Genomic DNA, 57671 nt, shown 5'->3' with positions numbered 1-57671 from the left:
CTAGAACGTTTTAACGAGCTTAGAACAGATGCCTATCAAGGCTTTATCGCCCCGCCAGTGAATCTTGACTAAGCCGTATTATTAAGAAGTGGTTTTGCAAACAAAAAGCTCCGTAAGGAGCTTTTTGTTTTTCTACGGTTGAGTGACTATGCCGATACAGTTCAGCAAATCTGCCAGGTGTAAATAAGAACTGTAGCCAACTTCTATACTCATTAAGGATGCGCTATCAAGCGACAACAAACATGATAATGTCAGTGAGTAGTTCCATTTCGCCAATGCAAAAAAGCCTCAGTGTATTCATTAATGAATGCTGAGGCTTTTCTACTTATTTGGTCGGTGATAGAGGATTCGAACCTCTGACCCTCTGGTCCCAAACCAGATGCGCTACCGGACTGCGCTAATCACCGTAAATTTTGCACTATTATTTACATACGCTTAGAGGGTTCACCCTCTCGTCCACTTTCATCCAAAACATCTGGATGCGTTATAGGACTGCGCTTATCACCGTAAAACATTAACTATTTACTTAACTTACATTAAGCTCGCTAGTCACGCGAAGAATTTGGTCGGTGATAGAGGATTCGAACCTCTGACCCTCTGGTCCCAAACCAGATGCGCTACCGGACTGCGCTAATCACCGAGAATAAAAATCTTTATATCAAAGTAAATGAATGGGGTGACTGATGGGGCTCGAACCCACGACAACCGGAATCACAATCCGGGACTCTACCAACTGAGCTACAATCACCACTGATTTTCACTTACTTTACTAACCTTAAAGCTCACAACTCTATTCGGAAGTGGTGCGCCCAAAAGGATTCGAACCTTCGGCCTCACCCTCCGGAGGGGTGCGCTCTATCCAGCTGAGCTATGGGCGCTCGCCTTGGTTAGCGCCGCATATACTAGGGTCAAATCCCCTTTGAGTCTATAGCTGTTTTGCACTTTTTTTACTGACTGCTCAAGTTTTATCACATTAGCTGACTTTTAAAGCGGAATGCAGCCAAAATATGACTTGGATGTTACAGTATTTCATGCTAATTATAGACTTTGGTAAAAGCAAACATATATTTAACTAGTGAGTATCATGTTTAAGGATGAAGATGAAACTGGCCAGCCGCGTGTGAGTGAAACTGAACGCTTACGCAAAAAAATTATTCGCTTAAAACAATTAGCGCATAAATATAAGCATGCTGAGATCATTCAAAACGCATTACTCGAAATATCCAATATTGCGACTCATGCTTCTTCACTCGAAGAATTCTATGTCGGCGTACATAGCCATCTAAAACAGCTCATTCCCGCTGATAATTTTTTTATTTCAACCCTGGATACTCACACAGGTGAACTCGCCATCCCCTTTTTCGCTGATGAGAAAGATGCCCATCCAGCGGAGCTTTATCCTGAACAATCACTATCTACATTATTACAGCAAGGATTAACAGGCTACGTACTCAGAACTGGGAAAGCTTTGTTGTGTAACAATGACACAGTCAATGAACTGATTGCTGCGGGAGAAATTGTTAATTTAGGTTCTCCCTGTCATCTGTGGCTGGGCGTGCCCATCAAACAAGATGACATAGTAACAGGTGTGTTAGTGGTGCAAACCTATGACACAAACATCAGTTATGGTGAAATCGAACTCGAGTTAATGACGTTCATTTGTCACCATATTGCTGGGGTCATGGAACGGCTAAAACATCAAGAACAATTAGAACAAGCTATCCAGCAAAGGACAAAAGAACTCAGCCAAGCCTATGATAAGTTAAAACTAGAAGTCTATGAACGGCGTAGAGCTGAACGCTTACAAAAATCACTGTTCGAAATCGCCGAGCTAGCAAGTTCCAGTGCAGACAACCCAGACTTTTATACCCAATTGCATAATGTTATTCGACATTTAATTCCGGCCAATAACTGCTATATCGCCCTATTAGACGACACAGAAACCCACCTCACGTTTCCTTTTTATGTCTCGCAATTAGCCAATAAGCACCCAGGCACTCGGCCGCTACAAGACGGCTTAACCGAATATGTGCTCAAACATAAGCGCCCACTATTGCTAGATCAAAGCAGTATCAATGCATTAATTGCCTCTGGTGAGCTGTATTCCCAAGCACCAGCGTTAAATCATACTCAAACCATGCATCAGTGGATCGGTATTCCGCTTTTTATCCATGATCAGGTTCGTGGTGCGTTAACGATTTACAGTTTTAGCATGACACAAAATTACCAAGTTAAAGACTTAGAATTACTGACATTTGTATCACAACATATAGGCTCGGCTATCGAGAAAAAGCTGTCCGCAGAGTCCTTACAACGCAGTTATGAAGAGCTAGAAGAAAAGGTTATTGATCGTACCAAAGCGTTAGCCGAACTGAATAAAAGTCTTGAGAAAGAAATTCAACAACGCCGTAATATGGAAGCCAAGCTAGTTCACGATGCCAAACATGATGCACTTACAGGCCTGCCTAATCGCGCTATGTTTATGGAGCGTTTATCTCAAGCGATCAAGCATGTTCGTCGCCATAGCTTAGAACAGTTTGCCTTACTGTTTATAGACCTCGACCGCTTCAAACAGATTAACGACACTATGGGACACCTAGAGGGTGATAAATTCTTAATTGAGACGGCAAGCCGCCTCAAGTCCTGCATACGTGATAACGACACCTTAGCGCGACTCGGTGGCGATGAGTTTGTGATACTGCTCGATAGCATTAACAACATCAACGACGCGAAAGATATATCAGAAAGAGTGATACAAAAAATATCGCAGCCCTATCGACTTGGCACAATGGAATTTAGTTCTGGAGCCAGTATAGGTATCACCATCAGTGGCAAACACAGAATTGATACCAGTGAATCTATGTTACGTAATGCAGATACTGCCATGTATCAGGCGAAAGCCAATGGTAAAGGCTGCTATGTTATTTTTGATGATAACGCCCAACATCAGGCCATGCAGGATGTCGAGTTAGAAACTGAATTTAGACATGCATTACACCATGCTGAAATACAGCTTAGTTACTTACCAGTAGTCAATTTTAAAACAGGTCAAGTGCATGCATTAGAAAGCCGCCTGTTCTGGCAACATCCGCAGCGTGGGCTTTTACAGCAGGAACAACTTAGCACGCTTGCTGAACAGTCACACCTTACCGTTGAACTCGATAAATATACGATCAGCATCATAGATAGCAGCTATCCCCAACTCCTCAAGCAATATGATGAATCTGTTGAATTACATGTCATGCTTTCGAGCCAACATCTCAAGCATAAGCATGTACTGCGCAGTTTGAAAAACACTCTCAAGCAAACCCAGTTAAACCTGAGCCATTTGTGGTTATTCTTCAATGAAAAAGCCCTAGTGCAAGAAACTGAAAATCATATCAATGGCTTTGAATTGTTGCAGAAACTCGGGGTAAAACTCGGCATCAGCCAATACGGTAGCGGCTATAGTGCATTAAATAGCTTATTGTTTCTGCCGATAAAAGGCTTAAAACTCGATGCCAACCTCACCAAACAAATACAAGGCGAGCAACAGCTTAAGTTAATGTCCGCTTATCAAAAAACGGCATCAACCTTAGAACTGCAAACCTTTGTCGATGGCATTGATAGTCCTGAACAAAAACGTATCTTCAATGAACTGGGTTATCAGCTGGGTCAGGGGGCTGCTTTAGCCGACACTTTTACCTTATGTGAAACCCAACCACAGATCTGTGCTCAGCTCGAATATGCCTAGTAAAAAATAAGTAGCTGATTTAAAAGAATAGTAAGCGAAACCGCTCGCTATTTTTTAAACATGTCTCTTAAGCTAGAAATATTTGCCCGCCCCGTTTGCATCCGCTCCTGCTCCGTTTGTTGTGGCTTACGGTTTTCCCACACCACATCATCTTGAGGTAACTCAAGTAAGAAACGGCTTGGCTCACAACGCATGGTTTCACCAAATTGGCGCCTTTCGCGGCAGAGGGTGAACCAAAGCTCTCGTTGAGCTCGAGTGATACCCACATATGCCAACCGACGCTCCTCATCGACGTTATCTTCGTCTATGCTGGTTTGATGGGGCAAGATACGCTCTTCTACTCCAACCATAAACACGAAGGGAAACTCTAAGCCCTTAGAAGCATGCAAGGTCATCAACTGCACCTGATCGCCGCCTTCATCCTCACTATTACGCTCCATCATGTCCCTGAGCGTCAATCGAGTCACCACCTCTGGCAAGGTCATAGGCTCATCTAACTCATCACCCGCGAGCATCTCAGTCACCCAACGGTAAAGCTCTGAGATATTCTTCATCCGCATTTCAGCGGCCTTGGCACTGGTGCTGGTTTCGTATAAGTAATCTTCATAATTGATCTTACGGATCAAATGCTTCACCGCCTCGACGGGTTCACCACGTTCAGCATGATCCCCAGTCTCCACGATAAAACGACCAAACTGATACAAAGATGACATAGCCGCAGGCGGTAAATGATGATTCAGTTCAGGCTCAAAAATCGCCGCAAACATAGAAATATGCTTCTCGTTGGCAAAATTACCTAAACGCTCTAAGGTTGATGGACCTATGCCACGTTTAGGCAAATTAACGATGCGCAGGAAAGCATTATCGTCATCGGGATTCACCACGAGCTTTAGATAGCCCATAATGTCTTTAATTTCAGCACGAGCAAAAAATGACGTACCACCACTCAATTTATAAGGAATACGGTTCGTCATCAGTGCGCGTTCGAGTAACCGTGATTGATGGTTGCCCCGATACAAAATCGCATAATCGCCAAACTGAGTACGGCCAACAAACTTGTGCCGCACAATTTCAGCAACAACACGTTCGGCCTCTTGCTCCTCATTGGCGGCAAACAGCACCCGCAACGGCTCACCATAGGCAAGCTCGCTAAACAGGGCTTTATCGTAAACATGGGGATTATTCGCGATAAGAATGTTCGCTGCCCGTAGGATCCGCTGGCTAGAACGGTAGTTCTGCTCCAGTTTAATCAGCTTAAGCTGCGGAAAATCTTTACCCAATAACACGAGGTTTTGTGGCTTAGCACCGCGCCATGAATAGATAGACTGATCGTCGTCCCCCACCACAGTAAAGCGTGCCCGATCACCCACTAACAGCTTTACCATTTCATATTGGCTGGTATTCGTATCTTGATATTCGTCCACCAGCAAATATTGGATCTTGGTTTGCCAGCGCGTCCGCACTTCTTCATGGTGCCGCAACAATAGGGTTGGCATCAGGATTAAATCGTCAAAATCTAAAGCGTTATAGGCTTTCATATGTTGAGCATAACGCTGATACAACATAGCAAATAAGTGCTGTTGCTCATCTTTAGCGATTTTGCGCGCCTGATCGGGAATAATTAAGCCCCCCTTCCAGTTTGAAATCGTACTGGCGAGCGCTTTGAGTAAATCTTTATCTTCATCCAACTCGTCTTGGGTTAACTCTTTGAGCAGTGCCAAGGTATCTTGATCATCAAACAGCGAAAAGCCTGGCTTTAAGCCTAAGACCTTATGCTCGCGTTTAATGATCTCAAGCCCTAAAGTGTGGAAGGTTGAAATCCACAGACCTCTGGCTTCCTTGCGGCCCATCGACTGAGCGACCCGCTCTTTCATCTCACGGGCAGCCTTATTGGTAAAGGTCACCGCCGCGATATTACGCGCCTTATAGCCACATTTTTCGACCAAGTAAGCGATTTTATTGATAATTACGCGCGTTTTACCACTACCCGCACCCGCCAAGACTAGGCAAGGGCCTGAAACATAATGAACAGCATCGTTTTGGGCAGGATTAAGTTTCATCTTTGCGCAATATCCAAACAAGTCGACAGAAAGGGATGGGATCATAGCAGAATCGACAGTTTTAAGGCTAACAAATCCCCGCTTAGGTTGAGCAGAACTCAACTCTGTAGATAAGCTTCTCCGTGATATAAACCCCAACAACAGCCAACTAAATTGTTCACGCGTCTGCTTTACTTTTGAAAGCTAACATACTGAGTTACAATCGAGCTATTCAGTAAAGAGGCGGACAAGATTATGATCAATCCAAAGAAAATCGAAGAAATGGCGAAACAATTGAGCGAAAGTTTGCCCAGCGGTCTAAAGCAATTTGCCGGTGAATTTGAAGAGCGCAGTAAGCAAGTACTGCAAAATCAATTGCTCAAGTTGGATATTGTTTCCCGTGAAGAATTTGATGTGCAGCAACATGTACTACTGAAAACCCGCGAAAAATTAGAAGCCCTACAAGCTCAAGTCAATGAGTTAGAAAAAAAGCTCAACGCAGCGGGCTAACTTATCATGCATGTTTGAAAGAGCACAGTTAGCGATAGCGCAGCTGTGCTTTTTGTTTTTAACACTTCAAGCATTGAGTCACTTGGGGAAATAATGCAACAACTCGCCAGCTATATCCTTGCTATTGAAGGCTATCCAAGCCCTGTCTACGTGGTAAGCCAATCAAACGAGCAGCAAACCTATCACGATGATAATGTGGAGATTTGTGAGTCCATAACGCTTTATCACTTCGATAACGGGGTTGTGATTAGCAAGCTAAGCGAGCAAGATAAACAAGCTTATGAGTCAGACATGGTTTGTGAAGATTATTGGCTCAGCTATCGGGTTGTAACAGCTCATATTGCGATTTCGCCGCAGCAAAAATCCTTTAGCAATCTATGTCAGCAAAGCTTTTGGCTTAAGATGCAGCAAGGGCTGGCAGTAAAGCCACCGCTGCAACCAGAGCATAAACAGACTTAATGCTTTAGCGTCGAACAATCAAGGAATGAAGCTACAATGGATGTCACAATCAGCACACACTATCAGGACTATCTTCTTTGGGGATTATTGTTGCTTGGTGGCCTGCCGCTACTCACTTATCCCGGTGTGCTTCTCGCCAGTTTGATGGGACTGGCCAGTCAATCAAGCATTAAACCCGCTTTTATCTATCGATTGATGAATCAGTGTTTTCTATGGGGAAGCCTAGTTTATCCCGCCGTGTATATCCCCTGTTATCGGATTACGAGCGATAGCACTGCGACTTCTTCATCTTTAGTCATTGCTGCGTTGCCACTGCTGTATCTAATCTTACTGTATGGCTGCTTTCGCTTTATGGATGCTCCAACTAAAGAGACAAATAATTAAAGCTTTTGTTGGCGAGCATACTTTTGCTTAAGGCCTTTATGGTTAGCCTTAACTAACTTCCAGCGGTCACAACCATTGAAACGAGCATATTCACTGACTGCGATATCAAAGGCCGCACAGAAATCCTCATCTAAGCCATTCACCATCACGCCCTCTTCTAAAATCAATTGCTGTAATAGCAATAGGTTAGCTTGACGATCGGCTTTAACATCTACGCGGCCAACAAAAGTGTCGCGCCACAGAATTGCTAAAGAATAATAACCATACTGACGCTTTTCGGCTGGGACATAGACTTCGATTTGATAATCAAAATCAAACCATTGCTTTAATCTTTGCCGTTGGATCAATAAATTATCGAAGGGATTAAGCAGCCACACTTTATTAGATAATGGTGCATTTAGCTGTAATGAAGGGCGATAAAAGTAGCTTTGGCCCGCAGCCTTAAAACACGCTAATAACCCGTGAGCTAACAACTCTGCCAATTCTTGGGCTACTGCTGATTTCATACCTTTGCGTAAATAAGCCATTTGCGCCGCAGTACCGAAGGCGTGGGCATCAAGATAACGATCAATTAGATAGCGGGTAAATTCACTATCTGTCGGTGCTTTGGCATTTACATCTTGTGGCAACACACGCGCGGTAAGATCGTAAACCTTTTGAAATTTCTCCCGCCGCACCACCATCAACTCACCACGCATAAAGAGCTGCTCTAGGGCTTTTTTCGCGAGTTTCCAATCCCACCAGGTACCGTTTTTAGCTTCACTATGTTCAAAATCACTGGCCTTGAGTGGCCCTTCTGCGAGGATTCGCGCCCGCACTTCCTGCATTATTTTATCGTCGGGCTCAAACCAATGCTTACCGCCATTTTGCAGCTGCTGTTTACGCTGCAAACTAAAACGGTAATCGGCAATCGGTAAATAAGCTGCCGCATGGGACCAATATTCGAAGATCTCTCCTTTGGCTAAAGCCATATCAAGCATCTTTGGCTGATATTCTGGCATACGACTATGCAGCACATGATGATGCGCTCGCTCAACCACGTTGATAGAGTCAATTTGCACATAACTGAGACGTGAAATTGCCTCGGTGACAGAGGTATATGGTTGCAATAATCCTTGCTGCTGCATATTTAATTGCAGCCACTCGCAGGGTGAAAAGGGATTAGACATCGATTCTCCAAATTCAACGACAAGCAAATACCAAACCAGAGCAAAAAAAACATAACAAACTGAAAATAAAAGTATTTAGCACACTATTCAATGAGTAGGTTTGTGAAATGTACGCACAAGTCTACTCACTAGGCAGTATCTTCGGATAACATAAGCCATTTATACCTTAACGGCTATCGGTTTACCTACCCGTTAGTTTCACGACTCGAAATAGAGCCTATCTGGCATAGGCTCTTCATTAAGGATTGATGATGAATATCTACTATCGCCAAGCACAACTCTGCGGCCGCAAAACGGGTAATGGCACTAAGCTGCCATTTTTGATGAATATCTTGTATTCACTTGCTGCTAAAAATGGCGATCACCAGCCCTTTTCAATGGATGACATTAACGCCGTACTGTTTAATCAGCATCAGTCGATTGGTTGCTCTATCGAGGCGCCGCTACCGATAGTGAGTTGGCGCACCGAAGCGATAGAGTATGAGTTATTTAAAGGCGAAGAGCTGGTGTACCTGCCCCAATGTATCATCTTTAGCAATGGCGCCATTGCCTATGTCATTGTCGTCATGGGTGATGAGTATGAGCTACGTATTTGGCCTGATTACAGTAACCGTGATCGAGAAAAACACCACTGGTTTTCTCACCATGCCGTAGTCTATTCCGCAGAACTTGACGTCTTTAAGCAAAGCTTCGAAGCACTGCTCAAGCATATTAAAAAAGAAAATGACTACGAGAAAAAACACCCAAAATTTGGCAAAGACATCCCACTATCAGATTCATAAACTTGAATAATGAGTATGGGTTTAGCGGCAATCGCCATAATTTTGCCACTATTGATCAGCAACTTGCCCGCAACTTTTGTAAGAAAATCTGTTTTAATACCCCCGCCGTGATACCGAGTTAACTCTGCACAATCTTAGCGGATAAGTCTCGGTCGTATTTCATAGGGAATGAAATTCAATGTTCAGCATTATTTTCTGGGTACTCACCCTACTTAGTTTGGCCTTATTTGGTAGCGCAGCCTATTTAGTGGTGCGCGCACTCCTCAAAAAATTTAATCGAAGTCAAGGAATCGATATGTCAGCACAAGAACCGTTGGCAGTAGCCACCGCAAAGGGAACTGCATTAAAAAACACCACCTTATTAAAAGCCTTAACCATTGGCATACTCTCAATCCTCGCGTTGATCCCGCTGGGGATCATTATGGATATGACTTCTGATCGCCAAGCCCTTTACCACAGCGTTGTCGATGAAATCGGCCGTTCATGGGGTGAGCAGCAAACCCTCTCAGGTCCTGCGCTAGTGATCCCTTACAGCTATTTTGTGTTACAAGAAGAAGTCAGTAACGACGGTAAAACTCGCCATGAAGTGAAGCGTACCTATCAAGATGAGCTAGTGATCCTACCGAAAAAGCTCACCCTCGACTTAGACCTAAAACATGATTTTCGCACCCGTGGCATTTATCAATCGCTGGTGTATAACGCAGCTCTACAAGGTCAGGCCGACTTCAGCCTTAACCGTTATGATATTCCTAACCTTATCGCCTTCGATAACAAAAATGCCCGGTTAGTCTTTGGGGTGTCATCGAATCAAGCAATTGATAAAGTAGAAAAAATTGAAATCACCGGTGAATCGACCTTACTCTCTGGATCACTGATGTCGGGCACGGGGTTATCCACTGGCGGTTTAGAAAAAGGCTTTAATCAAAAGATCCAAGTCAGCGAAGCGAGTGATTTTAGTGTGGATTTTGCCATGACACTACGCGGCTCTCAGTCTATCAGCGCATTGCCACTAGGCGAGCAAACGCTAATCAATATTCGCGCCGACTGGCCGCATCCAAGCTTTAAGGGATTATTACCCGCAGAACGGGACATCAACGCGCAAGGCTTTACTGCAAGTTGGAATATCAGCCACTTAACCCGTAACTATCCACAAGAGTTTATTAAGAGTAATCAATCGACTCTGACTGAAGTGTCGGCTAATGCGATTTTATTCGAACCAGTGACTCACTACGGCAAGATTGATCGCTCGGTAAAATACGGCCTATTGTTTATCGTGCTGACTTTTATCATGTTGTTTATCTTCGAAATTGGACAAAAAACCAGCCTCAGCACGATTCAATATGTGTTAGTCGGCAGCGCCATGGCCTTGTTCTATTTGCTACTACTCTCGCTATCTGAGCATCTAGCCTTCTTGCATGCCTATTTAATTGCCGCCTGTATTCCCGTGCTGTCGGTATCGGCTTATGTAGGGAGTGCCACAGCAAGTATTAAGCGCGGTGCATTAGTGGGCATTATGCTGGTGAGTTTATATGCAGTGCTGTACTCGATACTGCAACTGGAAGATTACGCCTTATTGATGGGTTCAGGTTTACTGTTAGTCGTACTGTTGATTTTGATGTTCGTGACTAGGCATCACCCTAAGAACACGGCGCAATAGCGCCCTACCGATCCACCCTTGAAGACCCCCGACAGCGCCATCTTTTGCTGTCGGGATTTTTTTATTGGCAAAACCATTGCCGCGTTGTAGCCTATGGCGTTTTATGAAGAGGCTTATATTTTGACCCATAGCGTCTATCTTTTACGCCGTTTAGGTTTAGCTTGGATACTGTTGGCAACCATTCCGGGCTTACTATTACTGACACAGAATCAGCTGTTTCCACTGATCGATCTGCACTCTACCTTAGCCAAAACCTTATATTGGATTACCATGACGGGCACTGCGCCCTATGGCGTCGCAACAGTCTTGTTTGTATTGGCGATCGCCTATCGTCATATGCCTAAACCACTCTTTATAAGTTTATTTTTTGCCATCAGCCTCAGCCAAGTTATCAGTTTAGGCTTAAGCCACACCCTCAAATCCTATTTTAAAGAACCCAGACCTAATCTCGTTTTTCTAGCAGAACAAGCACTGCCTAAGCATGAACCGCTTTCACTCGATGCCTTTTATCAATTGGATAAACAGTCACGTTCAAAGACAATTGCCAATGCACTCGATGGCTTGATCGCTGCAGAACCCGCCTTAAAACTCGACTCACGGATCCATCAGCATTGGGAAGATGAAATCGGCTATTCTTTTCCTTCGGGACATACCATTTTTGCTGTGACGCTAGTGCTTACCGCCAGCTACTATTTGCTACTCGCTGGATTACCTAGCTTAGTCATGGCGTTATGGAGCTGGGGATTTTTGATGGGATTAAGCCGTATGCTGCTTGGCATGCATTGGCCACAGGATGTACTGTTTTCAACCTTTTTAGCCGCCATCATCAGCGGATGTAGCGTGTTCTTTGTCAGTAAGTTGCGTCCACTCTCGCATGCGTTTGCTAAAGGATCTGAGCGCTAACGCTGTTAATTCAGCGTCTGGATTTGGCTGTCGACTCACATACGACAGCTTCAAACACTATGAAGTTAAATACTTAGGCATTGCTAAGCACTGCCTAAGTATTTTGCCACTAGAGCCTGATAAATTCCATTGGCCTTAATTCTAGCGAGCCCTTGATTGAAAGTATCCCGCGCCACTGAGTTGTGGAACACCATTCGATAGGATGTTGGGGGGAAAATAAAGTGGTAGCTTAATGCTTGCTGGGTATCAACATCATCCTCAACGAACTTATTCAGTTGAGCGAATATATAACGATCGGTAATCACAGTATTAATGCGACCTAAGTACAACATACGGTTCTGGCTTAATTGGCTATCGACTTCACGATAAATAGTCTGTTGCGCTACGGCATTAAACTCAGGGCCAAGTAAGAAGCGAGCATTTTCAAAAGCGGCGACACTGTACTTTTTAAGATCCACAATACGTGTTATTTCAAGGTGTTGTTCGGCCAAACTGATCGCCACATTGGTATATTCAACATAATCATTGGACCAATAACCATCAACGCCATTTGCAGGGTTCATCGTCATTACAGCATCTAATCGATCTTTATTGAAATATAAAACTTGGCGTTTACGAGAGTAGAATTTGAAGTTGACTGGCTGCCCCATTTCCTTAAACGCGGCCTTAATAATCTCGATCTCAAGCCCTGATTCAGCATCTTCGATAATATAAGGCGGTCGATTTAGAGCGCTACCAATGGTTAACGATGCAGAAAATGCATAAGTCGGTAATATGAATAAGCAGATTAGCAACAAACTCAAGCGCATACAGTGTCTCACTCTTATTAGTATCATAACAATAGCGGTAAATAACGGGAGTTCCAAACAGCACGACTCCCAAAATCTCTATCCGTTATCACTGTCACAACCTTAAAATGTCTCATTTGATCAAGATTTTTGGCAAAGTCCGCGAAGACTGGCAAACTAGAGGCTGACTCAGTTAACCCTAAGCTTTCAATGACAGACACTCACCCCTACAAACTCGATCAACTCGATTTAACAATTCTGCGCTTACTGCAAACTCACGGCAGATTATCGAATCTCGAACTGGCCAATAAAGTCGGACTATCGCCATCTCCTTGCTCGCGCCGTGTTAAAGCCTTAGAAGAAGCGGGTTATATTGCCGATTATGCAACGCGTCTGTCGGCGGATAAGTTCAACCTGCATTTGACCGCGTATATCCATGTTCGAATGGAGAAACATACGCCGGCGATTCTCAATCAATTTGAAACCAATGCACTCGCCTACGAAGAAGTCCAAGAATGCGCGCTGATCACGGGCTCTGAGGCCGACTATCAACTTAAAGTGCTAGTACAAGATATGGCGCACTTTCGCACTTTCCTGTTAGATAAACTCACGACCAACGTGCATATCGCAGGGGTGCATTCCAGCTTTGTCCTCAAAAAGGTTAAGGACCACACGGCCATTCCCTTAGGGCACGTCAACATTCAAGCATAAGCCAACACTCAACAGTCACAGCAAACACCGCAAACAAGACAGCGGCACAAGTAACAGTCATAGCACAAAATAGCGGTTAGACATCTGCCATACGGTATTTTTTGACCATAAGATCACAATTCAATGAATTTTTATCATCGCAATGATTCGCCAAATCTCAACCATCAGTCGCACCTGATAGCAATAAAATCTCGCACAAAACAGATAGGCGGCACACAACATTAACTTATAGTCAAAAACCGATAAATTATTGCAAATTAACACCAAATTAACGCACTAAAATTGCGTTGAAATCCTAATTTATCCGCCTAAGATACGCCTTCTTTTTACGGGAGGCACAATGCAATCGGCCAATACAAGTTCGACTAACCACTTCAGCTCACGCTTAGGTTTTATCATGGCGGCAGCCGGTAGCGCCGTTGGTGTAGGTAACATTTGGGGATTCCCCACCCAAGCAGCCACCCATGGCGGCGGAGCCTTTTTGCTGGTTTACCTAGTACTGATTTTCATCCTAGGCATTCCCATGTTAATGGCCGAACTCATGATAGGTCGCCACGGACAGACCAATCCCGCCGATGCCATGGGCAAACTCGGCTTCAACACCCTAACTCGCGGTTTAGGCAAGGCGATAGGTTTGATTTCCATCGTCACCGCGGGATTAATCTATACCTTCTACAGCATTCTTTCTGGCTGGTTTGTCAGCTACGCCATCGCCCCGATTGCCAAAGCTTTGGGCTCGAACGACACCGCAGCTTGGTTAGTGGATTTCTCGCTGTCGCGCAATCTGGTGTTCACGCTGATCTTCAGCACACTCGTATTTCTGGTATTGCTGCAAGGCGTACAAGAAGGCATAGAAAAATGGTCGAAACGCTTGATGCCCTTATTGTTGATCATGCTGATCGCAGGCGTGGCGTATATCTTCACTCTTAATGGCGCGAGCGAAGGCATTACCGCACTATTAACGCCTAACTTTGCCAAGGCACTGGCGCCAGATACCTTGATCAGCGCACTCGGACAAACCTTCTTCTCCCTCACCATAGGCACAGGTGCCATGATGGTTTATGGCAGCTATTTGAGCCAAAAAGAGAATATCGCCAAGCTGACCGTCTGGGTTGCCTTTACCGATAGTGGCATCGCCTTTCTCGCCGCTTTCTTGATTATCCCTGCCATGTATGTGGCCCAGCATAATGGCGTGGAGATTTTTAACGCCGAGGGCAAATTACTCGATTCAGATGCGCTGGTGTTTACTGTTTTACCCGCTTTATTTTCGACCTTAGGAGACACCGCCAACCTCATCATCAGCGTGGTGTTCTTTATTCTGCTGATCATCGCCGGCCTGACTTCAGCCATTTCCATCGCCGAAGTTCCGACTAGCTATGTGATGCAAAAATTCGGACTCAGCCGCAAGCGCGCCACCTTGATCATCGGCCTATTACTGACCTCATTATCTCTATTACTGGCGGTATTTTTTGAGACGTTATTTAGCGTCACTATTATGCTCACCACCCAAATCGCCCAGCCGCTGGTCGCCCTTGGCATCGCGATTTACTTAGGTTGGATTTGGCGCCAAACACAATTACTTAAGGCGATTCGTGGACAAGATGATGTCGATACCACAGGACTCTTCTGGCGCATTTGGCCAAGGTACGTGAAGTATGTGTGCCCAGTACTGATCATCGCGATCGCCATCAGGCAATTTGTGTAACCCTTTGAACAAATAACAAAATCCCCGCTAAGTGCGGGGATTTTTTATTTAGCAATTGATGCACTAATTAACTACTTTAAAATAATCAGCAAAGTCTTGCTGCCGCCAATAGTGAATGCGATGACAGCCGGATTTTTTCAATCTATCGATGACGTTGAACTGCTAGGGTAAGGCTGGATTGAAACGAAAGGGGATGTAAACAGCAGCCTTAAGAGATTAAGGCTGCTTTAAACACTGAGCTGATTACTGTTCGATACCCACAATTAACCAAGGTGAGTTGGCTTGCGTTACGTTACGCTCTAAATGCCAGATTTCCTTAATGTCCTCTTCTACGCCTTCAACGGTATCGCGATAGCGGCCGCTAAATTTAACACTCACTTCCGCAAGATTTGCATTGTGTGTGGCGCGGACAAGTTCTGCATCCAAAAACATCACTTCTGTGTGCTGATCGCCAACTAACTCGCGACGTTGGTTGCTGAGTTCATTGTAAAGATCAATAGAAACATACTCTTGGATTTTGCTTAAATCGTTTTCATTCCACGCCAATTGCAGGGTTTTGTAATGACTGCGAGCGCCTTCCAAAAAGCTTGGTAAATCAAAACCCGCGGGTAAATTAAAGGGCACATCGCTTATCGCTTGGCCAAAGCCATTGCTGCCGCTGTTTGCATTGGTGGCAAAACCTGTTTGTTCAGTCTGTTGGCGCTGTAGATTAGTACTTGGCTGACTCGCCCCTGCATAGGCCGGTCTTGGCTGCGCCCCCGCTTTTGAGGCCATCACAGTACGAACGATTTTGAATAGCACGAATGCCAGCAAACCGATAATCAAAATATCCATGATTTGAATATTTTCAAAACCACCGCCCATAAACAGCGCAGCCAATAAGCCACCTGCTAATAAACCGCCTAACATGCCGCCCATCATACCTTTTTTGCCCGGTGCTCCCGCTGGCGCCGTAGTCGGTGTGTTGGTCGCCGCTGGTTGAGCCGGAGCCGTTTGATGGCTTTTGCCGATAGATTTACTACCGCCGAATTTTTTTGCTTCAACGACTGGGCTAGTAACTAAGCTAACCGCAAAAATCATCGCCAGCATAATAAATAACTTTTTCATTTATAGGATCTTGTTCGTGTAATCTGAGGTGCTGCCATAATAGCGGGATGACATTATATGTCAATTAGCAAAAAGCGAAGGCTGATTGTCCTGTGCATATTTAGTGAGTTGCGATTAGCACTGTCATTCCAGTGACGCGCCAACTTTGGTTTAAAAATAAGTCATCCATGCGGGCTCGACGGCTGCATCTGCTGTATATGGACATACGAATGTCGCGATCACATGGATGTGAATGAGCGGCCATGCCGCCAACGGTCACTTACATGCCAGTGCTTAATCCCATAAACTGCCGTACATTCTGATAGCCTGAACTACCCAAACCGAAGTCCAGACAGAGGTGACCATCTCAGCAGTCATATCTTTTGAATCAAGATTTAGAATAATCGCCATGAAGAAAAGATGCGTTTGTCCTATATTTTTTCATCTTTTTTAAAAAGAGATTATTTTTCTATTTTTATAGATAAACCTGTACGGTTAATTAGTCAAATCTTAAAATAAATGCCATTAAAAGGGGGGCATCGTTTATTAATTTTGCAGAAGAGTTTTCTATTTCCTCAGACTCATCGTCGTCAGTAATTGAAACAAAACACACTGTCGAATTTAGCTCAATAGGCAGTTCTCTTTTTATTCTGATTAGTACATTTGATAATGTCTTAATTAGTTCATTTTTAAACTTTGCAAAGTTTATTTCTCGAGATGAGTCCTCTCGAAGCATCTTACTTATTTTAGAGAAGGCTCCCGCATTATATCCATCATAAAACCACTCAGATACTGCCCATCTATAGTAATTTTCACACTCTATGCTCTGATCTTCTTCAGCAACGAGAATGCTTTTAAGCTTACCCTCAGAGCTAGCACTTAATGATGCTGACATGGCACTACTGTCAGTGTAAAGAGATACCGCATAGAATGCCTCATCTTTATTTTCTAACAATAACATCTTGATTGTATCGTATGTAATTTCAAAGCATTTTTCTTCTAACTCAGTCCAGTCCATTATTCACTCCTTGTACTTAGCTTCAATATTTTCATTTTATGATACACTCAGCTCCATGCAGAATACTGATAATTATCATTTATTTCCTTAAAACTCACACCCGTTAAACCAAGAGCCTCGTACTCGTTTTTAAACTGAATAGAACATACAGAAGCCGCTATCTCGTTACAAAAGAATAAATGTTCACGAATATTATTCTTTATTTTAAATTTATCTATAGACTCATAATATGTCTTCTTTAACCCACGTTCCTCTTGCGTGTTCAATTTTCCAGAATCTAAGTCAATCGAGATAGTATAAGTGGACTCATCTTTATCTAAGATAGACAAATAACTTAGTGGAAAAAATAAAAAGTACTTTTTCTGCGGCCGAACTCCTCGATGCAGGTTAATATCGACAGGAATACGAATACACTTAACATTTAATTTTTCACACAAGTATAACATTTCATTAGAAACTAAATTTTCATCAACCAAATAATCACCATTCAGTTGATATGTTTTTGCTTTAAGAGAATAAGCATTTAAAAAATCACCCTCACATGGTGGTGAGTCATAAAACTCATAGTCAGGTAGCTCAGGAGTCCAATGTTTATCCATAAAATACGGTATTCCCTTACCATCAGGATCTGATTGCACAATAAAAAATGCCTGTGGATTTATACTCATAATAACTACCCTGTAATAGGTTAAAAGTTTAATGTCCCTAAGAAAGCATTAGCGCAAACTTGAATTTATTTTAAACATCGTTTTACTCTGTTGCCAGCAATAATATTCCCTCGCAAGTCAAAAAAGCTTAACGAGCCACCCATTGTTAAATTCTCGGTATTAAATTCTCGGAATGCATAATTATAAATAACAGACTATCAGGCATACCAAGGGTTTAACGGGATTAAGCACTGTCGTGGAAGTGACCATTGGCTACATGCTCGCTCATTCACATCCATATGATTGCGACATTCTAGTCTTGTTATAAATCTAGCCATATACAGCAGATACCGCCGTAGGGCCGATAGGGTCAACTTATTTTTTAAACTAAAGTCGGCGAGTCAGTGGAATGACAGTGCTAAATCAATATTACCTGCTGCCAAAAGCGACTTTATTAACAAAATTAAAAAATCCCCGCATTTCGGGGATTTTCGTTTAATCAAAACCACTAAAACTAACTAAGTTACAAACACTTTCCATCCGATGAATCATCGGAAGAAAGTGCTCGGCTGATGCCGCCGAAGATGACATTCAAGAAGCCGATACCGACATCTTTTTGCCGCTCATCGGCGCTGCCCGTATCGTGGCCGCTCGCGTCGCGCATGCTTTGATTATTGTTGGTTCCGCGCACAAAATCGCAGGAGACATTGCTCGTATTATTCACCGAGCAGGCACTGAGCAAAGCGATCATTAGCCCGCAAAAGGCAAGGCGTAATCTTGGCATATTAGTTCAACACCTCTTCTAATGCCTTGAGGCATAAGGCGACATTTTCGCGACGGGCACCAAAACCCATGAGGCCAATGCGCCATGCTTTGCCCGCAAGGGCGCCAAGGCCGGCGCCGATTTCGAGATTGTAATCTTTGAGCAAACGAGTCCGCACCGCGGCATCATCGACTCCAGCGGGGATGTAAACTGCGTTAAGTTGTGGCAGACGCGAATCTTCGGCCACCACAAAATTTAGCCCTAACTTTTCCAGCCCAGCACGCAGCACTAAGTGCATGTCATGATGGCGTTGCCACGCATTCTCTAAGCCTTCGGCCGCTAAAATACGCAGGGATTCATGCAGTGCATAAAGCGCATTCACTGGCGCAGTGTGATGGTAACTGCGCTTGCCGCCCGCGCTGGTCCAATAGGCCATCACTAAGCTTTGATCGAGGAACCAACTTTGCACTGGGGTCTTGCGATTCTTGAGTTTTTCGACGGCAGCAGGCGAGAAAGACACAGGCGATAAACCCGGTACACAGGAGAGACACTTTTGGCTGCCAGAATAAATAGCATCTATGCCCCATTCATCGACTCTTAACTCAACGCCGCCAAGGGAAGTCACCGCATCAACTATGCTCAAACAACCATAGGTTTTGGCTAATGCGCACAGAGTTTTGGCATCGGACAAGGCGCCAGTTGAGGTTTCGGCGTGCACAAAGGCTAAAAATTTGGCATCGGGATTGGCTTTCAGTGCCGCTTCAACCGCAGCAGGATCAACAGGTGTGCCCCACTCATTGTCCACCAGCACGGCAATGGCGCCCATACGCTCGACGTTTTGGCGCATACGCTCACCAAACACACCGTTACGGCAGACAATCACCTTCTCACCCGGCTCGACTAAGTTAACGAAACAGGTTTCCATGCCCGCACTGCCCGGCGCTGATACCGCCATGGTCATTTCGTTTTTAGTTTGGAAGGCGTATTGGATCAGACTCTTAAGCTCATCCATCATGCCCACAAACAGCGGATCTAAGTGGCCAACCGTAGGTCTGGACTGCGCCGCAAGCACTTCGGGATAAACATCCGACGGGCCAGGGCCCATTAAAATACGGCGAGGAGGATTAAAAGCGGTAAAACGCGGTGCTGGTAACATCATGTCTCCTTAATGCGTGTAGGTGTAGGTCGAAGTCTAGTTATTATTCGTTAGCCAATCGTCAGCGGATTAAGTCAGCGACTTAACTGTGGCGCGCTAATCGGCGGCTAGAGTATTAAGTCTACAAAACTACCACAAAAAGGAGCGCCTGTGCGCTCCTCCTTTAGCCTTAGTTATGACTAACATAACTATCACGCGCATGGTGAGCTAAGGTTGTAACGCCTTGTTGCCGTTACCCGCATTTAAAAACAGCTGATAGGCAGGGCTTTGAGTTTCCTCTTGATAGACAAAACCCAGTTCAGTTAAAAACTGTTGGAACGGCAAGGCATCACTCGCGGGTACTTCAAATCCCGCCAGCACTCGGCCAAAGGCCGCGCCGTGGTTACGATAATGGAACAGACTAATGTTCCATTTACTCTGCAAGGTAGTTAAAAACTTCAGCAGCGCACCGGGATGTTCAGGAAACTCGAAGCTAAACAAACGCTCCTCTAAAGGCTCTGGTGGATGACCACCGACCATATAACGCACATGCAATTTCGCGGTTTCATCGCCGGATAAATCCTGCACTTCAAAACCATTGGTCTCTAAGGTGGCAATGATTTGTTCTAGCTCACCTTGGCCTCGGCTTAAGCGAATGCCGGCAAACACCACGGCAAGATCACGACTACTGAAACGATAGTTAAACTCTGTCATCACCCGCTTATCGAGCAACTCACAGAATGTTAAGAAACTTCCAGGACGCTCAGGGACTTTCACCGCCAGTACCGCTTCTTTCTGCTCACCGAGTTCGCAGCGTTCCGACACATAACGCAGACTGTGGAAATTCACATTCGCGCCACTTAAAATCGCGGCGACCTTCTCACCATTGCCGCAATCACCATGGGCATTAGCGCTGATATATTTTTTAAGCCCAGCTAAGGACAAGGCCCCTGCGGGTTCGGCGATCGCACGGGTGTCTTCGAAGATATCTTTCACCGCAGCGCAGATTTCATCCGAAGTGACAGTCACTACTTCATCGACATAAAGTTTCGCGACTCGAAACGGCTCAGTGCCGATACGTTTAACCGCCACGCCATCGGCAAATAAACCGACTTGCGCCAGCGTCACCGGCTCGCCCGCTTCCATCGCCGCCTTTAAACAAGCGGCATCTTCTGGCTCGACGCCGACAATTTTCACCTGCGGCATCACCGCCTTGTAATAGGCTGCGATACCCGCGATTAAACCGCCACCGCCCACGGGCACAAATACCACTTCAAGATCGCGCTGCTGCTGCAACATCTCTTGGGCGATAGTGCCTTGGCCTGCGATCACCGCTTCATCATCGAAGGGCGCGATATAGACTCGGCCCTCTTCTTTGGCCATCGCCATCGCAAAACCATTGGCTTGATCGAAGGCTTGGCCGTGCAATACCACGTTGCCACCTAAACGGCGCACCGCATCGACTTTAATATCGGGCGTCGTCTCAGGCATCACAATCACAGCATCCACACCGCGACTCGCCGCTGACATCGCCACACCCTGAGCATGATTGCCTGCTGAAGCACACACCACACCGCGCTGACATTCTTCTTTCGTCAGCTGGGCGATACGGTTATAGGCACCGCGTAACTTGAAGGAATGCACTGGCTGCATATCTTCGCGCTTCAAAAATACCTGACAACCCAAACGCGCCGATAACTTGTTCATGCTGGAAAGCGGCGTCACTTTCGCTATGTCATACACGGATGACAACAGGATTTTTTGCAGATAGCTTTGTGCCAACTGAAAATGGGCTAAATCCGCCTGAGTTTGCGATGAGAGTGGCAACATAGATGCAGTAAACATAATTAGTCCTCCAGTTTACTGCGATCGCGCACCGCGCCCTTGTCGGCACTGGTGGCGAGCATGGCGTAGGCTTTAAGCGCGAGTGACACATAACGCTGGCGACCAATTGGTTTCCACGCCATTGGGCCAAGACTATGCATTTTTTCACGGCGAGCATTGAGTTCAGCATCGCTTACCGCCAGCTTGATGCTGCGTTTGGGTATATCAATTTCGATGCGATCGCCATTTTCAATCAAGGCGATTGTGCCGCCAGCGGCAGCTTCGGGTGAGACGTGGCCGATAGATAAACCTGAAGTACCACCAGAGAAACGACCGTCGGTTATCAGCGCACAGGCCTTGCCTAGCCCGCGTGATTTTAAGTAACTGGTTGGGTACAACATTTCTTGCATACCTGGGCCGCCTTTCGGGCCTTCATAACGAATAACAACCACGTCGCCCGCCACCACTTCACCGCCTAAAATACCCGCCACTGCATCATCTTGGCTTTCATAGACGCGAGCAGAGCCGATGAAGGTCAGATTCGATTCATCCACGCCCGCCGTTTTAACGATACAGCCGTTCTCGGCCACGTTGCCCGACAATACGGCAAGCCCGCCCTCTTGGCTGAAGGCAAACTCGCGGCTACGGATACAGCCTTCTTGTCTGTCATTATCCAGTGACGGCCAGCGACAATCTTGGCTAAAGGCTTTAGTGGTCGGAATCCCCGCAGGTCCCGCCATAAAGAAATGTTTTACTTTTTCATCTTGCGTCTGCATCACATCGTATTTCGCCAATACAGACTTCAAATAGCCACCTTCATCGGCCGCCACATGGAACACATCGGTATGCAGTAATCCAGCTCTGTCGAGCTCGCCTAAAATCCCCATCACACCGCCCGCACGGTGCACGTCTTCCATATGGTATTTAGGCGTTGATGGCGCAACCTTACAAAGGTGCGGCACAAGGCGCGACATACGGTCGATATCCGCCATGGTAAAATCAACATCGGCTTCCTGCGCGGCGGCCAATAAATGCAATACAGTATTAGATGAACCGCCCATGGCGATATCTAAGGTCATGGCATTTTCGAAGGCTTTGAAGTTGGCGATATTGCGTGGTAATGCCGATTCATCATCTTGATGATAATAACGTTTTGCCAGCGCCATCACGCGGCGACCCGCTTCTAAAAACAGCTCGCGGCGATCCGCGTGGGTTGCCAGCATAGAGCCGTTACCCGGCAACGATAACCCTAGGGCTTCGGTTAAACAGTTCATTGAGTTCGCGGTAAACATGCCAGAGCAAGAGCCACAGGTTGGGCACGCGCTACGCTCAATTTTGGCACTGTCTTCATCGCTCACGTTCGAGTCGGCGCCCGCCACCATAGCATCGACTAAGTCGAGTTTGATGAGCTTATCCGACAGCTTAGTTTTACCCGCTTCCATCGGTCCGCCAGACACAAACACGACGGGAATATTGAGGCGCAGCGCCGCCATCAACATGCCGGGAGTGATCTTGTCGCAGTTGGAGATACACACTAAAGCATCGGCGCAGTGGGCATTAACCATGTATTCCACACTGTCGGCGATAAGCTCACGCGATGGCAGGCTATAGAGCATGCCACCGTGGCCCATGGCGATACCGTCATCGACGGCGATCGTGTTGAACTCTTTGGCGATACCGCCCGCTTCTTCGATGGCGCTCGCCACCAGTGAGCCCATGTCTTTTAAGTGCACATGACCCGGTACAAACTGAGTAAAGGAGTTAGCAATAGCGATAATTGGCTTACCAAAATCATTGTCTTTCACCCCTGTGGCGCGCCATAGCGCACGGGCACCCGCCATATTGCGGCCTTCGGTACTGGTAGCTGAACGTAACTTTGGCATTGACTGTATCCTTTATCTCAAATCGAAAATGGTATTCTTAATTCACATGGCGAATGCTTAAGCATTCGCCGTTTGTTGCAAGCTCAGCGGTAACAATACCTTACACTGGGTCACATCAATCAGTTTATTCAGCTGATTACTTAGCAGTTCGATGGCACGTTCGCTATCGACCTCTATATCCAGCGACAGGCTAGCGTCGTCATTCATACGCATCTGCATTTGGGTAATCGTAAAGCCGCGATGGCGAGTCACGCGCAAAACACGCTCAAGCACTTCGGGGCGTTGTTGAACCGTTAATTCCAGAGAGTGGATCATGTTTGTTTCTCCATTTCGTCCATCATATCGCTGTTTGATGCGCCGGGGGGCACCAGTGGCCAAACATTAAAAGCATCATCGATTGCAACGTGTAACAAATACGGGCCCTTAGCCGCTAACATTTCGGTTAAGGCTTCTTCCACTTCGTCGGAAGAAAAAATAGTGCGGCCAGGGATATCAAAGGCGGAGGCCAATAAAACAAAATCAGGGTTATCGGATAAATCCGTTTCGCTGTAGCGTTCTTCAAAGAATAGCTGTTGCCACTGCTTCACCATGCCAAGCTTTTGGTTATCGATCAGCACGATTTTCACCGGCAACTTGCGGCGTTTGATGGTGGTCAGCTCCTGCACATTCATCATAAAAGAACCATCACCAGAGACAGTCACCACAGTCGCATCGGGACGCGCCACTTGCGCACCAATGGCGGCGGGTAAGCCAAAGCCCATAGTGCCTAAGCCAGCGCTGGACAGGTGATCTTCTGGACGGCGGAACCACATATGCTGGGCCACCCACATTTGGTGCTGGCCCACATCGCAACAAACAACATTGTCTTCGGGTAATTTATTGGCTAAACGGCGCAGCAGCGCAGGGGCGTAAATCAAACTGCCGGGGTGTTGATAATCCCATTGATGCTTACGGGATAAATGCTCCACTTCAGCCTGCCAAGGCGTAATGTTCATCGACATGGCTAAGGCGGGGAGGATTTGGCGTAAGTCACCAGCGATTGCCACCTCTGGCATACGTAACTTGCCCAGCTCAGCGGCGTCTATGTCTAAATGGATCACTTTGGCCTTGTCGGCAAAGCTCGCTAAACGGCCGGTGACTCGGTCATCGAAACGGGCGCCAACCACGATCAGCAAATCACAATCCTGTACCGCTAAGTTAGCCGCCTTGCCACCATGCATGCCTAACATGCCTAAGTAACCTGGCGTGCCGTGGGCGATACTGCCAAGCCCTTTCAAGGTTGCGACCGAAGGTATACCCGTTACTTTGATAAACTCACGCAGTTGATCGACCGCGCCCGCCATGCCCACACCGCCGCCGACATACAACATAGGTTGTTTAGCCTCAGCCAACAGCGCACGGGCGGCCTCGATATCACTCATCTCGGCTTGGGGTTCGTTGGTGACGGCCAGCAAAGGTGTACGGTATTCGAGGTGAGCGAGTTGGATATCCTTCGGGATATCGACCAACACAGGGCCAGGGCGGCCGGATGCGGCGATTTCGAAGGCTTGATACAAGGTTGGGATCAGGTCGTTGATATTTGTCACCATAAAGCTGTGCTTAGTACAGCTCAGTGACATGCCCAGCACATCGATTTCTTGAAACGCATCAGTGCCGATAACGGCGGTAGAGACTTGGCCCGTAATGGCCACGATAGGCACTGAATCTAACAGCGCGTCGGCTAAGGAAGTGATCAGGTTAGTCGCGCCTGGGCCTGAGGTCGCAAAGCACACGCCGGTTTTACCGCTGGCTCTTGCGTATCCTACGGCCGCAAAGGCGGCGCCTTGTTCGTGACGGCTGAGCAGATGTTCAACAGGGCTTCCATAGAGGGCATCGTATATTGGCATAATGGCACCACCTGGGTAACCAAACACTGTGGTGACTCCATGTGCTGCTAACACTTTGATTACCGCGTCTGCGCCTCTGATCATCTGCCCTGGTTCCATATTCTCTCTCGCTACGTTAGTCCTGAATTGCCGAAAATCGACGCTAATTTTTTACTCTTTCGAAGCTTAGAACCTTACTCTAGGCCCTGAAACGAAGAACCCCCCGGTCCTTTCGGAGCGGGGGGTTCTTTCGAAACTTTTAACCTTTTAGGTCTATCAGTTCGCCATGCGCCGCCCCCGCTGTGATTTAATAATCACGACGGTAATAATCACGAGAATGAGCTTGGCAGCTTGGTTAAACATCAATATGGATTCCTAATCGGTGTTTCTAAAATTGGGATATTGCATGAAAGTTAGTTTCGCTTTGGGCTTTGCCCTAGCGCGAGCTATTAGCTTTACCATAAAGCAACGGCCAAACACAATAAAAAATATCTTTTGTCAAAAAAAATTCAGCTTCCCTGCCGAGACAATGCAAAACAACAAAGTAAAACGTTAACTGTTGAGCCTCAGTCGGCGCGATTCACCTACTTAACGATAGACTCACTAACTGTGTCGTTTTTGCCCGCTCGACAACCCACTGAACAGGAAAAAATTTGTTTCTCACTAACTGATTTATCACTAAGCTGATTCATCACTAAGCAAGCTCAAGATGCGCGTTTCACTATCTTGAGCTTGCTTGGGAACTGAGCTGAGACCCAAGTCCTTTGAGTCTCAACCCTCTCCCCCAATGCTGGGCTTAACTCACTATCAATTAAGCCTCAACAATGCTCTTCATATCTGTCATATAACCGCGAAGCTCAGCGCCAACATATTCCACTGCCGTTTCACGAATCGCTTCGTTAACTGCGATAAGCGTTAGGTTGTCGACACCGGTTGCGCAGTCTTTCAGGCCAGCACCTAAATACTCAGATGACATGGCATTAACATAGTCGCGCAGCATAGGTACGGCGGCGTGATTGAACAGGTAGCAACCGTATTCGGCTGTGTCTGAAATCACTACGTTCATTTCGTACAAACGCTTACGAGCAATCGTGTTAGCGATCAGTGGGGTTTCATGCAGTGACTCGTAATAAGCCGACTCTTCCACAATACCCGCAGACACCATGGTATCGAACGCCAGTTCCACACCCGCTTTGATCATAGCGACAAGGAAAATACCTTTGTCGAAATAGGTTTGTTCGTCGATATGCTCGCTCGATACGGGCGCATTTTCGAAACCTGTTTCGCCAGTTTCGGCTCTCCAACGCAGTAAGTTCGCATCATCGTTTGCCCAGTCTTCCATCATAGTGCGTGAGAATTCGCCGCTGATGATGTCATCCATGTGCTTTTCAAATAATGGTTGCAGAATTTCTTTTAAATCTTCTGCAATTTCAAATGCTTTAATCTTGGCTGGATTAGACAAACGGTCCATCATGTTAGTGATGCCGCCGTGTTTCAGTGCTTCAGTGACCGTTTCCCAACCTTGCTGGATAAGCTTGGCCGCATAGCCTGGCTCAACGCCATCGGCGATCATTTTCTCGTAACCTAAGATGGCACCCGTCTGCAACATACCGCACAGAATGGTCTGTTCGCCCATCAGATCCGACTTCACTTCTGCGATGAAAGACGACAGTAAAACACCGGCTCTGTCTCCACCCGTTGCGCTAGCGTAGGCTTTAGCAATCTCTAAGCCATCACCGTTTGGATCGTTTTCTGGGTGAACAGCGATAAGGGTAGGCACACCAAAACCACGTTTGTATTCTTCACGCACTTCAGTGCCAGGGCACTTAGGCGCAACCATCACCACAGTGATATCGGAACGAACTTGCATACCCTCTTCAACTATGTTGAAGCCGTGTGAGTAAGACAAGGTAGAGCCTTGCTTCATCAGTGGCATAACTGCGTTAACCACGTTTGAATGCTGTTTGTCCGGCGTCAGATTAAGAACCAGATCCGCCGCAGGGATTAATTCTTCAAAGGTACCGACACGGAAACCGTTATCGGTTGCTTTTTGCCATGAGGCACGTTTCTGTTCAATCGCTTCAGGACGCAGGGCAAAAGAGATATTCAGACCCGAATCACGCATGTTCAAGCCTTGGTTAAGACCTTGAGCACCACAACCTAAAATAACAATATTCCAATCTTTGATGTAGTTACAGCCGTCGCTAAACTCAGAACGATCCATGAAACGACATTGGCCAAGCTGTGCTAATTGTTGACGTAAATTCAGAGAGTTAAAATAGTTAGCCATCTGATATACCACCTATAAGTCAGAAATTTTGGACGCAACCAAACTAACATAATGTTACGACTTGGTTGTGATTGAAATCACTATAACCCATGCTTATCATTGCTTAAAATGATATATTCGGAACTTCATATTGCATTATGCGCAACGTCAGCCGCAATAACGCTCAGTAACACTGGCAGCAACATCGGCGGCAATATGCAGCACTCAAGCTCAGGCTAAACAGGATAAGTTATGGATATTCGTACCCTCAAATTGTACCTGCACTTATGTGACAGTTTGCACTTCGCCAAGACCGCGGAGCAGATGCATGTGAGCCCATCAACCTTAAGTCGAGCCCTGCAAAGATTAGAAGAAGAAGTGAACGCTAAGCTGTTAGAGCGGGATAATCGCAGCGTGACCTTAACCCACGCGGGACACGAATTTAAGCGATTCGCCGAGCAGACCTTGAACCATTGGAGCACACTCAAGCACAGTATCGATCTCAAGCAGGACGTGCTGCGCGGTCGGTTAAATCTGTATTGCTCGGTCACTGCTGCCTACAGTCATTTACCGGGTTTATTGGATCTATTCCGCCAAGAGCATCCCTTCGTCGAAATCGCCTTAACCACAGGAGATGCAGCCAACGCGCTAGCAGAAGTGCAGCAGAATCGCGCCGATATCGCCATCGCCGCCCTGCCCGATCCTTTCCCCAGCAGCTTACATTTTGCCAAAATCGACGATGTGCCACTGTCGATTATCGCACCGACGATCCGCTGTGCAGTACAGCAACAAGTGAGTCAAACGCCCATCGATTGGTCGAGCGTACCCTTTATCATCCCAGATCACGGCCCAGGACGGCGCCGCGCCGATAACTGGTTCAAACAAATGGGCATTAGCCCTAATATTTACGCCCAAGTCTCGGGACAGGAAGCGATCGCCTCTATGGTAGCGTTAGGTTGTGGCGTGAGCATGAGCCCCGAAGTGGTGATCAATAATAGCCCAGTGCGTGATCGCATTCAGTTGCTCTCGTCGCCGGTGGCGATTCCACCGTTCGAGTTAGGTTGCTGCTGCAAAGTGAAACGACTTGATGATCCCATCGTTAATGCGTTTTTGGATGTGATTTAAACGGGGAAAGTAATACAAAATAAAAGTGCGAGTGAAGAGTTTCAACGAGATAGAAAACCGAAACGGCTCTCAAAAAGCTAAAAACTTAGCTAAAGAGAACCGGTTCACTATCGAACAGTTGCTATCAAATTGGTGCTAACGAACTATTGCCACAGGATTTCTATCGCAAGGCAATCAACACAAGATGACAGGATTACACATCCGGCGAGTTGAGCTTATCAATAGGATCGATACGGGTCACCAATAGCTGATCGACCTTGTACGAATCGATATCGACCACCTCAAATTTATAGCCCGCATAGTTCACGAAATCCGTACGCTTAGGGATTTTACGCAGCATATACATCATAAAACCAGCAATGGTTTCGTAGTTCTGATTATGCGGAAACTCCTCAATACCAAAGGCGCGCATTACGTCGGTAATAGGCGTCACACCGTCGACTAACCAAGAGTTGCTATCACGGGCGATGATCTGCTCTTCGCTCTCGTGCAATGACCAAGCCCCCATTACGGCGCGCTGTAGATCGTTAGTAGTCACAATCCCCACCACTAAGGCGTATTCGTTCATGACCACGGCAAAATCGGCGCGACTATTTTTAAAGTATTCCATCGCTTCTGACAGGCTCAGCGTATCGGGAATGATCAGCGAAGTATGGATTAAGTTACTGCCTTTTAAGATGATATTCTCACCGTTGATCACACGGATCAGCAATTCTTTCGCATCCACGAAGCCTTTGATCATATCCAACTGACCATCGCAGACGAGGAACTTAGTATGGGGATCTTCAGAAATTTTACGCTTGATATCTTCTTCACTGTCTTGCAGTAAAAAGTACACTAAGCTTTCACGGGCCGTCATGGCCGAAGTCACAGAAACGGTTTGCATTTCAAACACATTTTCCATCATCTGTTGCTCACCGCGATCTAGCACCCCAGCTTCGGCACCGGCATTCATGACGGCATAAATGTCGTCGGAGGTGATGGCATCGTTACGCACGGTTGGGATCTGCAGCAGTTTAAAGATACCACTCGCCATGCCATTGAAAAACCACACTAATGGGCGTAATAGCACAATACAGAAAGACATAGGCCCGACAACAGCTAAAGCGACAGGCTCAGGCATCGCCATGGCAATGCGTTTTGGCATTAAATCGGCGACTAAAATAAAGGCGCTGGTTACCGTTATGAAGGATAAAACAAAGCTCAATTGGCTCAGCCAAGGCTCGGCAACTAAAGGGGAAAGCAACTGATAGAAGTAAGGCCGAAATGCCGACTCACCCACAATACCGCCCATGATGGCAACGGCATTAAGACCAATTTGTACTACCGTAAAAAAGCTACCGGGAACGGCTTGTAACTGCAGCACTTTTTCTGCTCGTGCATCGCCCTCATCGGCTAACTGACGTAAACGAATTTTACGTGAAGCGGCAAGTGCAATTTCTGACATAGAGAAAAAACAACTCGCGCCGATTAGACACAATATAATCATCACGTTATCAAAGAGACTCATGTAACACCTTTCATTTAACACTGGACTAACTAGGACCAACCCGCGCCTTATTGCTCGCGTGTCAGTTGAATTCATTGTATTTGAGCAAAGTTTGCTTTGTCTGGTCGCTGCACAACAAAATTGTATTGACCACTTTCATCCCTAAGATGAATGAGCGCTTAGATGACAATCATTAGGGTGCACTCAGTATATCTGCAAATTCACGAGTCATGCGTGACTCCGCTCTCGCAGCCCACGCATAGCGCTAATGCACTTGCATCATTTAAGTAATTTTTTATGTCGAAACGACTGAATATACAGCATTTAATTATTTTACTCGACTCGATGGCATTAGACATCCGAGCGCGGTGGCTTTGATATTGAGCTGCTAGAACGTACATTTAAGCCAATAGAATTGACTATGCAGTCGTGGCTTTGCTTAGTTGCGTTACGTAAAATACGTCCAGAATGGCAGCATGGATGTCACTCAGAGTGCATCGCTAAATCGACAATAGGCGACAGATTATATCTCATCTGCCGCCTAATATTACCTCACCTTGAGTAATTTTTATCTTAGCGACTTATCTACCGCTATGTTTCATACAAATGTTATCAATTAGTTAACATGATTGAGGCCGTCTGTGGCGTAGTGATGCAAACCGAATATGTCTCCAATTTTGCAGCATAGAGCCTAGACTCTTGAAGCTCAGTAGCCAATCCAGCAACGCGTTGGGATATCTTGGCGAAAGAGTAACATCACCTTCAACTGGCTCCCATTAAATCACTTCAACCTCGACTCTATTGCGACCTTTATCCTTAGCGCGATAGAGGCAAACATCGGCGCGGCGTAATACGTCGGCCATCTTAAACCCCGAGATCTTATCTAATGGCAAAAACACGCTGCCAATACTGATCGTCACCACAGCCAAGGGAGATACTTGATGGGGAATATTGAGTTGCTCAACGAGATAACACAGTTGCGTAGCAATAGCCGTTAACTGTGCTGGCGTGACCTGCTCGACGACCAAAGCAAACTCTTCACCACCAATGCGAGCCAATAGAGCATTGTGCGGCAGGATATCGCACTGTGCTAAGGCATCAGCCACCCGCTTGAGCACAGTATCGCCTTCAAGATGACCATAAGTGTCGTTGTAGGATTTGAAATAATCGATATCTAACATTAACAATCCCGCTGGAGTGTTAGCTTGTAGCACAGTAGCTAATCTTTCGGTAAAGGGTCGTCTATTAGCTAAGCCAGTTAACTCATCGGTTTCAGCCATCACCTTTAATTGGCTATTCGCGGCAACCAGCGCTTGTTGTAGCACTATCATCTGACGCTCTTTCTGTTCGCGTAGCAGTAACTCGTTCAATGCGGAGGCGAATTGGGTCAGCATATTCTTTTTCTGGGCGTTCCAATTTAATGGCCGCGACACAGTCGACAGCGAGAGCAATCCCAATAACTCCCCAGCATTTTTAATCGCAAAGGCGGCAATCGAACATATCCCCACGGATTTCATTACCTCATATTCCTGTGGTGAAAAAGCCTTTAACGCCTCAAGATCCTCAATCACTAAGGTCGATTCCGTCTCGAATTTTTTAGCCAGTTGAGCAATATTATCTACCGAAATCACTTGGACCTTATTTGCGTGTAAGTCACTGGTCCAAAAGCTGCGGTAATAGGCATACTGCTGATGAAATTCGAGAAGACTCACCCTTTCAACATCAAATAACTGACCTATTTTGTGGCATACCTCAGTTAAGGTTTTATCCACATTGCAGGTATCTATGCTCAAAAATTGCAACGAAATCTCAGCCAACAATTGATTCGACTGCGACTGCCAATCTAATTCTTTAGTTCGTTCTTTGACTAAGTCAGACAATAAATGCTGTTGTTGTTGCAGTGCACGTTGCTGACGTTTATTGATGGCTAAATCATTACGTATCCTTTGATACATGCCCTTAAGTGACAATGCCACATGGGCTATTTCATCGGGTCTTGCGGTTACCGTCTCGGGCACAGATAACTTTTTTAACGAGTTAAGATTGATTTTATTAGTGAAATCTTCCAGTGCCGACAATCTATCTGTCACCATGAGTCGCACTAAGGTCAAAATCAAATAAATCATCAATAGGGTCTTTAACCCATTACCGAGCACGATAAAAATCAACTGCCGCCACAGCTCGTAGTAAAGCCGATTGGTATCTAACCCTACGGTCAAAGTCGCTATCGACTGCTCTTGATAGGTCACAGGATAGTGAAATAGAGTTTGCGACTCGTCATCGGTTAACAAAGGTTTACCCAGATGCATAGTGACGCCATCGATACTGTCTAAATGTACACTCGACACTAATGGCATCATCCCAAGTCCAGAGAGCAAATCCGATAACAAGCTACGGTCGACGTCCCACAGTGACTTAGCCACGCTTGGCAAAATAGATTCTGAATACTCGCGGATATCCGAAGTCGCATTATCGATACTATCCTGATAGTTCCAAATCAACTGTACCAGCATAGTTAACACAGCAAAAAACGAGCTCACCCCAATAATAATCAGCGTCATCTTGTGGCTAATAGAATGATTACGATGCTTCATGTACACCTGTTATTACGCCTTGAGAGGCAACTTATTCAAAATCTGAGACTGGAAAATCTGTGGCCAATCTCGAGCAACTAACATTTGATAAAATGCCGAGTCTGGTTGCAAAACACCGAACAAGGCAACATTGTCATAGGGGAGATATTTTTTATGCTGCTGATAATATTGCAATTCAACTAAACCTAAAGCGCCAACCAAAAAATGCCCGCCACCAATAACACTCACAGAGTGCTGGCGACAAAGCTGTAAAATCTCAGGTGAAGTATTGATCGTACCGACAAATACATCTTTACCAGACACCAAACCTTTTTCCTTCAATGCCTTAAGCACCCCAATCGCCATACGATCACTGGCGGTCCAAATCACATTCAGATCAGGATAACGATTCAGCAGGGTTAACGCTTGCCCATAAGCCACGGCCTCACTCCATTGGCCATAAACCGTTTGAGTCAGAGTGGCATTGGACTGCATAAAGAAATAGTCACTGGCGCCTTGGGTACGTAGCACTGAAGCAGGCGTCGATTTATCGCCCGAAATCAACAGAACTTTAGCCGCCTTTCCCTCTAAGTCGTCCATTAAGGCCTTAGCGGTCGCCGAACCAATAGCGTAATTATCGGGAATAATGGCGGGTAACAGATATTCTTGCCAATGGGGATCTTGCAGCAAGGCATCACGCTCGCCAGGGGAAATATCATTTAAAATCAATTGCACATAGACAGGGTGAGGATAAAGCACCTGCAGCATTTTTATCGCTGATTGTTTTTCATTAACCAGAATAACGTAATTAGGTAACGCCTTTGCAGAAGCTAACAACTCATCGAGTAGAGTGATCATCTTGAAGTGATTGCGATCGGAATGAATGATATCGAGTTTAATATCGAGTGTCGTCGATGCCGCCAACATCAATTGGTCGACATCTCCCCAAAAACTGTCATCGACAGCCCCAGGATTAAAGAAAACCACATCGAGTTTTGCCCATGCTGCCCCACCAAAACCCGCAGTACAGATAAACACACACGCTAACATCCACGAACGCATAGGCGAGTTCTCCTCGACCATGTTCCCTCAAATGTCATCCTTCACAAGAGGTCACTTTATTATTATCGATTCACAACCTTGTTACCGCATCGCCGCCCAAAATGTTGCTAAAATCGGCAGCAGATGTTTCGATTAAACCACAAAATGATACAAAGTATACTTTATATGCTGACTATTTATTCCGACACCCTGTCTGTATAAGGAGTTCGAGTGGCTCAGTAGCAGAATGTAAGTGGCGGCCTTATGGTCAGTCTTGCGACCTAACCACGGAGAAAATGACGGGGACTTAAAAGGAATACAAGTTAGAACTCAGACGTTAATGCAGCCTGGCGGTCAAGTTGAATCAAGGTCGTGAGGGGTACCATGATTTTCAGTGGAGGGTCAACCAACTGAGACTGTGCAACGATGCCCTCATATAATGGCATAGGTTGACTAATCTCTATTAACTGATTGAAATAATTAAATATAATCATCAAGTGCTCAATCTATTCAGTCGTAATCATTTCTCCTAGAATCAATCCTTTATAACTCATATTCATTCAAAGGCACTAAATTGTGCTTGTGACTCTTCTTTTAATCGGTCGCAACATACACCTTCAATCGTCTCGATGTACTCCAAGTGCTGTGTAGCCCGCATCGCCAAACAAAAAGGTTGGCAGTAGCCAACCTTTCAATACGCTAATAATCATAAATGCAGTAAATGCGATCGAATTTGCCTAGCGCTAAATCCGCTTGGTGGATAATAAAATTCAACTGCATAGAATGCTCACTGTAGACGACTTTGAACAGTACTAGATAATCTTCGGCATTGCCGCCTAACTCAGCCGCGGCGTGGAGTTCGGGGGCTTTATAGCGGCTATCTCCATGGCCATTAATGCTGGCGATACCATCGTAATACGGCAGCGGCTGCTCGGGGACGAGCAATGCCTGCAAGTTGGATGACCGCCACCCGGGCAATGCAGCCCATTGCGGTTGAGTGAGAATCTGACCGGGGATTAACCCCTGCTTATTCATTTGCATCAGCTCATAGCCCTTGAGCTGATCTTGCCACTCTGGTGCCAATTCATCATCCACAACCGCTAGGGCCTCCAGCACCATAGCTTGCTGCGGTTCAGGCAGTGCTTGTAAACGTGCCTTGGCTAACCGCAATAAATGCGGGTTGTCACTGTTAATCATGTCAGTGGCTATCATCTTAATGCTGGCAATCCCCTTAAGTTGATAAGCCGCCTCATACTCATAGTTTGCACATACCGCATCGTCGAACTTAAGCTCGGCAATCGCTTTCCCAGAGTTCAATTGCTGACCCTCTGCGACATAATAGACATGGCCGCGAAGCATTTCCGAGAATCGCCAGCGCTCCAAAAAGAACAACAATCGCCCCTCTCGAGGCAAATAAGATTGAAAAGCCTTCAGTTCGCTACAATTGATTTGTGCGATAAATTGCATGGGCACACGGAAGGCTTGCGCAGCCTCGTCCCAATCCCAATGATGCTCCTCATCAGTCTCCCAATCCTTCTGCCAGTCTTCCCGCCAATGCTCCTTGATAAACTCGCGACTATGACCAAAACTCTCAACATAGCCATCAAGCATCTCCTCCCTTCCGACCAAAGTCACCGGATAATCCATGCCAACAGGCAAATCCGGCAATCCACCCAGTCGGCTATTACCTAACTGGCCATAGTCTTCGATTGCACAGGGATAGAGATCGACACTATTGCGAATAAATGCCGAAAGCGTATGGGCAAGATGCGGGTCTTTAAACTGCGCCAACTTTTGCTCTAGCAACTGCTGACGAATGGGGGAATTTTCTGCTAACAACATATCCATATTTACCTCACGACTCCAATGTTTGCTTTTATCATTTCTATCAACTATTTGCCATCTTCAAATAAGGTAAATTGCCAAACCTATCACACGATTAGCAAAGCCGGAGTCAACGGCTTGCTAATGAGAAGGGCAACGGCCTAGGCGATAGGAAACCCCTCCCATTAATTACTGCTACACTCAAATTCAGCGAAAAAGATCAACAAAAGGATTTGTTTATGGCGATTGCCTGTGTCAATACCCGAGCCAGTTGTGGGGTCGAAGCTCCTCAAGTCACAGTTGAAGTGCATCTCAGCAACGGCTTACCAGCATTTAATCTTGTAGGCTTACCCGAAGCTTCGGTAAAAGAAGCCCGTGAGCGAGTACGCAGTGCCTTGATCAATGCGGGATTCGAGTTTCCAATGCGGCGGATAACAGTCAATCTCGCGCCAGCTGATTTACCTAAACAAGGTGGCCGCTACGACTTACCCATCGCCGTGGGCATATTGGCGGCTTCGGAACAGATTCCCATTAACAGTTTAAAAAATATCGAGTTTGTCGGCGAGCTGGCACTGTCAGGGCACATACGTTACTGCCAAGGGTTATTGCCCGCGATTATCGCGGCGAAGCGCCAAGACCATACCTTGGTCTTACCGCTAGATAACCGCCACGATGCAGAGCTAGTCGGCTATCCCAATGTGTTATTTGGTTCGCATCTGCAAAGTCTAGCCGCGTATTTACAAGGGCAAAACCAACTGCCCACACTGGCGCCACAGTTAGAATGGGTAAGCCAAGAGACACCCGAGTCCCATAGTTGCCTGAGCGATGTGATTGGCCAATATCAGGCCAAGCAAGCACTCGAAATTGCCGCTGCGGGTAACCACAACCTCTTGATGCTAGGCCCGCCGGGTACTGGCAAGACCATGCTTGCCAGCCGCATGATGGCGCTATTGCCCGCGCTCAATTATGAGGAAGCGTTAGAAGTGGCGGCAATTCATTCCGTTGCTGGACTCGACATTAAACCGCAGCATTTTTTACAGCGACCATTTAGGGCGCCGCACCACACGAGTTCTTCGATTTCCCTCGTTGGCGGTGGCAGTATCCCAAAACCTGGGGAGATCTCCCTCGCCCATCGCGGTGTATTATTCTTGGATGAAGTGGCTGAATTTCCTCGTAAAGTCTTAGATTGCCTGCGTGAACCGATGGAAACCGGCGAAGTGGTGATTTCCCGCGCCGCCGCTAAGCTGACATTTTTGAGTCGATTCCAATTAATCGCAGCGATGAATCCTAGCCCTAGTGGCGACTTGGATAGCCATCATAGATCCAGCCCTGAACAAATCCAACGTTACCTTTCGCGGCTTTCAGGTCCGTTTCTCGATCGTTTCGACTTGACCATAGATGTGCCCAAACTTCCCGCGGGCACCTTGACTCAAGCCGCGCCGCAGACAGAAACCAGCCAAGATATCGCCAAACGAGTGAAGCTAGCACGTGAACTACAACTTGCCCGTGCTGGTGTGCTCAATAGCGAACTTACAGGGAAACAATTGAAACGCTTCAGCGGACTCAGTGATGCTGATTTAGTGTTTTTGGAGCAAAGCGTGGTGAAGCTTGGCCTATCTGTTCGCAGTTTTCATCGTATACAAAGAGTCGCCCGCACTATCGCCGATCTTGAACAAGCACCTAACACCGAACGCCGCCATCTTGCCCAAGCACTGGGTTATCGTGCTATGGATAGGTTGCTGGCACGACTATCCCAGCAATATTGAGTCAGCAGCTTTACAGTGAAGATGAACAAATGCACCGACCAGCAGTGCCTAAGATTGAGCCAAACGCCTACACCGAGTAACATAGGCCTCCAATTTTTGTCAGGGGGCTCGGATGGGAATGCTGTTTTCACAGATAAAAGGCTGTATTGCATTTTTAGGTTACGTTATAAATACCGTCTTTTGGACTATCCCAATCGTGTTAATCAGTTTTATAAAACTGATACCTATCAGTCCATTAAGGACTGCGACTAGTCATGTGCTCGACTTTTGTGCCAGTGCTTGGATCAGCGTCAATGGCGTGATTGAGCGTTGCTTGCATCCCGTTAAAATAGAACTGAGTGGTGACACCGACTTTTCCACTAAAGAGTGGTATATGGTGATTGCCAACCACCAGTCTTGGGTCGATATCCTGATCCTGCAGCGGATTTTTAACCGAAAAATCCCTTTCTTAAAGTTTTTCCTCAAGCAAGAGCTGATTTTTGTGCCTGTATTAGGCCTAGCTTGGTGGGCACTCGATTTTCCTTTTATGCGTCGTTATAGCACAGCACAGTTGCGTAAGAACCCTAAGTTAAAGGGCAAAGACATTGAAATTACACGTAAAGCCTGTGCTAAGTTTAAGGCTAAGCCTGTGAGTGTGATGAACTTTGTCGAAGGCACGCGCTTCAGCAAGGCTAAGCATCAAAAACAAAACTCACAGTTCCAACATTTGCTAAAACCTAAAGCGGGCGGTATGGCCTTCGCGCTATCAGCCATGGGTGAACAGATCCACAAGCTAGTCGATGTCTCCATTTACTACCCAGACGCAGTGCCGAGCTATTGGGACTACCTGACAGGCAAGTTGCCAAGCGTTAAAGTACACATCAAGGTCTCCGATATTGATCCTGCGATGCGCGGCGATTATATGAATGACCGCGATTTTAAAATTGGCTTCCAAGAACAACTGAATCAACTCTGGCTCACTAAGGATCAAGTGTTAAGCCAACTCGCTAGCCAAGCGAATAAAGAATAAAGGTAACGCCACTATGTTGAATTTCCTGCCTGGTTCAGTGTTGTTTATGCTGAGCTTAAGCTTGCTGATCATTAATACCGCCATTTGGGGCTCGCTTATCAGCATTGGCGGATTAGTGAAACTTGTGATGCCAGCGCAAGGTGCGCGCAATGCGGTGACTGCGGTCATGAACCGTTTTATGTGGGCTTGGGCCTGCTGCAACGGTGGCATCTTGTATTTGATCGCTAAAATTGAGTGGGATGTCAAAGGGCTCGAAGGACTCGATAAAAACAGCTGGTATTTACTGATCAGCAACCACCTCAGTGGATTCGATATCGCCGCGCAAACTTACGTGTTACGTAACCACATTCCCATGCTGAAGTTCTTCCTCAAAAAAGAACTCATCTATGTGCCCATCATGGGCCTAGGATGTTGGGCGCTGGATATGCCATTTATGAATAGAACCAGCCCCGCAAAACTCAAAAAGAATCCAAAGCTTAAGGGCAAAGATTTAGCGACCACACGCCGCGCCTGTGCCAAGTTTAGCAATATGCCCACGTCAATCATTAACTATGTTGAAGGCAGCCGTTTTACCCAAGATAAACATCAGCGCCAAAACTCGCCTTATCAACATTTGTTACGTCCTAAAGCGGGTGGTATCGCCTTTACCTTATCAGCCATGGGCGAACAATTTACTAACCTGCTGGATATGACAATCGTCTACCCAGATGCGCCTGAAGATATTCTGTTTGGGGTGATGAATGGTAAGGTCAGTAAGATTATTGTGCGAATTAACGCCCTGCCCGTGCCTCAGGTCGATGCGGCACGTTATTTCTCTGAGTCTGAGTACCGCGTCGAATTCCAACGCTGGTTAAACCAAGTGTGGGCGGAAAAAGATCAACAAATTAATGCTTTACTCCAAACGCACCAAAGTGTGAATAATAAGGCCACCAGCCCAAATCACACTCAAGCAAGCTAGCTCGTCTCTAGCTTTGCTCTAGTTTAGCAACGCATGCCGCTGCAGCGGATAACTCCAATTCATTGAATACGGTTATTCCTGCGGCACTGAGTTTTTCAGCTGTTAATCCTCGTCCCGCAATTAACTGTTTTACAAATTGACCATCGTAAATCTGCCTATTACCACAGGATGGACTGCGGGCTTTTAAAATCGCCACTTTAATCCCGTGTTGCTGCGCCAGCTTAAGCGCGAGATCGGCTCCCAGACTAAAAGCGTGGGTCACATCCTCACCTTGGGCAGTTAAGATGCGCTGTCCAATCCGTTCCGCTGGCGGTCTAGGTGTTGGCAAACCGCCTGCACATTCGGGACAAATCGCCACAATCCGCCCTTGTTCGAGCCACGTTTGCACCAGCTCGCTCTCCATCAAGTTATGGCCACCGTCGTAGCGCACCGCTTGTCCGAGTAAACAACTGCTCACTAACACTTTTTCCACTGTCATCCCCAAATGTCTCATTCCGCCAATAGCATAACGCGAAGGATAAACATGCCAAATGCATTTGGACGATTGCCCCCAAAACCATCAACATCCGCAACGAGGTTGGAAGGTTAAAACCATGCCATTGTTGACAATTTAATATTTAAACATTCATAACATAAAATATTAATAACGATATAATTAAAATAAAATGATAAAAATCAATTGCAAAAATAGAAATTCATTGAAATATAGACTTACGTCTAAGTAAACACATTGTTGACAATCCACCAAGGGAGGGCTATTTTTTACCCATTGTCGACAATCCTATTAATAGTGATGCGCTCTATGTTGAAGCAAGACACGACGTTCATTTCTGATGACACTCAAGTTCCCCACCTGCACAAGGTAAAATCGACCTCGGCAGATAAGACGTCGACCACATTAGCCGATCAAATTTTGGTGCAGATCCAAACCAGCATCATCAAGGGCGAACTGCCTGCAGGCAGCAAGATTAACGAGCAAGCACTGGCCGAAAAATACGGCATCAGCCGCGGCCCGACCCGCGAAGCACTGCAAACCTTAGAAAGACAACGTTTAGTGGTGCGTGCGCCCCATGTTGGTGCCCGCGTCGCCCAGCTAACAGTGAGTGAACTTAACGATTTATATCAACTACGTAGCGTGCTTGAAGGCATGGCCTGCGAACTCGCCGCCAGCCGTATTACCCCAGAACAATTAGCCAAATTAGAAGATCTGCTCGCAACGCAAGAAGCGGCGCTCGCCAAGGGCGATACTTACTTCCAAGAGGAAGGCGATGTCGACTTCCACTACCAAATTATTCAAGCCAGCGGTAACAAGCATCTGCAGGAAACCTTAGTCGGCGGCCTGTATCACCTGCTACGTATGTACCGCTACCAGTGCACCAATAAAAATCGCCCAGTGAAAGCGATTGCCGAACACAGACGCATAGTCGAAGCCATTGCCCAGCGCGATGGTGAGTTGGCCAGTTTGCTGATGCGCCGCCATATCGAACAGGGGCGTAAAAATACCGAATTACGCTTAATTGAATTGCAAGCCAATGCAGCCGCAAAAGAAACCTTAGCCAACATTAGCTAAGTTCTTACGGCTCAATATGCCCACTTCCCATAAAATGGAAAAGGATAAAACCATGACCCAAAGCGCAGGATTACGTTTTCGCCAAGCTCTTGCTAAGGCCAAACCGTTACAAATCGTTGGCACCACCAATGCCTATTTTGCCTTAATGGCAGAGCAAACTGGCTTCCAAGCCTTGTATCTTTCGGGCGCTGGCGTTGCCAATGCTTCCTACGGTTTGCCTGACTTGGGCATGACCTCAATGAATGACGTGCTGATTGATGCAGGCCGCATCACCTCTGCCACGCAGGTGCCTTTATTGGTCGATATCGATACTGGCTGGGGCGGCGCATTCAACATTGCTCGTACCATCAAAGAATTCGAAAAAATCGGTGTCGCCGCAGTGCACATGGAAGACCAAGTGTCGCAAAAACGTTGCGGTCACAGACCCAACAAAGCAGTCGTGAGTATTGAAGAAATGGTCGATCGCATTAAAGCGGCCGTCGATGCCCGTACCGATCCTAACTTTGTGATCATGGTGCGTACCGATGCGGTCGCCGTGGAAGGTTTAGAAGCGGGTATTGAACGTGCGCAAGCGTATATTGCCGCCGGCGCCGACATGATCTTCGCCGAAGCCTTAACTGAGCTAGACCAATATCGCCACTTCAAGGCTCAAGTTAAAGCACCAATTTTGGCGAACATGACTGAATTTGGTCAAACCCAATTGTTCAATAAAGAAGAACTCGCCGAGGCGGGCGCCGACATGGTGCTCTACCCACTCGGTACTTTCCGTGCAGCCAACCAAGCCGCACTGAACGTCATGCAAGCGCTGATGAATGATGGTCATCAACGCAACGTGCTAGACACTATGCAGACCCGTAAAGACTTGTATAAATACTTGGGCTACCACGCCTTTGAAGACAAGTTAGATCAACTGTTCAGCCAAGATAAATAGCTAAACAAGCGAGAAAGAAAAATACACAAGACCATGGATTGTCAGTAGAAGCGCAAGCTCATGTTGTTACTGAAACCCAGACGCTTTGCCCCCAAGCAGCAAGGCGTCACCGAAAAGCTGCAACCCTACAGGGTTTGGCGTTAATGCAGATTTAACGTTAAACACGTTACATAAAAAGTGCAGCCTTAACCAATAAATGTCGGCGAATGAACACTCAAAAATAAGTGCATTCATCCGCCAGCAATAACCAAACAGAGTTAACGGAAGGGAAGGATTATGTCAGAAGCTAAAAAACTAAGCGGTGCAGGATTACGTGGCCAGAGCGCAGGCGAAACCGCATTAAGCACAGTGGGCGTGTCAGGCTCGGGCCTAACGTACCGCGGTTATGATGTGAAAGATCTCGGTGAAAATGCCACCTTCGAAGAAGTCGCCTACCTTATTCTTTACGGCGAGCTGCCCACTCAAGCCCAACTTGATGCCTACAAAACCAAACTCAAAGGCCTTCGCGGTCTGCCGCAAGCCTTAAAAGAAGTATTGGAGCGCATTCCAGCCGACACTCATCCTATGGATGTAATGCGTACTGGCTGCTCTATGCTAGGCAACTTAGAAGCCGAGCACAGCTTTGCCGAACAGAGTGAAATTACCGACCGTTTACTCGCCGCGTTCCCATCGATCATCTGTTACTGGTATCGCTTTAGCCACGATGGCGTGCGTATTGATACTGAAACCGATGACGATCAAATTGGCGCACACTTCCTCCACTTATTACATGGCAAAGCGCCGTCGGCACTGCATGCTAAAGTGATGGACGTATCGTTAATTCTTTATGCAGAACATGAATTTAACGCATCAACCTTTACCGCTCGCGTATGTGCTTCCACGCTGTCAGATATGCATTCATGCGTCACTGGCGCCATTGGTTCACTGCGCGGCCCGCTGCATGGCGGCGCGAACGAAGCGGCGATGGAACTCATTAAAGATATGAAAGATGAAGCCGATGCGCGCGACATCTTAATGGGCAAACTCGAGCGTAAAGATAAGATCATGGGCTTCGGCCACGCAATTTACCGCGACAGCGATCCACGTAACGCCATCATCAAAGAATGGTCAGAAAAACTGGCGGCGGCCAACGGTGACGACCGCCTATACCGAGTATCAGTTGCCTGCGAAGCCCTGATGTGGGAACAGAAAAAACTCTTCTGTAATGCTGACTTCTTCCACGCCAGCGCGTACCACTACATGGATATTCCGACTAAGTTGTTTACGCCAATCTTCGTGTGTTCACGCGTCACTGGCTGGGCGGCGCACGTGATGGAGCAACGCTCTAACAACCGCATCATCCGTCCGAGTGCCGATTATGTGGGCGTGGCGCCGCGCAAAGTGGTACCAATTGCCAACCGTTAAGCAAAATTGACCACACTTGGCGCGAGATTTCACTCAATGTAAGTCTCGCGCCAACTTCATTTTCCGAAATGGATGATGTTATGAGCACTGCTATGAATACCCAATATCGCAAGCCCTTACCCGGCACTCAACTCGATTACTTCGATACCCGCGAAGCCGTAGAAGCCATTCAAGCTGGCTCGTATGCCAAGCTGCCTTACACCTCGCGCGTTTTAGCTGAAAACTTAGTCCGTCGCTGCGATCCGGCCGTTTTGACCGACTCGCTAAAACAGATTATCGAATCTAAGCAAGAACTGGATTTCCCTTGGTTTCCTGCCCGCGTGGTGTGCCATGATATTTTGGGGCAAACCGCTTTAGTTGACCTTGCAGGTCTGCGTGACGCTATTGCCGCTAAGGGTGGCGATCCGGCCAAAGTGAACCCTGTTGTACCAACACAATTAATTGTGGATCACTCACTCGCTGTCGAATTTGGTGGTTTTGATAAAGACGCCTTTGCCAAAAACCGCGCCATCGAAGACAGACGCAACGAAGACAGATTCCACTTTATTGATTGGACGCAAAAAGCCTTTAAAAACATTGATGTCATCCCTCAGGGTAACGGCATCATGCACCAAATTAACTTAGAACGTATGTCGCCTGTGGTGCATTCACGCAATGGAGTGGCCTTCCCCGATACCTTAGTCGGTACCGATAGCCACACGCCGCACGTTGATGCGCTCGGCGTTATCGCCATAGGTGTCGGCGGCTTAGAAGCCGAAAGCGTCATGCTAGGGCGCGCATCCTATATGCGTCTACCGGACATTATCGGTGTCGAGCTCACGGGCAGACCACAGCCAGGCATTACGGCTACCGATATCGTATTAGCCTTGACCGAGTTTCTACGCGCACAAAAAGTCGTCTCCTCTTATTTAGAGTTCTTCGGTAAGGGCGCAGCGGCGCTGACATTAGGCGATCGCGCCACGATTTCGAACATGACGCCTGAGTTTGGCGCTACTGCGGCCATGTTCTACATCGACCAGCAAACCTTAGATTATTTGACCTTAACTGGCCGCGAAGCCGAGCAAGTTAAACTGGTTGAAACCTATGCCAAAACCGCAGGTTTGTGGGCCGACAGCTTGACCGAAGTACACTATCCACGCGTACTGCATTTTGATTTATCTTCGGTGGTGCGCACCATTGCAGGGCCATCAAACCCACATGCACGGGTGCCAACATCAGAATTGGCTGAGCGCGGAATTAGCGGCGTAGTCGAAAACGAGCCAGGCTTAATGCCCGATGGTGCTGTGATTATTGCGGCGATTACCAGCTGTACTAATACTAGTAACCCACGCAACGTGATTGCTGCAGGTCTCATTGCCCGCAACGCCAACGCTAAAGGCTTAAGCCGCAAACCTTGGGTCAAAACCTCACTGGCACCCGGCTCAAAAGCGGTGCAGTTGTATTTGGAAGAAGCCAAGCTATTACCTGAACTTGAACAACTCGGCTTTGGGATTGTTGGTTTTGCCTGCACGACGTGTAACGGTATGAGCGGCGCGCTAGATCCTGTGATTCAAAAAGAAGTGATCGACCGCGACTTGTACGCTACCGCAGTGTTATCGGGTAACCGAAACTTTGATGGCCGTATTCATCCCTATGCAAAACAAGCTTTCTTAGCATCGCCGCCATTGGTCGTCGCCTACGCGATTGCAGGCACCATACGTTTCGATATCGAAAAGGATGTGTTGGGATTAGATAAAGACGGCAACCCTGTCAAACTTATCGACATTTGGCCATCGGATGAAGAAATCGATGCCGTCATTGCGACCAGTGTTAAACCTGAGCAGTTCCGCAAAGTGTACGAGCCCATGTTCGATTTAGCCGTCGATTACGGCGAAAAAATCAGCCCGCTGTACGATTGGCGTCCGCAATCTACTTATATTCGTCGCCCACCTTACTGGGAAGGCGCATTGGCGGGTGAACGCGCACTCAAGGGTATGCGACCACTGGCGGTACTGGGTGACAACATCACCACCGACCATTTATCGCCCTCTAACGCCATTATGATGGACAGCGCCGCGGGCGAATATCTGCACAAAATGGGCTTGCCGGAGGAAGACTTTAACTCCTACGCCACCCACAGGGGCGATCACTTAACCGCCCAACGTGCGACCTTTGCCAACCCTAAACTTAAAAACGAGATGGCAATCGTTGACGGTAAAGTGCAACAAGGTTCACTGACGCGTATCGAGCCAGAAGGTCAAGTGACCCGTATGTGGGAAGCGATTGAAACCTATATGGAACGTAAGCAGCCGCTGATCATCATAGCGGGCGCAGATTACGGCCAAGGTTCGTCCCGCGACTGGGCTGCCAAAGGCGTGCGTTTAGCGGGCGTTGAGGCCATTGTTGCCGAAGGTTTCGAGCGCATTCATCGCACTAACTTAGTCGGTATGGGCGTGTTGCCGCTGGAATTTAAAGCTGGTGACAACCGCGCCACCTACGGTATAGACGGCACAGAAGTGTTCGATGTCCTAGGCACGCCAGCGCCAAGAGCGGACTTAACTGTCGTTATCACCCGTAAAAACGGTGAGCGCATCGAAGTACCGGTGACGTGTCGTCTCGATACCGCCGAAGAAGTGTCTATCTACGAGGCGGGCGGCGTATTGCAACGCTTCGCACAGGACTTTCTTGAATCAAATCAGGCTTGAGTCGACATTTGAATCGACGCTCGAGTCTGGTTAGATACGACGCTTAAATATCAGCTAGCGAAACCGAGCGCCAGCGACTTCACCATTAAGTTACTGGCGCTCATTTGGACTCCATTGGGAGTCCTTTTGGAGTTAATAAATGAATGCTTCAACAATCCACGCGCCACAAATCAAAGTCGCCGCGACTTATATGCGCGGCGGCACCAGCAAGGGCGTGTTTTTCCGTCTGCAGGATTTACCTAAGGCCGCACAAGTTGCAGGTGCCGCCCGTGATGCCTTGTTACTGCGAGTGATAGGCAGCCCAGACGCTTACGGTAAACAAATCGATGGCATGGGCGGAGCAACCTCGAGCACCAGCAAAACCGTGATTCTCTCCCCTAGCACCCAAACCGATCACGATGTCGATTACCTCTTCGGCCAAGTGGCCATCGATAAACCCTTTGTCGATTGGAGCGGTAACTGTGGCAACTTAACTGCCGCCGTCGGTGCCTTTGCCATCAGTAATGGCCTAATTGATACGGCCCGCATTCCACACAATGGCATCTGCACAGTCCGAATATGGCAAGCCAACATAGGCAAAACGATTATCGCCCATGTGCCAATCACCCATGGTGAAGTGCAAGAAACCGGTGATTTTGAGCTCGATGGTGTAACCTTTCCTGCCGCCGAAGTGCAAATCGAATTTATGAACCCAGCTGCGGACGAAGATGGCGGCGGTGGCAGCATGTTCCCTACGGGTAATGTTGTCGATGTGCTAGAAGTACCGGACATTGGCAGCTTTAACGCCACCATGATCAACGCGGGCATTCCCACCATTTTTATCAACGCAGAAGACTTAGGCTACACGGGCACAGAGCTACAAGATGATATTAATAGTGACAATGCCGCCCTGGCCAAATTTGAAACCATTCGCGCCTATGGCGCCGTGCGTATGGGCTTGATTTCACATATTGATGAAGCTGTTGCACGCCAACATACGCCTAAGATCGCCTTTGTCGCTAAGCCTAAAGCCTATGTGTCATCGAGCGGTAAAACCGTCAATGCTGATGAAATTGACCTACTGGTACGCGCCTTGTCTATGGGCAAACTGCACCACGCGATGATGGGCACGGCTGCCGTTGCGATTGGTACGGCGGCGGCAATTCCCGGCACTTTAGTCAACTTAGCCGCAAGCGGTGGAGACACTCAAAAAACGATAGATGCTGTACGTTTCGGTCATCCCTCTGGCACCTTGCGCGTTGGCGCCGAGGCAAACTTAGTGAATGGTGAATGGACAGTCGTCAAAGCCATTATGAGCCGCAGCGCCCGCGTACTGATGGAAGGTTTTGTGCGGGTGCCCGCTGCGTAATTTTATCTAAGTAAACTGTTCAACCAAAGACCTTGCTTCTCCCCCTTCCGGCAAGGTCTTTTTTCTATTCTCGCCCATCATTTTAATCTGCTTCGCCCGTATTTGTCTTAGCATGATATGTTGACATACCTGAAACAATGCTAAGATCCTTTAGCAAAAACGCCAGAATACAAACTCGTCATAAAAAGAATATTGGCAGTAAAACGGTACAGTTAATATATTGCATGATCTATTACAGAATCGCGCCCATCGATTTTGGTTATTTTTAAACCAAGTCAGCAATTTAAGTCGCATTTTTACAGCAAAATGGCATGTAAGGTCTAGGCTAAGAACTAAACTAAATAGAAACCTAATCAGGATGGGTCCGTTTTTGGTAGGGGAAAATTTGAGTCAACTAATCCACAAGCTAATGCTAAGTACGCTTTTTATCCTAAGTTTGTGGGGGATCTCGTGCAATGGATTAGCTCAACCATTGAGCGCGGCTTCCACACAGCTCAAATTTGAACATATTCGCAGTGAAGACGGCCTTACCCAAAATACGATTACTAGCCTGTTTATGGACAATGCAGGTATGTTATGGATTGGCACTCAAGATGGTTTGCATGCTTATAACGGTCACAGCTTCAATATTTTCCCCCATTCACCCAATGATCCGAGGAGTATTTCTGAGAGCTATGTCTCTGACATTATTCAAGACTCAGAAGGTAATATCTGGGTTTCGACTTTCAGCCAAGGGGTAAATCGACTCGATTTGAGCACAGGGACCTTTGAACACTTTGGCCAAGAACAAGGGCTTACCGATCCACGCACAACCAAACTCAGCGTTGTAGGCAATACACTCTGGATTGGTACTAAAGCAGGACTATTTTCCCTATCGACCAAAACCAAACGCATTACCCAAGTGAACTTAGGTAATAGTGTTCAACCCCACATCACCAGCTTAGCCAATGTTGAAGACACTTATCTGCTGGCAGGAACACAAGATAGCGGCACCTTTGCTGTCAGTGCCAATACTATCACTCGCTTAAATGTCCCGCAGAATCTCACTGCACATCAAATTAGGGCACATTCCGCTAATGCGATCACTTTAGCTCTGGGAGAGCAATTATGGCATTACAACTTGGCCTCACAACAGGGCGAAATCCTCTGGCAGACAGACGATAATGTGCCTTACATTAAAGATTTTATCCAAACTGAGCAGGGTGACTTTTGGGTTGTTGGGCCAGAAGCCGGTCTTATTCAACTCGAGAGAAACGATAAGGCATTTACTGCGGCCTACCACAGGTATGATCCTAAGCGTACCAACAGTATTAGTGAAAATAACATACTGAGCTTACTGCAAGATCCCTTTGGCAATTTATGGTTAGGTGCCAGTTATTCTGGTCTAGATAAAATTAATACCCGTCGTCAGTATTTTCAGCATATTTACGAATCCACACCTAACCTGTCGCAACAAAGTAACAACATTCGCACCTTGTTCCGCAGCCAAGATAATGCGCTATGGATAGGCACCGAAGGTGCTGGGCTTAAACGCATGTTAGCCAATGGAAAATATGAACACTACACGGAGCTCTTTGCTAACGCCTTAGGGATGCATCAACGCAACTTGAATCTTATCCTGCGAGATATAGACCAAGACAAAAATGGCGTGCTTTGGTTTGCCACTAACTATGGGCTAGGTCGACTGGCGCTAGATGGCCACTTCCAGTTACTCAAGGTGACAGAACGCACTGATCAAGGCTCAGAAACCAATTATATCCGTAGTTTAGATATTGATGAGCAAGGTCGCCTCTGGGTGGCAACAACCAATGCCCTCTACCGTAAGGCGATAGATACCGATGAATTTACTTTTATCTCATTGGCACATATTGATAATTTCTATCCGGCACAAAACCAGTTTTTAATCCTCAGAACACACAAAGATACGCTATGGATAGGTACACTCGATGGCCTGCTTAAACTGGATATGAAAACAGGCACAGGTAAATCCTACTTCCATCAATCCTCAGACAAAAACAGTCTGATCAACAACCGCGTCCGCGATATTTTAGTCACAAAATCGGGCGAGGTATGGTTTGCCACCCATGGTGGGATCAGCAAGTTACCGTCCCAAGAGACTGATACCGGTTTTAGCCACTATACCCGCAATCAGGGATTACCAAGTGATACCATCTATGCCTTACTCGAGGATCAAGAACACAACATTTGGTTTAGTAGTAATGCGGGGATAGGAAAGCTCAATCCTAAAACCAATCGTGTCATCATATTTAACGAACAAGAAGGGCTACAAGCACTGGAGTTTAACGGTGGCGTAAAACTTGAAGACAGCGATGGCGATCTCTGGTTTGGTGGCATTAATGGCATAAATCGTTTCAATCCAAAGTCAATTCCAGATCAACGACCCGATGTTAAAGTCGCACTCACTGGCTATAGTATTGCGGGTAAAGGGCACACTATTCTCGATTTGAGCCATCCACCTAGCATAGTAATGGACTATAGCGATCAGCTGATCAGTTTTGAGGTGACCTCATTGGATTTCAGCTATACGGGTAAAAACCGCTTCAGCTATTTTCTTGAGGGATTTGATAACGAGTGGCATGAGCTCCCCACAGGTAATGAAATCACCTTCACCAATATTAATCCTGGTCACTACCAACTGCATGTTCGCCATGGGCTACAATACAACACTCAAGGTGACTACGCCCTGTCTGTCGATCTTCATGTACAAGCGCCCTTCTATCGAACTCAGTTCGCCTACGCCCTCTATAGCTTGCTCTCTCTATGGCTGTTGGCTTGGATCATTATCTGGCGTAAAAGGAAACGTCAGCAACAGCGCGAATTTGAAACCAGTATCCGCGCCTCAGAGGAGCGACTCAAACTTGCACTTTGGGCCTCTGGCGATGGCATGTGGGACTGGAACATACCAGAAAATCGAGTCTATCGTACCAATATGGATTCTTCAGTCCCCCATTGGAATAGCAGCAATATAGCCCATGAGAGCATGCACTCAGAGGATAGAGAAAGATTCAAATTTGAGCTTAACGAACACCTTCAAGGTCGTTCGCCTTTCTTCGAAGCAGAGTACCGAGTCGAACGTTCCCCCGGTAATTGGGTATGGATTTTAGACCGCGGTAAAGTGGTGGAAAAAGATAGCCTAGATAATCCGATCCGCATGACAGGGACCAACCGTAACATTACCTCGCGCAAACTGATTGAAAACGAGTTGGTACTGTCATCACAAGTGCTCAACAGTATGAACGAAGCCGTTGTAGTGGGAGGATTAAACTATCGAATTCGTTCGGTCAACCCAGCATTTTGTGCCATTACAGGGTACACAGAACGCCAAATAACCGACAGGCATTTCATTCACTTAGCCTTTAGTCGCCAACAGCGGGAGTTGTTCAATACAATTGAACAACAGCTACTGCGTCACAAACATTGGGTCGGAGAACTGTGGATCCGCAATAAACAACGTCAGGCCATTTTAGTCTGGCTTGAAATCAACCAAGTGATCGATATTAAAGGCGAAACCAGTCACTTCGTTGCAGTATTTACTGACATCACAGAGCGGAAAAAAGCCGAAGAAGATCTGCGTTTCCTCGCCAGCTTCGACACATTAACTGGCTTACCGAACCGAACCTTATTTCAAGACAGGCTCAATCACGCGATTACTCAAGCGCACAGAGCGAATAATATCGTTGCCTTACTGTTCTTAGACCTCGACCGCTTTAAACATATCAACGACTCTATGGGTCATCATGTCGGGGATTTGTTACTGAAAGCCGTGGCAAGACGACTGCAAAATGCAGTGCGTGATGGCGATACTGTCGCACGCTTAGGTGGCGATGAATTTACTATTATTTTAGAAGGTGTTGCGAAAACAAAAGCCGCAACCCTGATCTCAGAAAAAGTACTCAGAGCATTCCAAACGCCCTTCCTATTGGACGATAAAACGCTGACCATCTCGACCTCAATTGGTATCAGCTTATACCCTAACGATGCGGACAACGCCGACTCACTGATTAAATTTGCCGATACCGCCATGTACCACGCAAAATCATCAGGTCGAAATAACTTTCAGTTTTATACCTCTAAGTTGAATGAAATCGCCACCCGTCATGTACAACTCGAAAGTGGTTTAAAGGAAGCTATCCAACGCAAAGAACTAAGCTTGGTTTATCAACCTAAATTCTGTTTACGAGATGGTTCACTCACAGGACTGGAAGCACTTTTGCGTTGGTATCACACTGAACTTGGTCCTATTTCACCTGTGGAATTTATTCCACTGGCGGAAGAAACCGGCATCATCACCCAAATTGGCCATTGGGTGATCAATCATGCTTGCCAGCAATTAGCCGAATGGAATAGCTTAGGATTTAACGGGATCACTATTGCCGTCAACCTATCGGCTCGCCAACTGAAGGCGGACATTATCTCCACCATCGAAGTTGCTTTAGCCGTATCAGGTCTCCCGGCTCAATCCCTTGAGCTTGAGCTTACTGAATCAATGATCATGGGCAATCCGCAGGAGTCGGTCAGCATCCTATCTAAACTCAAAGCCCTAGGATTGACCATAGCCGTGGATGATTTTGGTACGGGTTATTCGAGCCTAAGCTATCTCAAACGCTTCCCGATAGACACACTCAAAATCGATCGAGAATTTGTCAGAGACATCACCAACGATCCCGACGATGCCGCCATCACCAGCGCCATTATCGCCCTCGCTCACAGCTTAGAACTGAATGTCGTCGCCGAAGGCGTAGAGACCCAAGAACAGCTCAACTTCTTGGCGATGCAGGGTTGCGATCAAGTACAAGGTTTTTTACTGAGTAAACCCTTAAATGCCGAAGATTGTTTAACCTTACTCAAAAATCAATCTAAACCACAGCCACTTTGATTTAAGGCAATATCAACAAAAATAGCCAATAAAAAAGGCTCCTAGGAGCCTTTAAACATCACCACAAATTCCTTACTTTGCTAAACGTTCAACACGCTTAACCCAGCCTTCAGGACCTTTAATATGGCCCTTTTGGATTTCGGTATACAGTTTATAGATGCGCTGAACATGCTCGCCCACTTCACCATTACCGACAGTGACAACATGGCCATCTTCAAAAATGTAGGAGCCCACAGCAGAAACCACGGCCGCCGTCCCAAAACCACCCGCCTCGATAATTTCACCAGATTCAATATCAGCGATAAATTTATCAAGCATGACAGTCTCTTGGCGCACTTCACAACCGAGCATCTCTCCCAATTCCATAATGGATTGCGAGGTGATCGACTTCAAAATAGTATCTGTGAAGGTTGGAATAATCACAGTGCCATCTTTCAGAATGTGGAAATGATTCATCGCGCCCGCTTCTTCAATCTGTTGATTGGTTGAATCGAGATATAACACTTGCGATGCACCAAAGGCTGCCGCCGCTTTACCCGCACGCAACGAAGCCGCATAGTTACCCGCGGCTTTTGAGGCGCCAGTGCCACCCGATACTGCACGATGGAAAGTTTTGCTGATCAGTAAGCGTATACCTTTGTTCACGCCAGCCGCGTAATAAGCGCCACTTGGGCTTAACACGACACAGAAGGTATAACGCGAACTTGGGCTCACAGAGAGGCGGTCTTCGGTCGCAAAAATAAAAGGACGAATATACAGACACGCGCCTTCTTGCATCGGGAACCAGAGGCGATCGACATCGATCAACGCATTGATCGCATCCATCTGCATTTGTTCATCGATATTGGGAATACAGACGATATCGGCGGAGCGATTCATCCGCTCGGCATTCTTATTAATACGGAAAGTATAAATCTCACCGTCTTCATGCATAAAGGCTTTAGCGCCTTCGAAGATCGACTGGCCATAATGCAACGCCATTGCACCCGGTGCCATTTCAAATGGTCCATAAGGAACGATGCGCGGATCGCACCATTGTCCATCATGATAATCCATCAAAAACATATGATCGGTTCTGAGGCTACCAAAGCCCACATTCCCCTCGGGCTTGAATTGCTCAGTACGGCGCTCGGACGCAGGTTTTAAATTGTAAGTTATTTCCATCGCATACCACCTTGATTACTGAACAAGCAGACTAGGGAGCGACAGGAATAAAGTCAAGAGGGGCGCGCATATCTATACCCAAACAACCTGAAGATGCAGAATTCAGCGGCTGATTTTAATGATTAAGCAACACACTTTAGGTAAGGCCATTTATTGCTCCTGCATAAATGGCATTCACGCCATCCATGGCGATTACGGTTATTTGCGGACCTAGCGGGCTAAGTTAAAAATAACCAACACGGCCTCAGAGACAGGATAAAACAATCCACAATAATGCCAATGGCAAGTATTTTTGCCACAATAGGGTCGAACTTCCAATGAGATGATCCTATGTCAGATTATAAAATGATCCCCTGCGCCCACTACGACTATCTCGAACTCGCCTGTCTGCGTGGTTATCAACTCAAAATTGAGCTTATTGATGGCACCCAGTGCCAAGGTAAAGCTATCACCACGCAGACAAGAGCCGACAAAACTGAGTGGCTTATCATCCAACTGCAACAAACTAAACAGTCCCTTAGACTCGACCATATCGCCGCCATCACACCCCTCGAGCCTAATGCTGAATTTAGCCGAGTACTCATTGCGGCCAAGCAACCCTAGCAAAGGATATAACATGGCAACTATGATTTTATCGGTTGAAATCGGTCACTGGATCGGTGGGCATAACGGCCAATACCCCCATCTCATTGAATTTGATATGGCACATCTGGATAGACCCTTTCAGGTCAGCGAAGGTTGGGGGCATGGTTTAGGAGGCTCCGCTTACTCACTCGCACAATTTGTCGAAACGCCTTATTTCCTCAAACTCAAAACCGAGGCTCCTTGGGCGTTTGCCATTATCGAACAAGGCTTAGCCCAACAAGATATTGAGACTATCGCCACCGCACTCTCAGAACAATATGGGGATCATCCGCCGCTTGTCCCTGCACATTTAATGGAATACTTATTAGGTTAAAGCTAAAGGGTTTTGTTAGAAGAGAGTGAACGTGCTGAACCATGCAGGTTTAGTTAGCGAGGTGTATTGCAGAAAAACTTCACCGAGTCATGACACTCGGTGACAGGATTCAAAATAGGGATCGAAACAAGTTTCTAAACTGGACGAAAAATAGCTTAGCGCTTAAACCGCAACCGCCGCAATCACAGAGACTTCAACCAAATATTCTGGCTCGGCAATAGCGGCTTGCACACAAGCACGGGCTGGCGCATGACCTTTAGGCACCCAAGCATCCCATACCGCATTCATCGCATCGTAATCACCCATATCTTTCAGATAAATAGTCGCTGACAGTAAATGCTCACGCGAACTTCCCGACTGCGCTAACAAGGTATCGACCTCCTCAAGCATAGTGACAGTTTGCTCGGTGATGCCTTGATACTTGTCCTTCGCCACTTGACCACACAGATACACAGTACCTTGGTGGATCACTATACTGCTCATGCGGGTACCTACATCTAAACGGGTAATACTCATATTGATAATCTCTTAAATCAGATGCACTTAAATAAATGGCTCAGCAAGAACCGAATCGGCCATTTTAGCGATAAACTGGCTTTATGTCTGCGCCACGAATCTGGGCAAAGGTGAATAAAAACGTGCCATCAAGGCAAATAATCCTAGGCTACAGCTCACCACGGCCAGCCACACTAACGGTGTCGCCACGGCTAAATTGACTAATTGAAATCCGACTAAGGCTGCACATGCCGCGATCAAAGCAAAGGGCAACTGAGTCACCACATGGTCATGGGGAGCGCAACCTGAGCTGGTCGCACTGAGCACGCTGGTATCTGAAATGGGCGAGCAGTGGTCGCCAAATACCGACCCCGCCATCACAGCGCTCAGTACAGGTAACAACAAATGAGGATCCAAGTTATGGGCAATCTCTGCGCCAATAGGGATCATAATTGCAAATGTTCCCCAGCTTGAACCCGTCGCAAAAGCCATTATCGCACAGAGTAAAAACATTCCCGCTACCAGCAGGTGCGGGGAAAGATAAGCCTTAGCCCAAGCTGCCAATAATTTAGCGACGCCAAGATCTTGGATCACAGCGCCAATCATCCAAGTGCAGAGTAAAATCGCAATGGCGAAGGCGATCATGCGAACTCCGTGGCTCAAATCCCCCACTAATGCCGTTAAACGTCGCCCAGACAAGCCTAACATGGCAAGAGTGACTAAGGTTGCCAACAAACAAGCATCGCGCATAGAAGCGCCAATATCAGCCTTAGCAAGCCAAAGTGACACATCCCAAGAAGAGACCTGCTGAGCCCCCGACCACAAAGTTAATCCCACTGAAGCAGACAGCAGAGTCAGCATAGGGATTGCGAGCAGCCAAGGATTTCCCTTAACCTCGACCGTATTGGAAGATTCCACAGCAGTAGCAGCAACAAAAGAGTGAAAACCTACGCCATACCAAGCGACGAGCACGGACAAGCCTAAGGTCACTATGGCGTAAAAGTTAAATAAGGCCACCTCAATAAAGGCTTCCAGCGGCGACACGGGTAAAAAGCTGATCCCCGCGATAAGCGCCATCACATAGGGGCCCCAACTGGAGAAAGGCAATAGCGCACATAAAGGCGAAGCATTGGAATCAACTAAATAGGCGAGCTGCTCATGGCGAATACCATAACGCTGGCTGAGCGGCTGACAAACATGACCGACAGCAAGACAACTGAAAATCCCATCGATAAACACTAACCAACCAAGAAATACGACCCCAAGACGCGCCTGACGCTCAGTACGAATACGGCTATACAGCCAATCGCCAAACTGACCCACGGCACCGCCACGTGCTAACAATTGCGTCATGCTACCGAGCAGTAACATGGCGAACAGCACATTGAGATGCCACGCTTGCCAAGCACCTTGGGCATAAAATTGTTTTACACCGATATCAAGCAAATACAACCCAGTTTGCAGAGGATCAAATTGGACGATTAATAGGGCACCAGAGACAATACCTACACCTAACGCCACCAGCGTGCGGCGTAAAAATAGGGCTAAGGTTAAGGTCAACAGTAGCGGGAGTATGGCGAGCAAACTAGGCGACATGGACCATTCCGATAAAAAATAAAACCAAGAATACTAACGAGTTAATAACAAATGCAAAAAAACTTAATTTAGAACCCAGTAATAGGGTGTTTTTTAACCAAACGGCAAGAATCGCTATTCCTTAAGTTCTAGGCACTGCTAGAATCACAGTCCCATCCAGAAACCATAGGACTCTCCAGATGAGCCTTGAATTACTGTCCAAACTGGAAACCAAAATCCAGGCTGCACTCGAAACTATCGAGCTTCTAAAAATGGAGCTTGAAGAAGAGAAGCAAAAAGCGTCTACGCTGAGTGAGCACAATCAACAATTGAATGCGCAAAACCAGCAACTACAAGAAGAACTCACTTCTTGGAACGAAAAAGTGACTGGCCTTGTTGGCTTGTTAAACAGCGAAATCTAAACTGCATTAGTTTGATGATGCTGCGCTTCGATCAGTTCGTTCAATTCTAAAATAGCCTGCTTCACTTTTGGCAGGCTTTTTCTTGGCAGTAAAAACCGTCCCTTCTCAAATTCCAATCGTCCTAAATCTTTAACCCAAATAACACCAGTGAGAAAAATACGCGCGTGCTTAACGATAAGCTTAGGTGCGTAGACAGGAAAAACTCTCATATGACCACCTACAAGCATTCTTGTTGTTATTGATTACAGTTGTTTGACAGAAGCTTTGCCACTTGAGTTTCATCGTTAGAGTGGTATTTTTCATCTTTTATCGCCAAAAATACTTAATCGTTTGATTTAGTTAAACTATGAATATGTCACCCTGTGAGTAAAAAAGAAGATCGCCATAATAATGTCACTTGCCAATTTTTTGACACTCTGCTAAATTATTAACGTTACTCAGGGTAAAAATGAGTCCTCTGGCTCAAGTCCGTACTTTCTTTTACAAGAAGTACGGTTTTTTTTGCCCATTTTTTGCCTCGTCTTTATTCAATAAGTTCAAACGACTAGCCTATAGAGGCCTAACTCAGTACGTTAAGATCCCTATCAAAGCTTTATTTGCCTTGTTGTTGCCAACCGCCCAATAAAAAAGAGCCCTTAGGCTCTTTTTAAATGCAATCGATACAGCATTATCATCCGCTCATATGACAGCAGTGCGGGTAATGCCTATCGAACTATTTTTTTGCTAGGTAGAAAGCAATTTCTAACAGCTCGTCGTAGGATTTGATTGCCCCTGTTTCAACACGGTACTTACCGTTAACAACCAGAGCAGGTACACCCGTCAGCTTAGCGTTTTCAGTATCACGCTTCATCTTTGCCATTTGCGCCTTTACCATGAAAGACTCTGCAGCCGCATCGAAGGTTTTACCATCGACACCGTTAGCAATAAACACAGCACGAACATCATCGCGATTAGTAAAATGCTGTTTCTTCTCATGAATAGCAGAGAATAACGCCGCATCCATTTTCTCATCGACGTTTAACTGATGTGCGACTGCAAATGCGCGTGACATTTCAACCCCCATCTCTTTGCCGATAAAATCAACGTGTGCTTGGTTAAACGCAACGCC

The 57671-nt window shown here is 46.6% G+C and carries 46 protein-coding genes and 4 tRNA genes (2 of these 50 only partly in view); 23 read left to right on the top strand and 27 right to left on the bottom strand.

The features are described from left to right. Nucleotides 1-72: the 3' end of an EAL domain-containing protein gene (locus tag L5M51_RS18385; protein ID WP_173496181.1), read on the top strand. It extends 1848 nt beyond the left edge of the window; the window shows 72 of its 1920 coding nt (coding positions 1849-1920); its start codon lies off the left edge, out of view; the stop codon is at nt 70-72. A gap of 258 nt (nt 73-330) precedes the next feature. Here the strand turns inward: L5M51_RS18385 and L5M51_RS18380 are convergent. From L5M51_RS18380 to L5M51_RS18365, 4 genes are all read right to left on the bottom strand, one after another. Then, a tRNA-Pro gene (locus L5M51_RS18380) sits at nt 331-407 on the bottom strand. A 156-nt stretch (nt 408-563) separates the two neighbouring features. Beyond that, nucleotides 564-640: transfer RNA gene (locus L5M51_RS18375), tRNA-Pro, on the bottom strand. A gap of 32 nt (nt 641-672) precedes the next feature. Beyond that, nucleotides 673-748: transfer RNA gene (locus L5M51_RS18370), tRNA-His, on the bottom strand. 53 nt (nt 749-801) lie between these two features. Beyond that, nucleotides 802-878, bottom strand: a tRNA-Arg gene (locus L5M51_RS18365). A 206-nt stretch (nt 879-1084) separates the two neighbouring features. Between L5M51_RS18365 and L5M51_RS18360 the strand changes: the two genes are divergently transcribed. After that, nucleotides 1085-3733: a diguanylate cyclase domain-containing protein gene (locus tag L5M51_RS18360; protein ID WP_263174014.1), complete on the top strand. Its 2649-nt coding sequence runs from the start codon at nt 1085-1087 to the stop codon at nt 3731-3733. Nucleotides 3734-3780: 47 nt separating this feature from the next. Here L5M51_RS18360 and rep read toward each other — a convergent pair whose 3' ends face one another. Then, nucleotides 3781-5793, bottom strand: coding sequence for a DNA helicase Rep (gene rep, locus L5M51_RS18355; RefSeq protein WP_173247979.1), 2013 nt, complete (start codon nt 5791-5793; stop codon nt 3781-3783). Between the two features lie 234 nt (nt 5794-6027). On the opposite strand from rep, the gene ubiK reads away from it, so the two are divergent. The 3 genes from ubiK (at nt 6028) to L5M51_RS18340 (ending at nt 7125) form a co-directional block, all read left to right on the top strand. Continuing rightward, entirely contained in the window at nt 6028-6282 is a 255-nt protein-coding gene (gene ubiK, locus L5M51_RS18350) for a ubiquinone biosynthesis accessory factor UbiK (RefSeq protein ID WP_263174011.1), read from the top strand. A gap of 93 nt (nt 6283-6375) precedes the next feature. Next, nucleotides 6376-6741, top strand: a complete 366-nt coding sequence (locus L5M51_RS18345) for a hypothetical protein (protein WP_173247981.1) — start codon at nt 6376-6378, stop codon at nt 6739-6741. Nucleotides 6742-6777: 36 nt separating this feature from the next. Beyond that, the gene (locus tag L5M51_RS18340) at nt 6778-7125 is read left to right on the top strand and encodes a hypothetical protein (protein WP_263141187.1); all 348 of its coding nucleotides are present in this window, start codon (nt 6778-6780) and stop codon (nt 7123-7125) included. Here the strand turns inward: L5M51_RS18340 and L5M51_RS18335 are convergent. Beyond that, nucleotides 7122-8294, bottom strand: a complete 1173-nt coding sequence (locus L5M51_RS18335) for a winged helix-turn-helix domain-containing protein (protein ID WP_263174009.1) — start codon at nt 8292-8294, stop codon at nt 7122-7124. The genes L5M51_RS18340 and L5M51_RS18335 overlap by 4 nt on opposite strands. A gap of 251 nt (nt 8295-8545) precedes the next feature. Between L5M51_RS18335 and L5M51_RS18330 the strand changes: the two genes are divergently transcribed. The 3 genes from L5M51_RS18330 (at nt 8546) to L5M51_RS18320 (ending at nt 11636) form a co-directional block, all read left to right on the top strand. Continuing rightward, nucleotides 8546-9076 (top strand): hypothetical protein, encoded by a 531-nt coding sequence (locus tag L5M51_RS18330; RefSeq protein WP_168825954.1) that lies wholly within the window; start codon nt 8546-8548, stop codon nt 9074-9076. 178 nt (nt 9077-9254) lie between these two features. Continuing rightward, nucleotides 9255-10733 (top strand): cell envelope integrity protein CreD, encoded by a 1479-nt coding sequence (creD, locus tag L5M51_RS18325; RefSeq protein WP_263174008.1) that lies wholly within the window; start codon nt 9255-9257, stop codon nt 10731-10733. 93 nt (nt 10734-10826) lie between these two features. Next, complete coding sequence (locus L5M51_RS18320) at nt 10827-11636, top strand: phosphatase PAP2 family protein (protein WP_173913158.1); 810 nt, start codon at nt 10827-10829, stop codon at nt 11634-11636. An 83-nt stretch (nt 11637-11719) separates the two neighbouring features. Here the strand turns inward: L5M51_RS18320 and L5M51_RS18315 are convergent, their stop codons facing one another. Beyond that, on the bottom strand, nt 11720-12445 hold the full coding sequence (locus L5M51_RS18315) for a substrate-binding periplasmic protein (RefSeq protein ID WP_263174006.1): 726 nt from the start codon (nt 12443-12445) through the stop codon (nt 11720-11722). A gap of 189 nt (nt 12446-12634) precedes the next feature. On the opposite strand from L5M51_RS18315, the gene L5M51_RS18310 reads away from it, so the two are divergent. Next, nucleotides 12635-13135, top strand: coding sequence for an Lrp/AsnC family transcriptional regulator (locus tag L5M51_RS18310; RefSeq protein WP_105253008.1), 501 nt, complete (start codon nt 12635-12637; stop codon nt 13133-13135). 340 nt (nt 13136-13475) lie between these two features. Next, nucleotides 13476-14840 (top strand): sodium-dependent transporter, encoded by a 1365-nt coding sequence (locus tag L5M51_RS18305; protein ID WP_263174005.1) that lies wholly within the window; start codon nt 13476-13478, stop codon nt 14838-14840. Between the two features lie 243 nt (nt 14841-15083). Here L5M51_RS18305 and L5M51_RS18300 read toward each other — a convergent pair whose 3' ends face one another. The 10 genes from L5M51_RS18300 to ilvC form a co-directional block, all read right to left on the bottom strand. Beyond that, nucleotides 15084-15947, bottom strand: a complete 864-nt coding sequence (locus L5M51_RS18300) for a Tim44 domain-containing protein (RefSeq protein WP_263174002.1) — start codon at nt 15945-15947, stop codon at nt 15084-15086. A gap of 478 nt (nt 15948-16425) precedes the next feature. After that, nucleotides 16426-16944 carry a DUF4303 domain-containing protein gene (locus L5M51_RS18295; protein WP_263147546.1) on the bottom strand — a complete coding sequence of 173 codons (519 nt, stop codon included), beginning with the start codon at nt 16942-16944 and terminating at the stop codon, nt 16426-16428. Nucleotides 16945-16991: 47 nt separating this feature from the next. Next, nucleotides 16992-17612: an imm11 family protein gene (locus L5M51_RS18290; RefSeq protein WP_131526149.1), complete on the bottom strand. Its 621-nt coding sequence runs from the start codon at nt 17610-17612 to the stop codon at nt 16992-16994. A 502-nt stretch (nt 17613-18114) separates the two neighbouring features. Next, entirely contained in the window at nt 18115-18375 is a 261-nt protein-coding gene (locus L5M51_RS18285) for a hypothetical protein (protein WP_105250466.1), read from the bottom strand. A 1-nt stretch (nt 18376) separates the two neighbouring features. Continuing rightward, nucleotides 18377-19510, bottom strand: coding sequence for a pyridoxal-phosphate-dependent aminotransferase family protein (locus tag L5M51_RS18280; RefSeq protein ID WP_173248002.1), 1134 nt, complete (start codon nt 19508-19510; stop codon nt 18377-18379). A 207-nt stretch (nt 19511-19717) separates the two neighbouring features. After that, nucleotides 19718-21319: a threonine ammonia-lyase, biosynthetic gene (gene ilvA, locus L5M51_RS18275; RefSeq protein ID WP_173248740.1), complete on the bottom strand. Its 1602-nt coding sequence runs from the start codon at nt 21317-21319 to the stop codon at nt 19718-19720. 17 nt (nt 21320-21336) lie between these two features. Then, nucleotides 21337-23196 (bottom strand): dihydroxy-acid dehydratase, encoded by a 1860-nt coding sequence (gene ilvD / locus L5M51_RS18270; RefSeq protein ID WP_173248004.1) that lies wholly within the window; start codon nt 23194-23196, stop codon nt 21337-21339. Between the two features lie 57 nt (nt 23197-23253). After that, the gene (ilvM, locus tag L5M51_RS18265) at nt 23254-23511 is read right to left on the bottom strand and encodes an acetolactate synthase 2 small subunit (protein ID WP_173248005.1); all 258 of its coding nucleotides are present in this window, start codon (nt 23509-23511) and stop codon (nt 23254-23256) included. Next, nucleotides 23508-25181 (bottom strand): acetolactate synthase 2 catalytic subunit, encoded by a 1674-nt coding sequence (gene ilvG / locus L5M51_RS18260; protein WP_263173998.1) that lies wholly within the window; start codon nt 25179-25181, stop codon nt 23508-23510. The genes ilvM and ilvG overlap by 4 nt, the downstream gene beginning before the upstream one ends. A gap of 691 nt (nt 25182-25872) precedes the next feature. Continuing rightward, nucleotides 25873-27351, bottom strand: coding sequence for a ketol-acid reductoisomerase (ilvC, locus tag L5M51_RS18255; protein WP_105250470.1), 1479 nt, complete (start codon nt 27349-27351; stop codon nt 25873-25875). A gap of 231 nt (nt 27352-27582) precedes the next feature. Between ilvC and ilvY the strand changes: the two genes are divergently transcribed. After that, nucleotides 27583-28455 carry an HTH-type transcriptional activator IlvY gene (ilvY, locus tag L5M51_RS18250; protein ID WP_105250471.1) on the top strand — a complete coding sequence of 291 codons (873 nt, stop codon included), beginning with the start codon at nt 27583-27585 and terminating at the stop codon, nt 28453-28455. 193 nt (nt 28456-28648) lie between these two features. Here the strand turns inward: ilvY and L5M51_RS18245 are convergent, their stop codons facing one another. The 4 genes from L5M51_RS18245 to L5M51_RS18230 all read right to left on the bottom strand — a co-directional run bounded on the left by L5M51_RS18245 (nt 28649) and on the right by L5M51_RS18230 (nt 35406). Next, nucleotides 28649-29965 carry a hemolysin family protein gene (locus L5M51_RS18245; protein ID WP_105250472.1) on the bottom strand — a complete coding sequence of 439 codons (1317 nt, stop codon included), beginning with the start codon at nt 29963-29965 and terminating at the stop codon, nt 28649-28651. Between the two features lie 755 nt (nt 29966-30720). After that, a complete protein-coding gene (locus L5M51_RS18240; RefSeq protein WP_263174023.1) occupies nt 30721-32505 on the bottom strand; it encodes a GGDEF domain-containing protein in 1785 nt (594 codons plus the stop codon). Between the two features lie 45 nt (nt 32506-32550). Further along, complete coding sequence (locus L5M51_RS18235) at nt 32551-33579, bottom strand: ABC transporter substrate-binding protein (RefSeq protein ID WP_263173997.1); 1029 nt, start codon at nt 33577-33579, stop codon at nt 32551-32553. 678 nt (nt 33580-34257) lie between these two features. Further along, on the bottom strand, nt 34258-35406 hold the full coding sequence (locus L5M51_RS18230) for a YwqG family protein (RefSeq protein ID WP_263173996.1): 1149 nt from the start codon (nt 35404-35406) through the stop codon (nt 34258-34260). Between the two features lie 215 nt (nt 35407-35621). Between L5M51_RS18230 and L5M51_RS18225 the strand changes: the two genes are divergently transcribed. The 3 genes from L5M51_RS18225 (at nt 35622) to L5M51_RS18215 (ending at nt 39115) form a co-directional block, all read left to right on the top strand. Next, a complete protein-coding gene (locus L5M51_RS18225; protein WP_263173995.1) occupies nt 35622-37148 on the top strand; it encodes a YifB family Mg chelatase-like AAA ATPase in 1527 nt (508 codons plus the stop codon). Nucleotides 37149-37260: 112 nt separating this feature from the next. Beyond that, the gene (locus L5M51_RS18220) at nt 37261-38157 is read left to right on the top strand and encodes an acyltransferase (RefSeq protein ID WP_105250476.1); all 897 of its coding nucleotides are present in this window, start codon (nt 37261-37263) and stop codon (nt 38155-38157) included. A 13-nt stretch (nt 38158-38170) separates the two neighbouring features. Continuing rightward, complete coding sequence (locus tag L5M51_RS18215) at nt 38171-39115, top strand: acyltransferase (RefSeq protein WP_263173994.1); 945 nt, start codon at nt 38171-38173, stop codon at nt 39113-39115. Nucleotides 39116-39122: 7 nt separating this feature from the next. Here L5M51_RS18215 and L5M51_RS18210 read toward each other — a convergent pair whose 3' ends face one another. Continuing rightward, nucleotides 39123-39587: a DUF523 domain-containing protein gene (locus tag L5M51_RS18210; protein ID WP_263174022.1), complete on the bottom strand. Its 465-nt coding sequence runs from the start codon at nt 39585-39587 to the stop codon at nt 39123-39125. Between the two features lie 330 nt (nt 39588-39917). Between L5M51_RS18210 and L5M51_RS18205 the strand changes: the two genes are divergently transcribed. The 6 genes from L5M51_RS18205 to L5M51_RS18180 all read left to right on the top strand — a co-directional run bounded on the left by L5M51_RS18205 (nt 39918) and on the right by L5M51_RS18180 (nt 51949). Next, nucleotides 39918-40685 (top strand): GntR family transcriptional regulator, encoded by a 768-nt coding sequence (locus L5M51_RS18205; RefSeq protein ID WP_173248015.1) that lies wholly within the window; start codon nt 39918-39920, stop codon nt 40683-40685. A 52-nt stretch (nt 40686-40737) separates the two neighbouring features. Then, a complete protein-coding gene (gene prpB / locus L5M51_RS18200) occupies nt 40738-41616 on the top strand; it encodes a methylisocitrate lyase (RefSeq protein WP_263173992.1) in 879 nt (292 codons plus the stop codon). Between the two features lie 276 nt (nt 41617-41892). Further along, on the top strand, nt 41893-43020 hold the full coding sequence (prpC, locus tag L5M51_RS18195) for a 2-methylcitrate synthase (RefSeq protein ID WP_263173991.1): 1128 nt from the start codon (nt 41893-41895) through the stop codon (nt 43018-43020). Nucleotides 43021-43100: 80 nt separating this feature from the next. Further along, a complete protein-coding gene (gene acnD, locus L5M51_RS18190) occupies nt 43101-45704 on the top strand; it encodes a Fe/S-dependent 2-methylisocitrate dehydratase AcnD (protein WP_263173990.1) in 2604 nt (867 codons plus the stop codon). A 139-nt stretch (nt 45705-45843) separates the two neighbouring features. Next, nucleotides 45844-47052 (top strand): 2-methylaconitate cis-trans isomerase PrpF, encoded by a 1209-nt coding sequence (prpF, locus tag L5M51_RS18185; protein ID WP_263173988.1) that lies wholly within the window; start codon nt 45844-45846, stop codon nt 47050-47052. Between the two features lie 370 nt (nt 47053-47422). Then, entirely contained in the window at nt 47423-51949 is a 4527-nt protein-coding gene (locus L5M51_RS18180) for an EAL domain-containing protein (RefSeq protein ID WP_263173986.1), read from the top strand. A 72-nt stretch (nt 51950-52021) separates the two neighbouring features. On the opposite strand, the gene L5M51_RS18175 is transcribed toward L5M51_RS18180, so the two are convergent. Continuing rightward, nucleotides 52022-53113: a branched-chain amino acid aminotransferase gene (locus tag L5M51_RS18175; protein ID WP_131524942.1), complete on the bottom strand. Its 1092-nt coding sequence runs from the start codon at nt 53111-53113 to the stop codon at nt 52022-52024. 330 nt (nt 53114-53443) lie between these two features. Here L5M51_RS18175 and L5M51_RS18170 point away from each other — a divergent pair, with 330 nt between their 5' ends. Next, nucleotides 53444-53716, top strand: coding sequence for a Rho-binding antiterminator (locus L5M51_RS18170; protein WP_131524943.1), 273 nt, complete (start codon nt 53444-53446; stop codon nt 53714-53716). A gap of 13 nt (nt 53717-53729) precedes the next feature. Beyond that, complete coding sequence (locus L5M51_RS18165; protein WP_219251781.1) at nt 53730-54071, top strand: hypothetical protein; 342 nt, start codon at nt 53730-53732, stop codon at nt 54069-54071. A 162-nt stretch (nt 54072-54233) separates the two neighbouring features. On the opposite strand, the gene L5M51_RS18160 is transcribed toward L5M51_RS18165, so the two are convergent. Together L5M51_RS18160 and L5M51_RS18155 are read right to left on the bottom strand one after the other, a co-directional pair. Continuing rightward, nucleotides 54234-54587 carry a RidA family protein gene (locus tag L5M51_RS18160; RefSeq protein WP_263173985.1) on the bottom strand — a complete coding sequence of 118 codons (354 nt, stop codon included), beginning with the start codon at nt 54585-54587 and terminating at the stop codon, nt 54234-54236. A gap of 81 nt (nt 54588-54668) precedes the next feature. Beyond that, entirely contained in the window at nt 54669-56162 is a 1494-nt protein-coding gene (locus tag L5M51_RS18155) for a Na+/H+ antiporter NhaC family protein (protein WP_263173984.1), read from the bottom strand. A 179-nt stretch (nt 56163-56341) separates the two neighbouring features. Between L5M51_RS18155 and L5M51_RS18150 the strand changes: the two genes are divergently transcribed. Next, a complete protein-coding gene (locus L5M51_RS18150; protein ID WP_006083484.1) occupies nt 56342-56563 on the top strand; it encodes a cell division protein ZapB in 222 nt (73 codons plus the stop codon). Here the strand turns inward: L5M51_RS18150 and L5M51_RS18145 are convergent. Next, nucleotides 56560-56772 (bottom strand): DUF1107 domain-containing protein, encoded by a 213-nt coding sequence (locus tag L5M51_RS18145; RefSeq protein ID WP_006083486.1) that lies wholly within the window; start codon nt 56770-56772, stop codon nt 56560-56562. The two genes, L5M51_RS18150 and L5M51_RS18145, sit on opposite strands and share 4 nt — an antisense overlap. A gap of 503 nt (nt 56773-57275) precedes the next feature. Beyond that, nucleotides 57276-57671, bottom strand: partial view of a thiol:disulfide interchange protein DsbA/DsbL gene (locus L5M51_RS18140; RefSeq protein WP_263173983.1) — the 3' portion only. 213 nt of this gene lie beyond the right edge of the window; the window shows 396 of its 609 coding nt (coding positions 214-609); its start codon lies off the right edge, out of view; it ends in the stop codon at nt 57276-57278.

This window comes from Shewanella sp. SM73 (genome assembly GCF_025653795.1).
In the GTDB taxonomy this organism is placed as follows: Bacteria; Pseudomonadota; Gammaproteobacteria; order Enterobacterales; family Shewanellaceae; genus Shewanella; species Shewanella oncorhynchi.
Note: the sequence above shows the minus strand (reverse complement) of the source record. Positions and strands in the feature narration are given on the sequence as shown.

Bases quoted from the DNA above. Each gene is read 5' to 3' on its own strand.
- L5M51_RS18360 (WP_263174014.1), top strand. From the start codon at position 1,085: ATGTTTAAGGATGAAGATGAAACTGGCCAGCCGCGTGTGAGTGAAACT.
- rep (WP_173247979.1), bottom strand. From the start codon at position 5,793: ATGAAACTTAATCCTGCCCAAAACGATGCTGTTCATTATGTTTCAGGC.
- ubiK (WP_263174011.1), top strand. From the start codon at position 6,028: ATGATCAATCCAAAGAAAATCGAAGAAATGGCGAAACAATTGAGCGAA.
- L5M51_RS18345 (WP_173247981.1), top strand. From the start codon at position 6,376: ATGCAACAACTCGCCAGCTATATCCTTGCTATTGAAGGCTATCCAAGC.
- L5M51_RS18340 (WP_263141187.1), top strand. From the start codon at position 6,778: ATGGATGTCACAATCAGCACACACTATCAGGACTATCTTCTTTGGGGA.
- L5M51_RS18335 (WP_263174009.1), bottom strand. From the start codon at position 8,294: ATGTCTAATCCCTTTTCACCCTGCGAGTGGCTGCAATTAAATATGCAG.
- L5M51_RS18330 (WP_168825954.1), top strand. From the start codon at position 8,546: ATGAATATCTACTATCGCCAAGCACAACTCTGCGGCCGCAAAACGGGT.
- creD (WP_263174008.1), top strand. From the start codon at position 9,255: ATGTTCAGCATTATTTTCTGGGTACTCACCCTACTTAGTTTGGCCTTA.
- L5M51_RS18320 (WP_173913158.1), top strand. From the start codon at position 10,827: ATGGCGTTTTATGAAGAGGCTTATATTTTGACCCATAGCGTCTATCTT.
- L5M51_RS18315 (WP_263174006.1), bottom strand. From the start codon at position 12,445: ATGCGCTTGAGTTTGTTGCTAATCTGCTTATTCATATTACCGACTTAT.
- L5M51_RS18310 (WP_105253008.1), top strand. From the start codon at position 12,635: ATGACAGACACTCACCCCTACAAACTCGATCAACTCGATTTAACAATT.
- L5M51_RS18305 (WP_263174005.1), top strand. From the start codon at position 13,476: ATGCAATCGGCCAATACAAGTTCGACTAACCACTTCAGCTCACGCTTA.
- L5M51_RS18300 (WP_263174002.1), bottom strand. From the start codon at position 15,947: ATGAAAAAGTTATTTATTATGCTGGCGATGATTTTTGCGGTTAGCTTA.
- L5M51_RS18295 (WP_263147546.1), bottom strand. From the start codon at position 16,944: ATGGACTGGACTGAGTTAGAAGAAAAATGCTTTGAAATTACATACGAT.
- L5M51_RS18290 (WP_131526149.1), bottom strand. From the start codon at position 17,612: ATGAGTATAAATCCACAGGCATTTTTTATTGTGCAATCAGATCCTGAT.
- L5M51_RS18285 (WP_105250466.1), bottom strand. From the start codon at position 18,375: ATGCCAAGATTACGCCTTGCCTTTTGCGGGCTAATGATCGCTTTGCTC.
- L5M51_RS18280 (WP_173248002.1), bottom strand. From the start codon at position 19,510: ATGTTACCAGCACCGCGTTTTACCGCTTTTAATCCTCCTCGCCGTATT.
- ilvA (WP_173248740.1), bottom strand. From the start codon at position 21,319: ATGTTGCCACTCTCATCGCAAACTCAGGCGGATTTAGCCCATTTTCAG.
- ilvD (WP_173248004.1), bottom strand. From the start codon at position 23,196: ATGCCAAAGTTACGTTCAGCTACCAGTACCGAAGGCCGCAATATGGCG.
- ilvM (WP_173248005.1), bottom strand. From the start codon at position 23,511: ATGATCCACTCTCTGGAATTAACGGTTCAACAACGCCCCGAAGTGCTT.
- ilvG (WP_263173998.1), bottom strand. From the start codon at position 25,181: ATGGAACCAGGGCAGATGATCAGAGGCGCAGACGCGGTAATCAAAGTG.
- ilvC (WP_105250470.1), bottom strand. From the start codon at position 27,351: ATGGCTAACTATTTTAACTCTCTGAATTTACGTCAACAATTAGCACAG.
- ilvY (WP_105250471.1), top strand. From the start codon at position 27,583: ATGGATATTCGTACCCTCAAATTGTACCTGCACTTATGTGACAGTTTG.
- L5M51_RS18245 (WP_105250472.1), bottom strand. From the start codon at position 29,965: ATGAGTCTCTTTGATAACGTGATGATTATATTGTGTCTAATCGGCGCG.
- L5M51_RS18240 (WP_263174023.1), bottom strand. From the start codon at position 32,505: ATGACGCTGATTATTATTGGGGTGAGCTCGTTTTTTGCTGTGTTAACT.
- L5M51_RS18235 (WP_263173997.1), bottom strand. From the start codon at position 33,579: ATGCGTTCGTGGATGTTAGCGTGTGTGTTTATCTGTACTGCGGGTTTT.
- L5M51_RS18230 (WP_263173996.1), bottom strand. From the start codon at position 35,406: ATGGATATGTTGTTAGCAGAAAATTCCCCCATTCGTCAGCAGTTGCTA.
- L5M51_RS18225 (WP_263173995.1), top strand. From the start codon at position 35,622: ATGGCGATTGCCTGTGTCAATACCCGAGCCAGTTGTGGGGTCGAAGCT.
- L5M51_RS18220 (WP_105250476.1), top strand. From the start codon at position 37,261: ATGGGAATGCTGTTTTCACAGATAAAAGGCTGTATTGCATTTTTAGGT.
- L5M51_RS18215 (WP_263173994.1), top strand. From the start codon at position 38,171: ATGTTGAATTTCCTGCCTGGTTCAGTGTTGTTTATGCTGAGCTTAAGC.
- L5M51_RS18205 (WP_173248015.1), top strand. From the start codon at position 39,918: ATGTTGAAGCAAGACACGACGTTCATTTCTGATGACACTCAAGTTCCC.
- prpB (WP_263173992.1), top strand. From the start codon at position 40,738: ATGACCCAAAGCGCAGGATTACGTTTTCGCCAAGCTCTTGCTAAGGCC.
- prpC (WP_263173991.1), top strand. From the start codon at position 41,893: ATGTCAGAAGCTAAAAAACTAAGCGGTGCAGGATTACGTGGCCAGAGC.
- acnD (WP_263173990.1), top strand. From the start codon at position 43,101: ATGAGCACTGCTATGAATACCCAATATCGCAAGCCCTTACCCGGCACT.
- prpF (WP_263173988.1), top strand. From the start codon at position 45,844: ATGAATGCTTCAACAATCCACGCGCCACAAATCAAAGTCGCCGCGACT.
- L5M51_RS18175 (WP_131524942.1), bottom strand. From the start codon at position 53,113: ATGGAAATAACTTACAATTTAAAACCTGCGTCCGAGCGCCGTACTGAG.
- L5M51_RS18170 (WP_131524943.1), top strand. From the start codon at position 53,444: ATGTCAGATTATAAAATGATCCCCTGCGCCCACTACGACTATCTCGAA.
- L5M51_RS18165 (WP_219251781.1), top strand. From the start codon at position 53,730: ATGGCAACTATGATTTTATCGGTTGAAATCGGTCACTGGATCGGTGGG.
- L5M51_RS18160 (WP_263173985.1), bottom strand. From the start codon at position 54,587: ATGAGTATTACCCGTTTAGATGTAGGTACCCGCATGAGCAGTATAGTG.
- L5M51_RS18155 (WP_263173984.1), bottom strand. From the start codon at position 56,162: ATGTCGCCTAGTTTGCTCGCCATACTCCCGCTACTGTTGACCTTAACC.
- L5M51_RS18150 (WP_006083484.1), top strand. From the start codon at position 56,342: ATGAGCCTTGAATTACTGTCCAAACTGGAAACCAAAATCCAGGCTGCA.
- L5M51_RS18145 (WP_006083486.1), bottom strand. From the start codon at position 56,772: ATGAGAGTTTTTCCTGTCTACGCACCTAAGCTTATCGTTAAGCACGCG.